This is a genomic window from Brevundimonas sp. UBA7506, assembly GCF_002479495.1.
Classification (GTDB): domain Bacteria; phylum Pseudomonadota; class Alphaproteobacteria; order Caulobacterales; family Caulobacteraceae; genus Brevundimonas.
Window position 1 is genome coordinate 114,725 of sequence record NZ_DLNQ01000007.1, and the last position, 45,635, is coordinate 160,359.

The following is a 45,635-nucleotide window of genomic DNA, read 5'->3' on the forward strand; positions in this document are numbered from 1 at the left end:
ATCGAGACGCACCTGGTGTTCGCGCTGGAAGAGGTGCGGGGGCTAGTCGAGGAGCTGGAGCGCGAGGCGCCGTTGGCGGCGCTTGAGGAGGTCGAGGCGTGACCCTGCCGCAGGGCTGGGCGGAGACGACACTGGGTGAGTTGGTCGAGGTCAATCCGAAGCATGCAGCGGACATCGATAGGACCGTGTCGGTTTCGTTTGTGCCGATGCCCGTCGTGGATGAAGTCACGGGTCGCATAACCGATCCAATCGATAGGCCGCTGGATGAGGTGTGGAAGGATTATACGCATTTTTCGGACGGAGATGTGATCTTCGCAAAAATCACGCCGTGTATGGAAAATGGGAAATCCGCCATCGCGTCCGGGCTCACCAATGGTCTGGCCTGCGGCTCGACCGAGTTCTTTGTGTTTCGGTCTCAGGGCGCAATCGAACCTGCTTACCTTTGGCGATTTCTGCGGCAGACGAAATTTCGAGAGGAAGCTGCGAAGGTGATGACTGGTGCTGTTGGGCAGCGCCGTGTGCCTAGAGCTTGGCTGGAAAACTATAATCTGGGCGTTGCGCCTCGCGCTGAACAGCGCCGCATCGTCGCCAAGCTGGACGCCCTGACCGCTCGCCTCGCCCGCGCGAAGCTCGAGCTGTCCAGAGCCCAAAAACTTGTCGCGAAAGAGCGCTTAGCGATCCTAGGGGCAGCGTTTCAGCAGTTTCGCAGCTCACCACGTGCTCGGCTCGACGAGCTTTGTCGCGTGGGAACTGGTTCGACGCCCAGGCGAAGCGAGAGCCGCTACTATAGCGGCGGCTCCGTGCCTTGGGTCACAAGCGGCGCTGTAAACGACGGCGTGGTCTCACAGGCTTCCGAGCACATCACTGACGCTGCACTGAAGGAAACCAATTGCAAGGTGTTCCCGTCAGGCTCCATCCTCATCGCCCTCTATGGTGAGGGAAAGACCAGGGGGATGGTAGCGACCCTCGCGATTGCAGCCGCGACCAATCAGGCGTTGGCAGTGCTGCATGCTTTCGATCGTGATCGCGTAGAACCTGATTGGATCGAGCTCTTCCTACTCGGCCGATACGAAGAAACCCGCAGGGCAGCGGCCGGCGGAGTCCAACCGAATTTGAACCTCGGCATCGTGAAGGCGATTGAATTGCCGGTCCCGCCCGTGTCTGCGCAGCAGGCGACTGTCGCTTACATCAAGTCCGCCTTCGCCCGCGCCGACCGCGTCGAGGCCGAAGCCCGGAAGGCCCTCGCTCTGATCGATCGTCTGGAGACGGCGATCCTGGCCAGGGCCTTCCGGGGCGAACTGGTTCCGCAGGATCCGAACGACGAACCGGCCTCGGTCCTGCTGGAGCGCATCCGCGCCCGCCGCGCCGCCGAGCCGAAGCCCAAACGCGGGCGACGACCGAAACTGGCGTCCTGAAGGCGCAAGGGGGGAGTATGGACGACGCGGGATTCAGAGAGATGCTGCTGGGGCGTGGGAACGCGCCGACTGGCGTGGAGACGCGGATCGGCTATCTCAGGACCATCGAAAAGCACCTGGCGGGGCTGGGGCTTCCCTTCGCCGACCTGGACGCGGCGTTCGATGCCGACGGTCTGGCCTCGGCCATCGAGGCGGTGCGCGGCTTGATGACAGACTACAAGGCCGGCGGGACTGACTATCGCCTGTTGTTTCCCCAGTCGGTGAACCCTGGAAACCGTCTGGCTAATCTGCCGACCTTCCTGAAACACTATCGCGACTATCGATCGGGAGCCGGTACGGCCGAGAGCGACGCCGGCCGCATCCGCCGATTTGCGCTGGAGCATTTCGTCGAACCCGCTCGTGCGGGAGGCAAGGCGACGGTCTCCCTCCGCGCCGGCGATCTGCACAATGCTCTGGGCCTGAGCAACGCCCACGCCAATGTGTGTCAGGCCTTGCGGGGTCGTCTGTTCCGCAGTCTGGCCGGCGTCGGCGAACCGGTCGTCAGCGGGCCCGAGAACAGCTCGACCACGACGTTTGAGTTCCGCCTCGTCCCCTCAGTCATCGCGCCGACGCCCCCAGCAAGACGATTGACCAAACCCATGCTCCAAGCCGCGGCGCCCACCAATCTGATCCTCTACGGCCCGCCCGGAACGGGGAAGACCTTTGCAACGGCGCAAGAGGCGGTGAAGCTGTGCTCGCCGGGCGTCGATCTGGACGACCGTGCCGCCGTCGACGCCGAGTACCGACGTCTGGTCGAGGCGCGTCAGGTCGAGTTTGTCACCTTCCACCAGTCCTACAGCTATGAAGACTTTGTCGAAGGCCTTCGCCCGCCGGTGTCGGGCAAGGACGGCGAGGGCGATGAGGACAAGTCGGGCTTCCGCCTGGAGGTCAGCCCCGGCGTCTTCCACCGCGTCGCCACCCGAGCCGCCGCCAGCAAGGGCTCGACCGGCAAGAGCTTCGATCTGACCGGGCGTCAGGTGTTCAAGATGTCCATCGGCGAGGCTGCCAACCCCGAAGACGCCTATCTGTTCGAGGAGTCGCTTCAGAACGGCTATGCTCTGCTCGGCTTTGGCGAGATCGACTGGAGTGACGAGCGGTTCGCCAGGCGTGAGGCCATGATCCAGGCCTGGAAGGACGAAGAGCTGGAAGCTGATCCGCCCACGCCACAGAGCGCGCGGGTGCAGTGTCCCGACATGTTCCGCAACTGGATAGGGCCGGGCGACATCCTGATCGTTTCCAAGGGCAACGGCAGCTTCCGCGCTATCGGCGAAGTCACCGGCCCCTATGAATACGCCCCGCGCGACGATGGCGGCTATTTCCACCGGCGAGCCGTCAACTGGCTCTGGAGCGACCGTAGCGGCGTGCCGGTCGAAGAGATCTACGCCAAGCGTTTCAGCATGCGCACCCTCTATATGCTGACCCCGTCCGATCTGAACATGAGCGCCCTGCAGCGCTACATCACCAGCCAGGAACCCGGCGGTCCGCCCGAGCCCTTCGTCCTGATCATCGACGAGATCAATCGCGCCAATATCTCCAAGGTGTTCGGCGAACTGATCACCTTGCTGGAGCCGGACAAGCGGACCACGCCCGACGGCGGCGGCCTGAAGGTGCGGCTGCCCTATTCAAAGGAAGCATTCGGCGTGCCGTCCAACCTGCACGTCATCGGCACCATGAACACGGCTGATCGGTCGATCGCCCTGCTGGACACGGCGTTGCGACGCCGTTTCGAGTTCCGCGAACTGATGCCGGATCCGGACCTGCCTGAGCTAAAGATCGCCAGCGCGCACTGCGGCGTCGACATCGGCAAGCTGCTGCAGATTCTGAACGAGCGGATCGAATACCTGTTCGACCGCGAGCATCAGATCGGCCACGCCTACTTCATCAAGTGCGCTTCGCGCGGTGAACTAGACGCCGTGATGCGCCGGAAGGTGATCCCGCTGCTCGCGGAGTACTTCTATGAGGACTGGAGCAAGGTCGCCCTCGTGCTGGGCGACGCGGACCTCGGCAAACCGGGCCGGTTCCTGGACCGGACCGTGCTGAAGCCGCCGGCCGGTCTCGATGCGGACGGCGGTGACACACGCTGGCGTTGGACAGTGCGGAAGGACTTCGCGCCCGATGCCTACGCCGACTTCCAGTGATCCGCCGCACCGTTCTTGAATGGCGTTCACTGCCCTACGGCAAGGGCGAGGATGCGATTCCCGAAGATGCAGCCGACCGCCTGATGGCCGTGGCCTGCGCCTCGCCGCTGGGCGGTCGCGACGGCGGTCGCATCCTGACGCACGGCCGCCACGCCATCACCGCGCGCCAGGTCGTTGGCGTTCTGGTCGCCGACGGCGTGACCTTGGAAATCCTGCCGAAGATCGACATACCAGATGCTGACGGAGAGGCGACGCACGGCCAGATCCGCAAACGCTTGGTTCACATGCTGGCCGTGGCGCTGGAGATTGATATCGCTGTCGGGCCGATGACGGATCTGGGCTGGCAGAAAGACACTTTGCTCGAAATCCTGATCGGATTGTTCGCACGCAAACTCGCGGACGAGGCCCGCAAGGGCATGCCGCGGCGCTATCTGACGCACGAAGACGACCTGACAGCCATGCGCGGACGCCTGGATGTCACGCGTCAGTTCACGACATTGATCGCGAGGGCCGACCGGCTCGCCTGTCGCTTCGATGATCAGTCGCCCGATATTCTGCTTAACCAGATCATGAAGATGACGGTTGATCGGCTGATCCGGGTCTCGGTGTCGACCGAGAATCAGCGTCGGCTGCGGGAGCTGGCCTTCTTCTATGCCGACATCCACAGCGTGCCTCCGAGCGCCGTGGCCTGGGACAGCCTGATCCTGGACCGTACCAATAACCGCTGGCGCGAACTCGTCGAACTGGCGCGCCTGTTGTTGGGCGACCGGTTTCAGACGACATCGAGCGGCGCTGCGCATGGCTTCTCCCTGACCTTCGACATGAGCCGCCTGTTCGAAGCCTACGTCGCGCGCCAACTGAGACGCGCTCTTGCCGGCACAGACTTCACGGTGCACCCCCAGGGTGGTCGATTGTACTGCCTCGAGGAGGCTGAAACCGGTGTCGGCCGTTTCATGACCAAGCCGGACATCCTTCTGAAGCGAAGGGGCGCGGTCGAGCTGATCATTGACACCAAGTGGAAGCGTATCAATCGCCAACTGGACGATCCCAAGAGGGGAGTCAGCCAGAGCGACATCTATCAGATGATCGCCTACGGACAGCTATACAACAGCGCGGATTTGCTCTTGCTCTATCCTCACCACAGCGATGTCGGATCGGAGGCTGGCACCTTCGCCTCTCACCGCATTACGGGTACCATGAGGCGCTTGCGAGCGGCCACTATCGGCCTCGCTGGAGACTGTCACGATGACCTTGTCGGCCTGGCTGGCTGGGAGAGCGACGAGCCCATTAGGTTGAGCCAGTCTTAGGTGGTTTGGCACCGGTTTGAGCCACTCTTAGATGGTCTCGCTAAGTGGTCGGTTTTCTCAAAACCAATGGCTGTCGAATTTTGGTGAGCCGCCGTTAAGTGATCCCGACATGCTTCTAGCTGTGCGACGCGTCGTTGAAGTTGCCTCATATAATTTCGATAGCTTTCCCCGATTTGGGGAGCTTGCCCGCCGGGTGACCCGTCGCCGCGCGCCGAACGCATAAGGTCTTTACGCGCGCCTTATGCGGAGCGCCGGGTTCCGCATGGCTCCCTTATGCCTCCAGGGCGTCTTGTCCGGCTCTCAGTCGAGCTGGAGGTGTCGGCATGGCCGATGTGATCTTTCTGGCGATCGGCTGCGGGGCCTTCCTGGCTTTCGCAGCCCTCGCCGTTGCGTTGAAGAGGTTGTGACGATGTTGCTGAACCTCCTGTGGGGCGCCGGCGCCCTCGTTATCGCCGGCTACATGGTCGCGGCCCTGCTGCGCCCCGAGCGGTTCTGAGCGGAGCCGCCTTCTCATGAATATCCAAGGATGGGCGGAAATCGCCCTGACCCTCGGTCTGGCCGTCGTGCTCGGCTGGCCGATCGGGGTCTATATGTCGCGTGTCTGGAACGGCGAGCGCACCTGGCTGGACCCGGTGCTGAAGCCGGTCGAGGGCCTGTTTTATCGCGCCGCCGGGGTCGACCCGAGCCGCAGCCAGGGTTGGCTGGGTTACGCCGGCGCCCTGCTGGCCTTCAACCTGGCGGGCTTCCTGCTGCTGTATGGCCTGCTGCGTCTGCAGGGCGTCCTGCCGATGAATCCTCAGGGGTTTGACGGCGTCAGCCCGCACCTGGCCTTCAACACCGCCGTCAGCTTCGTCACCAACACCAACTGGCAGAGCTATGGCGGGGAGACGACGATGTCGACCTTCACCCAGATGGTCGGCCTGACGGTGCAGAACTTCGTCTCGGCGGCCACCGGGGCGACGATCGCGGTGGCGCTGGCGCGGGCGTTCGTCGCCAGTCGCGGCGAGGGCGTCGGCAACTTCTGGGCCGATCTGACGCGCACCAGCCTCTATGTCCTGCTGCCCATCGCCTTCATCGTGGCCGTGGTTCTGGCAGGGCTCGGCGTGGTTCAGTCGCTGGCGGCCTCGGCCCAGGCGACGACGCTGGAAGGCGGCCAACAGACCATCAGCCTGTTCCCGACCGCCAGCCAGCTGGCCATCAAGCAACTGGGCATCAACGGCGGCGGCGTGTTCAACGTCAACTCGGCCCACCCGCTGGAAAACCCGACGCCCCTGACCAATCTGATCACGGCGATCAGCATCAACGTCCTGGGCTGGGCGGCCTTCTTCGCCTTTGGCCGCAGCGTTCTGGCCAAGAAGGACGTGCGCGCCCTGGTCGTGGCGGCGGTCATCCTGCTGGGCGCGGCCGGTTCGGCCCTCTACGTTATCGAAAGCCAGCCGGCTCCGGCTGCGATCGCCGCCGGCGTCGATACATCGGTCGGCAATATGGAGGGCAAGGAGGTCCGCTTCGGCGTGCCGTCTTCAGTCGCCTGGGCGGCCCAGACGACGGGCGCCTCGAACGGCTCGGTCAACTCCATGCACGCCAGCTATATGCCGCTGGGCGGGGCTGTGACCATGTTCCTGATGCAGCTGGGCGAGATCCTGCCCGGCGGGATCGGCTCGGGCGTCGCGGTCATGGTGCTGATGGCCATGCTGTCGGTCTTTGTGGCGGGCCTGATGGTCGGCCGCACGCCCGAATACCTGGGCAAGAAGATCGAGGCGCGCGAGATCCAGTTCGCCATGCTGGCGGTCCTGGTCGTGCCTCTGTCGGTGCTGGGCTTCTCGGCCATCGCCGCCGTCCTGCCCGAAGCCCTCGCCGGACTGCTGAACAAGGGGCCGCACGGCCTGTCCGAGGTCCTCTACGCCTATACCTCGGCGACGGGGAACAACGGCTCGGCCTTTGCCGGCCTGACCGCCAACGCCCCCTGGTGGAACACCACCCTGGGTCTGGCCATGCTGCTGTGCCGGTTCGTGCCCGCTGTCGCGGTTCTGGCCGTCGCAGGGGCTCTGGTCGCCAAGCCCCGGCTGGCGCCCTCGACCGGGACCCTGCCGACCCATGGCCCGCTGTTTATCGGCCTGCTGATCGGGGTGATCCTGATCCTCGGCGGCCTGCAGTTCTTCCCCGCACTCTCGCTGGGTCCGATCGTGGAGCATTTCGATATGCTCCAGGTCGTGGCCCGGTTCTGATCCTCATCGGATGAATGTCATGACTCAAGTCACGCTCGATCCGTCGAGCCCTCGGTCGTCGCCCATCGCGGGCGGGCTGTCCGGGGCCATGCTCGGCCGGGCGCTCGGCGACGCCGTCGCCAAGCTGAACCCGACCAAGCTTCTCAGGAATCCGGTGATCTTCGCCACCTGGATCGTCGCCCTGCTGGCGACCGCTTCGGCGGTCGTGGCGGTGGCCAGCGGTCAGGCGGCGGGCTTCGCCATCCAACTGGCCCTGTGGCTGTGGGCCACGGTCCTGTTCGCTAACGTCGCCGAAAGCATCGCCGAAGGGCGCGGCAAGGCGGCGGCTGACAGCCTTCGCGCCACCCGCGTCACCACCAAGGCCAAGCTGATCGTCGACCCGAAAACCGGAACGGTCGTCCCGACCCCGGCGGGGGAGCTGGAGATCGGCTCCATCGTTCTGGTCGAGGCCGGCGACGTCATCCCGTCGGACGGTGAGATTATCGAAGGCGTCGCCTCGGTCAACGAGGCCGCCATCACCGGCGAAAGCGCGCCCGTCATCCGTGAAAGCGGCGGCGACCGTTCCGCCGTCACCGGCGGTACGACCGTTGTCTCCGACTGGATCAAGGTGCGTATCACCTCGGCCCCCGGCGCCACCTTCCTCGACCGCATGATCGCCATGGTTGAGGGCGCGGACCGCAGGAAGACGCCGAATGAACTGGCCCTGTCGGTTCTACTGGCCGGTCTGACCCTGGTCTTCCTGATCGCGGTCGCCAGCCTGCTGGGCCTCGGCGCCTATTCCGGGATCAAGCTGGATCCCATCGTTCTGGGCGCCTTGTTTATCACCCTGATCCCGACGACGATCGGGGGGCTGCTGTCCGCGGTCGGCATCGCCGGCATGGACCGGTTGCTGAAGGTGAACGTACTGGCCACCTCGGGCCGTGCGGTGGAGGCGGCAGGCGACGTCGACACCCTGCTGCTCGACAAGACCGGCACCATCACCTTCGGCAACCGCATGGCCACCGAAGTCATCACCGTGCCGGGCGTGCGTCCCGAGGCGGCGATGCGGGCGGCGGTCATGGCCTCGCTGGCCGATGAGACGCCGGAAGGCCGCTCCATCGTCGAGCTGGGCCGCAACGCCGGGGTGACGGGCGACCTGCCTGTCGGCGCCAGGACCATTCCGTTCAGCGCCGTGACCCGTCAGTCGGGCCTCGAAGCCGACGGCCAGTCGTGGCGCAAGGGGGCGGTCGACGCCGTGCTGAAATCCCTCGGCGTGGACGAAGGCACCGCGCCCGCCGAGTTCCGCGCCGCCGTGGACCGCATCGCCCGCTCGGGCGGCACGCCTCTGGCGGTGGTCGAGAACGATGTCCTGGTCGGCGTCATCCACCTGAAGGACGTGGTCAAGCCGGGGGTGAAGGCCCGCTTCGCCGACCTGCGCCGCATGGGCCTGAGGACCGTCATGATTACCGGCGACAACCCGGTGACGGCGGCGGCCATCGCGTCCGAGGCCGGGGTTGACGACTTCCTGGCCGAGGCCACGCCCGAGGACAAGATGCGTCTGATCAAGGCGGAACAGGCCAAGGGCCGTCTGGTCGCCATGTGCGGCGACGGGGCCAACGACGCGCCGGCCCTCGCACAGGCCGACGTCGGCGTGGCCATGCAGACCGGCGCCCAGGCCGCCCGCGAGGCCGGCAACATGGTCGATCTGGACAGCGATCCGACCAAGGTCATCGAGATCGTCGAGGTCGGCAAGCAGCTGCTGATCACACGCGGCGCCCTGACCACCTTCTCGATCGCCAACGACGTGGCCAAGTATTTCGCCATCATCCCGGCGATGTTCGTGGTCGGTCTGCCGTCTCTGGCGGCGCTGAACGTGATGAAGCTGTCCAGCCCGGAAAGCGCCATCCTGTCGGCGGTCATCTTCAACGCCCTGGTCATCATCGCCCTGATTCCCCTGGCGTTGCGCGGCGTGAAGTACCGCGCCGTGGGGGCGGGCAAGCTGCTGGGCCGCAACCTGCTGATCTACGGCCTGGGCGGTCTGATCGCGCCCTTCATCGGCATCAAACTGATCGACATCGTCATCTCCGCTCTCGGCCTGGCCTGAGACGCAAGGAAGCCATCATGCGTAAACGCAACACCACCAAAGCCTCGGGCGCGAACGACGCCCTGTTCGGCGGCGCCTGTCTGGTCGCCATCATCGCCCTAGGGCTGTGCAGCAGCCCGGCCAAGGCCGAGGAAAAAGCCGGTCCCGACGTCGCCTTCAACGCCGCCGTGGCTTCCGACTACGTCTTCCGCGGCGTCAGCCAGACCGAAGGCGATCCGGCGATTTCAGCCGGCGTCGATGTGACCCAGGGCCTGTTCTACGCCGGCGCCTGGGCCGGCAACGTCTCCTTCGCCGGGGACGCCGACACCGACGCCGAGATCGACCTCTACGCCGGGGTTCGGCCCGAGTTCGCCGGCTTCAACTGGGACTTCGGCGTGGTCAGCTATTTCTACGCCGGTCAGCCGGACGGGGCCGATTACGACTATGTCGAGCTGAAGGCCGTGACCTCGCGCGCTGTCGGCCCGGCCACCCTGGGGGCGGCGATTTACTGGTCTCCCGACTTCTTCGGCGCGGCCGAGGATGAGGCGACCTATGCCGAGATCAACGGCGCGATCAGCCCGGCGGACAGGTGGACCCTCTCGGTGGCGGTGGGCCGTCAGTGGGTGTCGTCGGACTTTGACTACACCACCTGGAACCTGGGCGCTGCCTATCAGCTGACCGACCATCTGGCGCTGGACGTCCGCTATTTCGACACCGACGAACACGACTTCGGCGCCGCCTATGACGGTCGCGTCGCAGCCAGCGTGAAGGCGACCTTCTGATGCTGAACCACATCCGTCCGGCGGTCGTGATGATCGCCCTGTTCACCGGCGTTCTGGGCGTCGCCTATCCGTTCGCGGTGACGGGCGTGGCCCAGACGGTCTTCCACGATCAGGCCGACGGCAGCCTGGTCCGCGACAAGGCGGGTCAGGTGGTGGGCTCGGCCCTGGTCGGCCAGACCTTTGCGGAGCCGGTCTATCTGCATCCGCGCCCTTCGGCGGCGGGTGAGGGCTATGACGCCGCGGCCTCGTCCGGCTCCAACCTCGGCCCGCTGAACCCGGACCTGATCGCCCGGGTCAAGACGGACGCCGATGCCTTGCGCGCCGAAACGGGTGCAGCGGTTATCCCCGCCGACGCTGTGACCACCTCGGCCTCGGGCCTCGACCCGCATATCTCTCCAGCCTACGCTGAGCTGCAAATCGCCCGCATCGCCAGCGCGCGCGGGGTAGCGGAGGCGCAGGTGCGCGAGGTGATCGGACAGCATGTCGAAGGCCGCACGTTCGGCGTTCTGGGCCAGCCGCGCGTCAATGTGCTGCTGACCAATATGGCGCTGGACGCGCGCTTCCCTCGTCCCGCTGCGGAGGGCTGATGGCGCCGCCTGTCATCCCGACGGGCAAGACCCCGGCCGCCCCGCGCAAGCGTGGGCGGCTGAAGGTTTTTCTGGGCATGTCGCCCGGCGTCGGCAAGACCTATGAGATGCTGCGCGCCGCGCGTCGGCGCAAGGCCGAGGGCGACGACGTGGTCGTCGGCGTGGTCGAGACCCACGGCCGCAAGGAGACCATGAGCCTGCTGCGCGGGTTGGAGGTCATGGCCCGCAATCCCATCGCCTATCGCGAACGGACCCTGCTGGAGTTCGACCTGGACGGCGCCGTGGCGCGCCGTCCCGGCCTGCTGCTGGTCGACGAATACGCCCACTCCAACGCCCCCGGCTCGCGCCATCCCAAGCGCTGGCAGGACGTGGAGGAGATCCTGGACGCCGGGATCGACGTCTGGACCACGCTGAACGTCCAGCACCTGGAAAGCCTGTCGGACGTGGTGCTGCGCATCACCGGGGTGCGCCAGCGCGAGAGCGTGCCCGACAGCGCCCTGTCGCGCGCCGACGACATCGAGGTGTTGGACATCACCCCCGAGGAGCTGCGCAAGCGTCTGGCCGAGGGCAAGGTCTATGTGCCCGAGACGGCGCGGCTGGCCTCGGACAACTTCTTCAAGGTCGAGAACCTGACGGCCCTGCGCGAGCTGGCCCTGCGCCGCGCGGCCCAGACGGTGGATGATCAGCTGGTGGCCCGACTGCGCGAGCAGGGGGTGCCGGGGCCCTGGGCGGCGGGCGAGCGGATTCTGGTGCTGATCGCGGGCGACGCCATGGCCGGGCCTCTGGTCCGCGCCGGGCGGCGGCTGTCGGACATGATGATGGACGCGCCCTGGACCGTGGCCCACGTCGACCGCCCCTCGGGCGCGCGGCACGGCGTCGGCTCGGCGGGCAAGTTGTCGGACGCGCTGAAGCTGGCGGAGCAGCTCGGCGGGCGCACCGTGGTCCTGTCCGGCGACGACGTGGTGCGCGCGGTCATGGATCACGCCCATCAGAATAACGTCACCCAGATCGTTCTGGCCAAGGGCCGCGACAGCCGCCTGTCGGAATGGCTGGGCCGTTCACTGGCGGCGGAACTGCTGCGTCAGGCGCGCGGCGTGGCGGTCCACGTCATCACCGACGGGGCCGATCTGGAGGAGAAGACGCTGCGCGAGCCGCGCCTGTCCCTGCCCGGCGGCTGGCGCGGCTATGCCGTGGGCGCGGCCTTCGTGATCGCCGCCACCGGCCTGGCCCTGCTACTGGATCGGACGTTCGAGCGGGTCGATCTGGGCGTCATCTATCTGTCGGCGGTGCTGGCGGCGGGGGTGCTGTACGGCCTGCGCCCGGCCCTGGCGGCGGCGACGGTCGCCTTCCTGACCTACAACTTCCTGTTCCTTCAGCCGAAATATAGTTTCGCCATCGGTTCGCCGACCGATTTCCTGACCCTGATCGTCTTCTGGGCCGTGGCCCTGACCACGGGCTTCCTGGCCGGCCGGGTGCGCGAGCAGGCGCGGGCGGCGCAGCGCCGGGCCTCGGCGGTCTCGGCCCTTCTGGCCGCCAGCCAGCGCCTGACCGGCGTGGGCGACCGCACCGCCGCCGCGCGCATCCTGGCCGAGCAGACGGCGGCCGCGGCGGGGGCGGGGGCCGTGGTCCTGCTGCCGGTCGAGGACGAGCTGACCCTGATCGCCGGGGCGCCGGGCAAGCCGGAACTGGGCGCCGAGGCCATGGCCGCCGCCCGCTGGGCCTGGGAGAAGGGCGAGCCCGCCGGACACGGCACCGGCACCCTGCCGCAGGCGCGCTGGACCTTCCGCCCCCTGCAAGGCGTGCGCGACCGCGCGGGCGTGGCCGGGATCGAGGCGGCGGCCCTGTCGCCCGGCTCGGACGAGGAAAAACTGGCCCTGGCCCTGCTGGATCAGGGCGCGGTCGCGGTCGAGCGCGCCGATCTGGCCGGGCAGGCGGTCGAGACCGAGACCCTGCGCCGCACGGATCGGTTCAGGGGCGCGCTGATGAACTCGGTCAGCCATGATCTGCGTACGCCCCTGTCCACGGTCCTGGGGGCCTCGACCACGCTGATTGATCTCGGCGACAAGCTGAAGCCCGAGGTCCGCGCCGACCTGCTGCTGTCGATCCGCGAGGAGGCCGAGCGGCTCAGCCGCTATGTCGGCGACCTCTTGGACATGACCCGGCTGGAGGGCGGCGGGCTGAACATCCGCGCAGACTGGGTCGATGTGCGCGACGTCCTGAACGCAGCGGGCAAGCGCGTGGCGCGGCGTCTCGGCCAGCGCAGGATGACGCGCGACTTCCCGGCCCAGCTCAGTCTGGTCATGGTCGATCAGGGCCTGCTGGAACAGGCCCTGGTCAACATCCTGGAAAACGCTATGGCCTACAGCCCCGACGGCTCGACCGTCGAACTGGCCGCCTATGAGGACCGGGGTTCGGTGGTCATCTCCATCGAGGACGAGGGCAAGGGCATCCCGACCGCCGAGCTGGAACGGGTTTTCGACAAGTTCCGCCGCATGGAGGAGCCCTCGGATCGCACCAAGGGGGCCGGGCTGGGCCTGGCCATCGCCAAGGGCTTCGTCGAGGCCATGAACGGCCGCATCGCCGCCGCCAGCCCGATTCAGGACGGAAAAGGCACCCGCATCCTGATCAGCCTGCCCAAGGCCGTCGTCACCCATCCCAGCCTGCTTTAGGGTTCGCCGCATGGCCGCCGTCCGTCCCCAGATTCTCGTCATCGACGACGAGCCCCAGATCCACCGCTTCCTGTCCCCGGCGCTGGACGCCGCCGGCTATGAGCCGCGCCGCGCCGACAGCGGGCAGGAGGGCCTGCGCGGCATCGCCCTGTGGAGCCCCGACGCCGTGGTCCTCGACCTCGGCCTGCCCGACATGGACGGCAAGGACGTGCTGGCCCGCGCGCGTGAGTTCTACGCCGGCCCCATCATCATCCTGTCGGCGCGCGACAAGGAGGCCGAGAAGATCGCGGCCCTGGACCTGGGCGCTGACGACTATGTCGAAAAGCCTTTCGGCGTCGGTGAACTGCTGGCCCGTGTCCGGGCCAACCTGAGGCAGGCCGCGCCGCGCGTGGAGGCCAGCGGGCCGCTGACGGCGGGCGAGGTGGTCATGGACCTTGAGCGCCGCCTGATCACCCGCGCGGGCGAGGCCGTGCGCGTCACGCCCAAGGAATACGACGTCCTGGCCCATCTGGCGCGCAACGCCGGCAAGGTGGTCGGCCACCGCGACCTGCTGACCGCCGTATGGGGCAAGGCCCACGCCGACGACACCCAGTATCTGCGCGTGGTCATCGGCCAGTTGCGCCAGAAGCTGGAGGCCGACCCGGCCCAGCCGCGTCTGATCCTGACGGAGCCTGGCGTGGGGTACCGGCTGGCGGGTTGATCGTGGCGAAACGCTTGACCCTGTAGCCGCTACAGGGTGCATGAGGCCGCCTCGGCTAGGGGCAAGGGTCCCGCTTCCTGTCTGCTTCGGAGCTCGCGTGTCTTCATCCGTCGTCTCGTCTCGTGCTCGCCAGATCCTGTTGGCGTCGGTCGCCGCCCTGATTGCGGCCGCCGCGTCTCCGGCGCTCGCGCAGGAGGCCGGTCACCACGACGACGACCATCAGGATGAAGCGATCGAGGTCGAGGACGTCATCGTTCAGGCGACCCGCTCGGGGCGCTGCATTCAGCACGAACCGATCCGCGTCGAGGTGATCGGCCGCATGGACAGACCGGCATTCCCGTCCGGGTATGCCGGTCTGTCATCGCGTCCTATGCGACCGGGAAGGTCGGCGGCGGCAGGACCAGTTTGGTGTCGCTCACCGGCTGTTCGCTGAAGAACTTCACCAGCAGGGGCTGCACCTCGGGGTGAGCCTCGAAGACGTTGTGGCCGGCGTTCTCGACCAGAACCTGGGTCTTGTTCTGGAACTGGGCGACGACCTCGGCCTGTTCCTCCAGCGGGGTGCGGCCGTCCAGCGAGCCGGCGACCAGAAGCGCCGGGGTCTCGATGCGGATGGGCTGGCGGAAGTCCTCGCCCAGATCGACGCCGGGGATGGCGGCCACCAGATGCGGCATGGGCAGATTGAAGGCGTCGCCCAGAACCGCCGTCTTCGCCTCCCGGGTGATGAGCGCCAGACGTTCGGGCGAGACGCCCGAGGCCATATCCATCGTCGTCGACATGCCGGAGACGCCGAAGTAGCGGTGGGGCGGCGGGATGATCGACGCCAGGCTGTCGGTATCGCCTGCGTCGAGCTTCAGATAGATGCCGGGCAGCATGGAGAGCTGCGGCGGGTTGGCGACCAGGGCGGAGGCCAGCAGCTGGATGCCGAAACCGCCCACCTGGACGTCGATGGGGCCGTTTTCACCGGCGAAGGTAACCGTCGCCGGATTGGCTTCCAGCCGCTCATGCACGCGGCGCATCAAGGCCGGCATGTTCGGGATCGCCGCGCGAACGGCGGGGTCCTGTCCCATCAGCTGATCCACGCGGTCCAGGAACATGTCGATGTGGGCCGGACGCTTGACGGTCTGGTCCTGACCTTCAAGGCTGGCCAGGGCGACGCGACCGATCGAATTCGGGTGGCGCTTCAGCACCGAGAGGGCCAGGTGGGTGCCGTAGCTGATGCCCCACAGATTGACCTTGTCCACGCCCAGATGGCGGCGCAGGTCCTCGATGTCGTCGGCGTTCTGTTCGGTATTGTACCCGGCTATGGCCACGCCGGCGCGTTTCCAGTCCACCCAGGCCTTCTGCGTTTCCTCGCGGTACCAGGCGCTCACGGCGGCGTGGGTCATGGCGGGATAGGGGGTGCTGGTTTCCCGTTCAGGAATGTGGTTCGACATCCCGACCCCGCGCTGATCCAGAGCAATGACGTCGGCCACTTCTCTCAGCGCCATGAAGATCGGGAAGCGCGGCCCCATCGCCGTGCGCGGGCCCGAACCGCCCGGTCCGCCGGCCAGATAGATGATGGGCGGTCCCGGGTTCTTCGCGGTCGAGGCGAAGCGCACATAGCCGATGCGGATGCGGCGCGAACCCGGAACGCGGCGATCCTCGGGCGCCTCGAAGAAGCCGCGTTCAGCGTCGACTTCCTCGCCGTTGCCGGCCTTGAAGCGGAAGGGCCCGGCTTCGGGCTGGGCGTCCTGAGCCCAGGCGGTTTTCGACAAGAGCGCCAGACCGGGAAGCGACAGGCCGGCGGCGGTGAGGATGGAGCGGCGGTTCAGGGATGTGTGTGTCATGACCCCGGTTGAAGCAGGCTTTTCGGCGCTGTGGGGCGTGCTTCGGCCAACGGTCGGCCTGCGTCGGTGAACGGCAGCGCTTTCAAGCGAATGGCGATAGGGTCCGCGCCATGTGGCGGATTCTTCTCATCGCGATTCTCTGGACCTCGCTGCCGACGGCGTCGCGAGCGCAGGATCAGGGCTATGACTGGCAGGCGTGTCGGGGCGAACCGGGCGCGGCGGCGCCCGTTCTGCACGACTGTCGCCCGGTCGAAGGCGTCATCGATCCGCAAGGGCGCGAGTTGTGGTTGCGCGCCGCCGTGCAGCGCCCGAGCGGCGACGAACCCGCCGCCCTCTATGTCGTCGGCGCGGCCTCCTCGGAAGTCTGGCTCAATGGGCAGAAGCTGGGCGCGAACGGACGACCGGGCGGCTCGCCAGCGGCGGAAGCGGCTGGTCGTTATGAAGCGTCCTTCCCCATCCCCGAGCGGCTGTGGCGTTCGGCCGACAACCTGGTCGTGGTCCATATGTCGTCGTTTCACGGGGTCGTGCGTCTGGACAATCCCGTCGGGGGGATCATGGTCGCCGCCTATCCCTGGCCGTCGCGCACGATCCCGGTGGCGATCGCCTTCATCGCGGCCGGGGCGCTGTTCGCGGCCGCCTTCGGTTTCGCCGTCATCTACAGTCTGCGCCGCACGGGTTCGAGCCTGGCGCTGGCGGCCCTGGCCGGGGTCGCGGGTCTGCAGGCGATTCTGGAAAGCCTGCGGGCGCTGGTTCCCTATGCCTATCCCGTCCACGGTCTGCGGCTGGTCGGCATCTGGGTTCTGAGCGCCGCCTTCGCGGTCCTGCTGGTTTCCTATGTCGTGTCGCGCTTCTGGCCGCAGGCGCGCGGCCGGCTGGTGCTTCTGGCGGCGGCGGCCGTGGCCGCGACCGGCCTCGCCCCCGGTTTCGACCTGAAGACGACGTTGGCTCTGATGATCGGCCTGGCGCTTTCCGCCGTCGTCGCCGCCGTCGCCGTGCGCCGCCGACTGCCCGGCGCGCGGCCGATGCTGGCCTATCTCGCCGTCTTCATCGCGGTGGGCATGCTGTTCCCGAGCTTGCTGGTCGACCTGTCCTATTTCCTGTTCGCCGCGGGCCTTCTGCTTCCCCTTCTGATGGCCGATGTCGTTCGATTGGGGCGCGCCGATCAGGAACGGGAGGCGGCGCTGACCCGCGCCGCCGCGCGTCCGGACTGTCTGACGGTGGCCTCGTCGCGCGGGGTCGAGCGGGTGCCGCTCGTCGACATCCTGGCCGTGGTCGGCGCCGACGACTACGTGGAACTGCGCCTGACGAACGGACGCAGAATGCTGCACGCCGCCCGTCTCGATCGACTTGAAGCGGAACTGCCCGCCAGCTTCCTGCGGGTCCACCGCTCGGTGATCGCCAACCTGGCCCACGTCCGTGGCTTTGAGCGTGAAGGCGGGCAAGGGCGCTTGCTGATGGACGAGGGCGCATCCCTGCCCATCAGCCGAAACCGTCTTCCGAGCGTTCGCGACGCGCTCAACGCCGCACCGCGCGTGTGAGCGTCAGAACCGGAAGGTCTGGCCCGCCGCGTAGGCCTCCCAGCTTTCCCGCGTCTTGAAGTCCAGGCCGCCGTCCCAGGCGGAGCCCATGTAGTAGGTGAAGGGCCGGCCAGGGGTGACGCGGACCAGGATCAGATAGTTGTCGGCGTCCTCGGCGAAGCCTTCGACCAGGGCGGGATCGACGGCGATGGCGATGCCGATGGAGCCGTGCTCGGGATTGGCGGGCTCCCAGAACATCAGGCGGCCGTTGGCGGCGTCGCGGGTGACGGCGCCGGCTCCCGCAGCGTTTCGGCGCTTGGAGATGCCGATGCCGACGATCAGGGGCTCTGACGTGTCCGAGCTAAGCGTCGAGGTCATGCGGGTGAAGTTGGAGCCCAGCGGCAGGCTGAAGTCGCGCGTCTCCCAGACCTTGCGGGCCACATCGACGGGCCAGGGGCGATAGTCGACGCTGAAGCGGGCCTCGTCGCCGCCGGTCTCCTCGATGCGATAGGTCGAGAAGTTGCGGCTGGTCCACAGCTTGTTCTCGTACCAGACGCCCAGACCGCCCGAGCCGCGCCCGCGCCCGACGTCGTAGTAGTCCAGGCCTTCGCCGCGATCGACGTGGTAGTTGGGGAAGCGCAGCTGGCGGTCCATGTAGGGATAGCGGACGCGCTTGGCCCAGACGTCTATGCCCGAGCCCGAGGGCGCCTCGCGCGCCTCCAGCGCCGGGCCGTAGATGCGGTGGGCGACGCGGTCGTTCTCCCACAGCAAGTCGTCGAGACGGTCGGGGGCGAAGCGGACCACGGCGCGCGGTTGCTGCTGGTCGGCGGGCGGCGGCGTCAGGCGCTCGACCTCGGCGGGACGCCCCAGAGCGGCGGGGTCATAGGAGAGGGCGCGGGTGGCGTGCATCTCCTCGGCGCGACGCTTGATCTCGGCCTCGCCGACGACGGTGACGGGGGCGGGGGGCGTCGGCGTGGTGGCGGCGATCACCTGCGGCGTGTCGCGTGCGGGCTCGGCCAGGGGCAGGCTCTTTTGCGCGCCGTTCAGGTCGGCGACCTCCAGACCGGCCAGCAGATAGGTGCCGGTGGTGTAGAGGCCGACTTCGTTCGGATCGGTCGCCACGGGCATGTCGCCGGTCTTCTGCGTCGCGCCGATCAGGCCGCTGGGCAGGACGTGGCGGTTCAGCGCGGCCCAGCCCTTGAGCACGGCGGGTTCATAGGTCGCGCGGTCCAGCAGGCCGTGGTTGATGCCCCAGGCCATGGCGTAGACGTAGAAGACCGAACCCGAGGTCTCGGCCTGCGGGTAAAGCTCGGGGGCCAGCAGGCTGGCGCGCCACAGGCCGTCGTCCTGCTGCAGTTCGCGGATGCGCCCGGCCATGGACTGGAAGATGTCGATATAGTCCTGACGACCCTCGAAGTCGGCGGGCATGGCCTCCAGGGTGCGGGCCAGACCGCCCATGACCCAGCCGTTGGCGCGGCTCCAGTAGATGGGCTGGCCGTTGGCTTCCGTGCGGCCCTCGAAGCGCTGGTCGCGCAGGAAGAGGCGCTGCTCGGGCACCCACAGGCGGTCGATGGTGCGGCGGAACTCCTTGTCCATGCCGCGGATGTATTTGGGATCGCCGGTCACCGCCGACATGCGCGCCAGCACCGGGGGCGCCATGTAGAGGGCGTCGGCCCACCACCAGATGGAGGCCTCGGTCTCGGTCGTGCGGTTCAGGTGCGGGACCATATAGTCCAGGCGCTGACGTAGGGGCATCAGCACCCCGTCCTGGCCCCGACGCGAATAGAGTTCGAGGTAGAGGTCGCCGATGGTCTGGTCGTCGGCGTTCAGCATGGTCGGGCCGGAACGAGCGCCGCGCAGGCTGTAGTTGTAGTGCTCGGCCACCGCCGTCAGGAAGCGCAGGGTCTCGGGATCGTCCGACACACGGGCCAGGCGCGCTGCGCCGATGTAGAAGGTGGCGGCGACCCAGTTGGACGACATCTGCGTCAGGTTGCTGCCGGTCGAAAGGGCCAGCGGACGCGACGCCATGTCCTTGATCTGCGACGAAGCGACATATTCGACCGCCGCCATGGTCTGTTCGCGTGAGGGGCGGGCGTCGGCGCGGAAGTTGAGGTCAGGACGCGGCTTGGCGGTCAGCCATTCGGCCTCGACGCCGGGGTTCGACTGCGGCGCCCAGGGCTGGCCGGCGGCGGACTGCGCCAGAGCGGGAGAGGTCAGGACGGTGCTGGCCAGCAGGAAGGCGGCAATCGTCGGCACGGCGCGGCGTAGCGTCACAGGCGTTCTCTCCGGTACGAACCCCGATGGGTTTGGGGTTTCACTATTTGCTTATGCGTACCATAAAATGGTGGATGAGCAGCGCAAGTCGGAATGACACCGCGCGACAAGACGCCGTCGCCCAAGGCGGCCAGCATATTGAGGAACGCCCATGCATCGCCGCTCCCTGCTGCAACTCGGCCTGACCGGGGCCATCGCCACCGCAGCCCCGCCTGCCTTCGCACGATCGACGGGCCGCACCTTCGACGCCGCCGACTTCGGCGCGGTCGGCGACGGCGAGACGATCAACACCCGTCCGATCCAGGCCGCCATCGACGCGGCGGCGGGCGCGGGCGGCGGGACCGTGGTGCTGAAGCCCGGCGTCTATCTGTCCGGCTCGCTGTTCGTGAAGTCGAACGTCACCCTGCTGATCGGACGCGGCGCCACGGTGAAGGGGCTGCGCGACATCGCCGCCTATCCCATGGTTCGCACCCGCGTCGCCGGGATCGAGATGGAATGGCCGGCGGGCCTGCTGAACATCTACCGCGAGAAGAACGCCAGGATCACCGGCGAGGGTCTGGTGGACGGCGACGGCAAGGTCTTCTGGGACAGCTATTGGGCTATGCGCCGCGACTATGATCCCAAGGATCTGCGCTGGGCTGCGGACTATGACTGCCGCCGCCCGCGCCTGATCCATGTCTATGATTCCGAGGCGGTCGAGGTGTCGGGGCTGAACCTGGCGCGGGCGGGCTTCTGGACCGTGCATGTCTGTTATTCGCGCGACGTGAAGGTGTCGGACCTGATCATCCGCAACAATCTGGGCGGTCGCGGCCCCTCGACGGACGGCATCGACATCGACTCGTCGGAGCGGGTTCTGGTCGAGCGCTGCGACCTGTCGGTCAACGACGACGCCATCTGCATCAAGGCCGGGCGCGACTGGGACGGCCTGCGCGTGGCGCGGCCCTGTCGTCAGGTGAAGGTGCGCGACTGCATCGTGCGCGACGCCCTGGCCGGCATGACCTTCGGCAGCGAGACCTCGGGCGGATTCGAGGATATCGAGGTGTCGGGCCTGCGGATCGAATACCCGGTGCCGCTGGGCATCTTCTTCAAGTCGGGTCACACGCGCGGCGGGGTCATCAACAACATCGCCCTGAAGAACATCCATCTGCAGGACGTGGCGACGCTGTTCCGGGTCAATCTGAACTGGTACCCGAACTACTCCTACGCCCAGATCCCGGCGGGGATCACCGACATCCCCGACTACTGGCGCGCCCTGGCGACCCCGGTGCCGCGCGAGCAGGGCATCCCCCGCATCCGCGACGTGCGCCTGTCGGACATCAAGGCGGTCGGCGGCAAGATCGGCTTCGAGGCCGCCGCCTATGAAGAGGCGCCGCTGCGCGACTTCCAGTTCGAGCGGCTGGACTGGGACGTGCGCGAGGCGGGCAGCATCGCCAACGCCGACAACTGGCGCTTCAGCGACTGCAGGATCGACACTCTGGACGGGACGGGCCCCAAGGTGACGGCCTCGCGCGGCGTGGTCGGCCTCTAGGGCGTCCGCAGAGTTAGAAAGTCAGAGCCCCGGCGTTTAGGCGTCGGGGCTTTTTGCTGCGTGGCGGCAGGCAAAAAAGAGGCCCGGAGCGAGAACGCTCCGGGCCAAGTGATGCGCTGAAAGGCTCAGGGAGGAAGATCAGTATTTCCAGCGCAATCCGATAGCGATCTCACGGCCGGTGTGGCGGTAGTCGGACACGCGGTCCGCCACATCGACGTAACGATCATTGTATTCGTCGGTCAGGTTGATGCCTTCCAGCGACACCGTCAGGTTGTCGTTGAAGGCGTAGGACATGGAGGCGTCGATGTAGGTCGTCGCGTTCATGCCTTCTTCCGAGTTGCCGTTGCCGCCCGGGAAGGACATCAGGTAGCCGCTACGATAGGCCGCCGAGACGCGGGCCTGGAAGGGGCCGTCCTCGTAGTACAGGGTCGTGTTGTAAGTGTTCTTCGACTGACCCGTCAGACGGTTCTTGCCGGCGGCGCCGTAATCGACCTCGGAGTCGACATAGGTGAAGTTGCCGATGAAGCCGAAGTTCGACCACAGGCCGGGCAGGAAGGTGAAGGGCTGCTGGTACTGGATTTCCAGACCGTGCAGCGAACCGCCTTGGCCGTTGAGCTTGCGCGTGACCTGGAAGACGTCGGTCGGACGCGCGGCGCCTTGCAGCAGGTCGTCAGGCAGACCCAGGTCGCTCCAGACGATCGACTCGGTCACCGAGGTGATGAAGCTGTCGATGTCCTTGTAGAAGACGGCGGCGGCCAGCAGGCCTTCGTTCTGGAAGTACCACTCGACCGACAGGTCGTAGTTGGTGGCCCGGAACGGATCCAGCAGCGGGTTGCCGTAGGAGACGGTGCGCGTGGTCGGCGACACGCCGCCGCCCGGCGTCAGATCGCCCAGGGTCGGACGCGACATGACCTTGGCGGCGCCCAGGCGGACGACCAGGTCGTCACGCGGCTCGATGGCCAGGTTGAACGACGGCAGGACGTCGTCGTAGTCGTTATTGGCCGTGACATAGGCGTAGGTCGGTCCGCCCGCGCCCGTGATCGTCTGCCAGCCCTTGGATTCGACCTCGGTCTGGGCGTAACGGACGCCCACGTTGCCGCGCACCACCATGTTGGCGAAGTCGGTGTTGAAGTCGGCCTGGACGAAGAGGCCCTTGTCGGTCTCGTCGACTTCGCGCTCGCTGCGGTTCGAGACCAGCGGATCGTCATAGGTGCTGAGGAAGTCGTTGATCTTCCAGATATCGGGCACGATGAAGTTCATGCTCGAACCGGCGGGGACGCCGATCTTGCCGTCGATGCTGACGATCTTGCCCAGGGCGTCCACGCCGGTGATGCGATCGGCGCCGGTGGTGTTGGTGGCGGCGCGCGCCACGCCCCAGGTGCTGAAGCCATAGGTGCGGTACTCACCGCCGGCCTTGAAGGTCAGCGACGGGTTCCAGTCGTATTCCAGGGCGCCGGCCACGACATTGTTGTCGAAGTCGCCGCCGCTGGTGCTGCGCGTGCCCTGGACCAGGGTGAAACCCTTGCCCGAGGTGATGTCGTAGCCGTAGTTGATCATCGGCATGCGGTCATTGCCGCGGAAGTCGATGGTGTAGCCGTTCACGCCAGCCTGTTCAAAGGCGTAGGTGACGTTGATCGGGGTGCGGGCTTCCGACTTGTTGAGGCCCAGCTTCATGTTGCCGCGCAGGCGGTCGGTGAAGTCATGACGGACGTTCAGCGAGGCCTGGGCGAAGGTGCTCTCATTGCGGGTGAAGCCGTTTTCTGAACGCACCAGCATGTTGTCGAAGACGCCGTAGGACAGGGCGTTCTTGTTTGCGTCGATGGCGTAGTCGCGAACGATGACGTTGTTCACGGCGGCGCGGCTGAAGGCCCAGGCTTCGACGTTGGGGCTTTCCAGCTCCGAGTTCAGGCGCGACCAGAGCAGATCCAGCACCACCTCGGTGCGGTCGCTGGGGCGCCATTGCAGGGCGCCGGTCAGACCCAGGCGATCTTCCTGGGTGTTGCCGAAGGTGTAGCGCGGGATGCGCGGATAGAAGGCGTTCAGCAGCTCGGTGCGTTGAGCCGTCGTGGTGCAGGGGACGCAGCCGCCGAAGTTCTGGCCGACGCCATAGGCTTGGGCCGGGTTGCCCTTCTGCCAGCGCGTCGTGTTGAAGCTTTCGAGGATCGGCGAACGCTCGGAATAGGCCACCGACAGCAGGGCGCCGAAGGTCTTGTCCTCGTTCGACCAGCTCAGCAGGCCGGCCGTGCGCGGCACGGTCTTTTCCGACAGGTCGTTGTACGACCCCTGGACCGACAGGGCCGAGTTGAAGCCGCTGCGCGAGAAGTCCAGCGGGCGGCCGGTCTGCAGGTCGACGGTCGAGCCCAGCGAGCCCTCTTCGATCTCGGCCGACTGGGTCTTGCGGACCTTGATGCTGTTGAACAGTTCCGACGCGAACATCGAGAAGTCGAAGCTGCGGTTGCGGTTGCCGCCCGAGGCCGCCTGGGCCTCCAGGCCGTTGATGCGGGTGCGGGTGAAGTCGGCGCCCAGACCGCGCACCGAGATGGTCGTGCCCTGGCCGTTGACGCGCTCGATGGTCACGCCGGGCAGGCGCTGGATGGCCTCGGCCAGGTTCTGATCGGGGAAGTCGGCGATGTCTTCAGCCAGGATGGCGTCCACGGCGCCGGCTTCGCGGCGCTTGACGTTCAGGGCCTGCTGCAGGCTGGAGCGGAAGCCGGTGACGACGATCTCGTCGACGGTGGTGGCTTCTTCCTGCTCGGGAGCCGGCGCGGCCTCCTGGGCGAAGGCGGGGGCGGCGCCCCACAGCAGGGCGGTCGCCGAAACGCCGGCGATGCACAGAGTCCGGGCGTGGCTGAAGGGCCGTTCCATGTTTCTCTCCCCGCACCGGAGCCAGTGGCACCGGTGTCATTTGTTGGTATGGTGTCGCGCATAGTTGGACGTCAGCGCGTGCCACTTCTTGCAACAGCTTCCCGTCTTTTGCAACTGACTGATGTCAGCCGTGCATTTTGAAGCCCGCAAGACGTCGAAAATGTGTTTTCAGGCAAAGGGATGGCGGCGCGCGTCGTCGCCAAAAACACATGGGATCGGGTTCTGAATTGCGGAACACGGGTATCCCGTCGGACGTGTGAGATAAGAAAAAGGCCCCGGATCGCTCCGGGGCCTTCTTTGCACAAGGCGCGGCAGGGCGGTCAGGCCGCGCGGGCCACCTCGACGGCATAGACGTGATTCCGGCCATGCATGTTGGAGACGAAGACGATCCAGCGGCCGTCCGGCGTAAAGGTCAGGTTGGGCTCCAGCCGATAGTCGTGGTTGGACAGGTCGACCAGCCGTTCCGAGCGCAGGTATTCGACGCTGATCTGATCGTCCTTGTCGCTGGAGGGGTCTTCATCGACGATGGGTTCGGGACGCAGAAGGACGATCCATTTGCCGTCCGGAGCATGGGCCACCATGTCGCCGTCGCCGCCGTCGCCGGCGAACATCCGGCCGTCCGGCGAGACGTTGAAGTGGACGGACCAATCGTTCTGCTCGACCCGGCGATAGACGCGCTTGCCCGTCTCCAGATCCACCGAGGCGACCCAGAAGACCTGACCGCGCGGGGTCTGGAGGTCATAGAGCACCTGCTTGCCGTCGGGGCTGAACCACTCGTGGCCGAAGATCTCGAAGTTCATGGTTCGGGTGTGGGTCTTGCGCAGGTCCGAGCCGTCGACCTTCATCGTCCACATGCGATCAACCCGATGCCAGGGGCCTTCGTGGCAGAAGATGATGCGGTCGGGATCCGTCGGCGAGAACTGGGTGTGGCCGATCCATTCGTTGGTCGAGTGGATGACGCGGCGTTCGCCGGTCGCCATGTCGATGACGAAGATCTCCATCGGATAGCGGGCGGCCCAGCGTTGCAGCATCCGCACGCCCTTGGCGCGGGCGAAGTTCAGGGGCTTTCCGTCCGGTCCGTTGGCGGCGTACTCGGCCTGATCGAAGCGGCGGTTGCGCGGGTCGCCGACGCCCGGTTGAAGCGGTTCCGACCCATAGGCGACGAAGCCTAGCAGCAGGGTCTCGTCGGCGTTGACCGAGTTGATGTTGCCGTTGGGGATGCGGGCGATCCGGCGCGTGCGCTTCGTATCGACGTCGATGACGTAGATCGTCTTGGCGCGGTCCATCAGCTGGGCCTCGCCCGGCTCGGTGACCGAGTAATAGACGTTGCGACCCTTGCGCCCGGTGAACATCAGGTCGGCGTTGCGGTCAGGGACCAGGACGCTCAGCGTCCAGGTCTTGAGGTCCACCGTCGAAATGCCCTGGGGCGTCGAGATGACCATCAGGTCCGGCGCGCCCGCCTTCGCAGGCAGGAACATGTTTTTGTAGAAATAGGGCTTGCCGCCTCCGTCGGGCGTCAGGCGGCGGATGCGGTGTCCGGTCTTCTGGTCGATCCAGTCCGTCGGCACGGGGCCGGACCATTGCGGCGGCTGGTGCGGCGCCTCCTGGGTTGAGGGCGGGGCGGTGTTGGGCGCGGGCCAAGCCGGGACCTGCCCGGCCGGCGGCAGGGCGGGTGGCAAGCCGTTCGCCACGCGCGGCGCCGGCGTGGCGCTCTGGGCGTGGGCGACGCTGGCGACGCCCGCGGCGGCGGGGGCGGCCAACAGGGCCTTGAGGGCGGAACGGCGGGAGGTCGTCATGGGGCGGTCCTCTTGATCATCGTCATCAGGGCGCGGGCGTCAGGCCTTCGACCCGCACGCTCCAGCCTTCTTTCGGGAAGCCGGGCGCGTGGCCGGTCGAGCCGTCCCAGCCGCCGGCCATCAGACCCACCGCCATCAGCAGCGAGCCGTTGGACGGGAAGTAGGTCTCGGCCGCGCGACGATAGCCCGCGCCGTCGGGATTGACCGACATCTCCACGCCGCCGGCGCCGGCGGACACCGGCACCAGCTCGTCGGCGTGCTCGTCCAGATGGACGCGCGGGGTCATGCCGGTGACGCCCCACTGATTGTTCTTCAGGTCGGCGAACAGCCAGTCGACAGCCTTTTCCGGCTCGCCGAGGCGGGCGGCGGTCATGGCCATCATGGGGAAGTCCCAGCCCCAAGTCTGGCGCACGTCCCAGTTCTGTTCCACCGCCTCGAAGGTTCGGCGCATGGCGGCGGGATCGATCCGCGCGCCGGGAATGAAGCCATAGGCCATCAGGAAGGAGGGGTGGTCGCGGTTCTTGCACTGGGCAGCCGCGGCGTGCTTGCGGCAGGCGTCCGACATGGCCGTCTCCCAGAAGTCCGGCACGCTCTCGACCGGCAGGTAGAGGCCGTCCTTCATCGCCGGTGGGGCGATCTTGGCCAGGGCCTGATCCCAGTCGGCGCGACGGGGCTGTCCCTGACGGACACGCCACTGTTGCGCGGTTTCCAGCGCCCAGCGGAAATACTCGACCTCGAAGGTCGGGTTCACCGTGGTCAGGGGATCATAGTTTTCCTGAGCCGGAATCAGGGGCGTGCCGAGGTTCAGGCGGCCGTTCTGTTCGATCGGCCAGGAAACCAGCAGGTCGGCGGTAGTCTCGACCAGTTCGCTGTACCGGCCCAGCACCGCCGGGTCCTTTTCCGAGCGCCAGACCAGTTCGGCCAGGAGGATCGGATGCGGCTGCTGCCACATGATGAAGGGGGAGACGAGGCTGGGGCTGTTGCGGCCCTCGGGCCCGACCATCTTCGGCCACCAGGCGCCCTTGACCCCGTGACGCGCTGCCTCGGCCCGGGCGTTGTCGAGATTGCCCAGATACCAGGGCAGGCTGCGCTCCAGCAGTTCGGGGCGGCCCCACATGGCCTGCCAGCCGGCGTGCCAGGGATGCATCTCCAGATGGAACTTGCCGTACCAGGAGTTGGAGAAGAGGCCCTCTTCCTGCGGCGGCAGCTCGCCCGCGCCGTTCACGGCGGACAGATACTGTGACAGGACCACGCGGCGCTCCAGCTCAGTGGCGCGCGGGTCAGTCGAGCCGGTGAAGTCGACGGCGCCGCCCTGGGTCCAGAAGGCGTTCCAGTGGGTGGTTACGGCCTGAACGCTGGAGGAGTAGGCGGGGGCCTTCGTCGTGTCCGCCGTCTGATCGAAGCGGACCATGACGGTCAGCCGGTCGCGGCCGTTGGCGACGACGCTGAAGCGGTCAGCCCCGCTCTGCTCAATCTTGCCCGAGGCGATGATGCCGGAATGATAGGTGGTGTCGTCCAGGGTGCGGCGAATGCGAACGTCGCCGGTGTCGAAGGCGACGACCTCCAGGCTTTGCGCGCCCGTGGCGTCGAAGCTGGTCGGATCCGGGTTGATCGCCGGGTTCACGCCGGGATAGCGGACCTGAACGCCCAGGCCCTGCGACGCGACCAGAGGCGAGACGATCTCGACCATGACCATGTCGAGCTCGGGATGGACGCGCGTCACGACCTCGACCGACTGGCCGTCATAGGTGAAGCGGCTGGTCAGGGCGCCCGACCACAGGTCCAGGGTCTGGCGGGTGTCGGCCACCTTGGCGAAGTCGAGGGCGCGGCCGTCGCTGAAGCTCAGGCCGATGCGGCTGAGCGAGATGCGGTGCGGGTTGGCCCGAAGCCAGGTGTAGGCCGGGTTGGTCTCGGCCTCGGCCCAGGACTTCATCCAGGCGTAGGGCTGCTCGCCGCGACCGGGGACAGGCACGTTCACCAGCCCGTTCTGCTCAGTGTAGCCCTGAGGGTTGGGGAAGCTGTGCCAGGCCCACTGGGCCATGGTCAGCAGGGGGGCCAGTTCCGAATACTGCTCGGGGAAGGTTTGCAGGCCGGTGATGTCGGCGGTGAAGCCCAGGTCGCCATTGCCCAACATGATCGGGGCGTGGCGGTCGATGGCGGCCAGCGTCACATTATGACGCTGGGCCAGGGCCTGCCGGTTGATCGGGGCCGCCGGGGCGACCGCCGATGCCGGCTGAACCGTCTGGGCGCAGGCGCCCAGCGGCAGAGCGACCGGGCCGGCCAGCAGGGTGAAGGCGAGCAGGGCGGAACGCAGACGCATTACTTGGCCTCCGTCTTCAGACCCAGACCCGCGCCCTTCCAGCCGTACCAGGCGACGACCACGAAGCATGCGGCGGGCAGGAGGAAGGCGACATTGGCACCATAGAGATCGGAAATCTTGCCCATGGGCCAGGGCAGCAGCACGCCGCCGCCGATGGCCATGACCATCAGAGACGAGGCCTTCTTCGTCGCGGCGCCCAGGCCCGTCGTGCCCAGGGCGAAGATGGTGGCGAACATGGTGGACATGAAGAAGAAGACGGCGATCAGGGCGATCGGCGACACCTTGTCGATGCCGGCGGCCACGATCAGCGTCAGGATGACGTTGATGACGCCATAGGCGGTCAGCAGGGTGCGCGGCTTGACCTTGAGCAGAAGGGCGGTCGCAGCGAAGCGGCCGACCAGATAGCCGATGGCGGCCAGCGACAGCATGAAGGCGCCGGTCTGGCTGCTCAGGCCCTGCCAGTTCTGGGTCACCAGGTTGATGAAGAAGGCGCCGATGCCGACCTGGGCGCCGATGTAGAGGGCCTGAGTGATGACGCCCGCGACGAAGTGCGGTTGCTTGGACAGCGGCTTGGCCACGCCGCCGGCGTCCTCGCCGCCGTGGTCGGCCAGGCCCGTTTCGGGCAGGCGGGCGCGCCACACCACCAGGGCGAACAGCACGACGCCCAGGGCGATCAGGCCATAGACGATCTGGATCGAGCGGGTGGCGCCGCCCAGAGCCTCGGTCGTGGTGGGACTGAAGAAGACCGCGCCGCCGATCAGGGGGCCGAAGAAGACGCCAAGCGCATTGAACGACTGCGCCAGGTTCAGGCGCTGCGGCGCCTTGGCCGGGTCGCCCAGCACGTTCACATAGGTGTCGGCGCTGGTCTCGAGGATGCAAAGACCAGCCGCCAGAACGAACATCGAGCCGACGAAGGGCAGGAAGGCGCCGGCGCTGGCCGCCGGAATGAAGAGCAGGGCGCCGACCGCCGCGACCATCAGGCCGGTGACGATGCCGAACTTGTACCCGCGCGCGTTCAGCAGCATGCCCGCAGGCACGCTGAGCAGCAGATAGGCCCCGAAATAGGCGATCTGCAGCCAGGCGCTGTCGGCGTGGCTGATGCTGAGCGTGTCCTGGAAATGCTTGTTCAGAACGTCCAGCAGGCCGTAGGCCAGACCCCAGATCAGGAAGCAGGCGATGGCGAAGGCCAGCGGACCGCGCAGGTTGCCGGCGGGCACGGCGAGACCGCCGGGGGTGTGGGCGGCGTCGGTTTCGATACTCATGTCGTCCTCTCGGGCTTCCTCGGGGGCCGGCGCCGTCTTGATGCGGGCTCGGCGAATGGTGGGTCAGATGCGGTAGATCGCCTCGGCGTTGGCGGCGAACAGACGGTCGCGTTCATCGGCGCTGAAGTGGCGCGTGATGGCGTCGAAGGCGGAATAGAAGGCGTCGAAGGTTCCGTGAACGCGCTCGACCGGGAAGTCGCTGGCGAACATGGCGCGGCGGGTTCCGAAGGTCTCGATGCAGGTCAGGACGACCGCGCGGATGCTGTCGGGCGTCCAGGCGCGGTCGGTGATGCCGAGGCCGGAGATCTTGATCGAGACCTGCGGACGCTCGGCCAGGGCCTTCAGCCCGGTGCGCCAGAGCGCCAAGCCCGCGTCGTCGCGGTCGGTCGGCAGACCGGCGTGGTTGATGATCAGCGGAATGTCGGGATGGGCGTCGGCCAGTTCGACCGCGCTGGCCATCTGCGACGGATAAAGCTGCAGGTCGAAGGACAGGCCGTGCCGCGCCAGCTTGGCGAATCCCGCGCGCCATGCGGGATCGAGCAGGGGATCAGCGGGATTGTAGGTCTTCTTCGGATCGGCGTGCCAGCAGACGATCTGGCGCACGCCCCGGACGTTGGGCCGCGCGGCGTGGGCTTCCAGCAGGGCGTCCAGATCGGGGTCGGTCAGGTCGGCGCCGGCGACGACGCTATGCGGATAGCCGTAGTCGTCGGCCATGGCCTGCAGCCAGTCGGTCTCGGCCAACTGTTGACCGCGCGGCTGGCCGGCCTCGACATGGACGATCTTGTCCACGCGCCAGTTCGCCGTGTCGGCCAGGTAGTCCTTCAGCAGGTAATCGCGGTGCGCGATCGGGGCCATGTCCCCCGCCGGATTGTTCGGCAGTGGATCGTCCTGCAGCCAGCCATAGCGGGCGCGTGACAGGTCCCACAGGTGGACGTGCGGATCGACGATGCGAAGGTCGCGGCCCACCTGAAGCTCCCTAGTAGGTCGTGCGGCCGCCCGACGTATCGAACGTCGAGGCGGTGGTGAAGCTGCATTCTTCCGACGCCATGAAGCAGACCATGGCGACGCTTTCCTCGACCTCGCCCAGGCGGCCCATGGGGATCTTGGAGCGCATGTAGTCGACCTGGCTCTGCGGCAGCTGCTCCAGGATGGGGCTTTCGAAGGTGGCGGGGGTCAGGCTGTTGGCGATGACGCCCTTGCCGGCCAGTTCCTTGCCCAGGGACTTGGTGAAGCCGATCACGCCGGCCTTGGACGCCGAATAGGCGCTGGCGTTGGGGTTGCCTTCCTTGCCCGCGACCGAGGCCACGTTGACGATGCGGCCATAGCCGTTGTCCAGCATGTAGGGGGTGACGGCGCGGCAGCAGTAGAAGACGCCGTTCAGGTTGATGTCGACCACGCGCTTCCAGCTGTCGAGCGGGAACTCGTGCACCGGCACGGTGGCGCCGGTAATGCCGGCCGAGGCGACCAGGATATCGATGCGCCCGCCGAGGGCCTCATGCGAGGTCTTGGCGGCGGCCTCTACGGCGGCCGGGTCGGCCACGTCCAGGGCCACCGTGGCGACGGCGCCCACTTCCTCGGCGGCGGCCTTCAGCGTGTCCGCGTTAAGATCCCAGAGCACGACCTGGCCGCCCTCGGCGACGATGCGGGCGGCCGAGGCCTTGCCCAGGCCCGAGGCGCCGCCGGTGACGACGGCGGTGCGGCCGGTGAAACGGCCCTGATAGGCGCTCATGCCACCACGTCCTTGGACCAAGCGACGACCGATTGGCGCTGAGAACCCAGCTTTTCGATCCCCAGCTCCATGACGTCACCGGCCTTGAGATAGAAGGGCTCGGGCTTCTGGCCCAGACCGACGCCGGGCGGGGTGCCGGTGGTGATCAGGTCACCGGGCTCCAGGGTCATGAACTGGCTGACGTAGGAGACGATCTCGGCCACGCCGAAGATCATGGTCCGGGTGTTGCCGGTCTGCATGCGCTTGCCGTTGAGATCCAGCCACATGTCGAGCGTCTGCACGTCGCCGACCTCGTCCGTGGTGACGATCCAGGGGCCGACCGGGCCGAAGGTGTCGCAGCCCTTGCCCTTGTCCCAGGTGCCGCCGCGTTCGGTCTGGAAGGCGCGTTCTGACACGTCGTTGATCAGGACATAGCCGGCCACATGGTCCAGGGCGTCGGCCTGTTCGACGTAGGAGGCGCGCTTGCCGATGACGATGCCCAGCTCGACTTCCCAGTCGGTCTTTTCGGAGCCGCGAGGAATGACAACGGTATCATTCGGGCCCGTCAAGCAGGACACCGCCTTGGTGAAGACCACGGGTTCGGCGGGGATCGGCAGGTTGGACTCGGCGGCATGGTCGGCGAAGTTCAGGCCGATGGCGATGAACTTGCGCACGCCGTTGACCGGCACGCCGTAACGCGGCGCGCCCTCGACCAGAGGCAGGGTCTCGGGATCAACGGCCTTCAGCGCGGCGAGGCCTTCGCCCCACAGCTGGTCCGGGGTGATGTCGGCGACCACGCCCGACAGGTCGCGGATGCGGCCTTCGGCGTCCAGGGTGCCGGGCTTTTCCTGACCCTTGGGGCCGTAGCGGAGGAGCTTCATGGGGAGGAACTCTTGTCTTAGCGCGCGTAGGGGCGGTGCAGGGCGATGTCGCGGTTCAGCTCGACGCCGAAGCCGGGAGTGTCGGGGACTTTGAGCCGGCCGTTCACGGGCACGGGCTCGCCGATCAGTTGCGGATGGAACATGGGCACGACCTCGTCGGCGCCGGGGGCCATCATCAGGAACTCGGCGAACGGGCTGTTATGGCGCGTCACGACGAAGTGGTAGGAATAGACGGATGAGCCGTGGGGGATCATCAGCACTCCCTTGGAATCGGCCAGGGCCGAGATCTTCTGCAACTCGGTGACGCCGCCGCACCAGCCCACGTCGGGCTGGATGATGTCGCAGCATTCCATTTCCAGCAGCATGCGGAAGCCCCAGCGGGTGGCCTCATGCTCGCCGGTGGTGACCAGCATCCCCTTGGGCGCGTTCTTCTTCAGCGCCTGATAGCCCCAGTAGTCGTCGGGGCTGAGGGCCTCCTCGATCCACTTCAGACCCAGCTTGTGGGCCTCGTGGGCCAGGCGGGTGGCGTAGTTGAGGTCCAGCGCCATCCAGCAGTCGAACATCACCCAGAAGTCGTCGCCGCAGGCGTTTCGCATGGCCTCAAGCTCGGCCAGGTTCTTGCGCAGGCCTTCCTCGCCCTCGGCCGGGCCGTGGTGCAGGGGCATCTTGCCGCCGATGAAGCCCAGTTCCTTGGCTTTGTCGGGACGGGCGCCGGTGGCGTAGAAGGTCAGTTCGTCGCGAACCGCCCCGCCGAGCATGGCGAAGACCGGTTCCTGACGCAGGCGGCCCAGCAGGTCCCACAGGGCCAGGTCGACGCCGGAGATGGCGTTCACCACCAGACCCTTGCGGCCATAATACTGGGTCGAGAAATACATCTGGTCCCAGATCTTCTCGACCTCGGACGGATCGCGCCCTTCCAGGAAGCGGGCCAGGTGCTTTTCGACGATATAGGCGGCGGGCTCGCCGCCGGTGGTCACCGCGAAGCCGACCACGCCATTGTCCGCTTCGATCTCGACGACCAGGGTGCCCAGCACATTGATGCCGAAGCTGCGGCGGCTCTGGCGGTACTCGGGGTATTTCGCCATGGGCGTGGCGATGTGGTCGTCGATCCAGTGGCCGTCGCCCTGGTCATGATAGTCGGCGCCCCCGCCCGTGCCGTCGTTCTTCACAACAAATGCGCGGACGTGTTTGATTTTCGGCAGGCGGCTCATTGGCAAATCACCGAGATACGGTAATCCGCTCCCATAATGCGGGATTTCACTGGCGTTCCTCCGTGCGACCCGTCAAACTTGCCAACCATTTGAGCGGCCCGCTTGCGTGTTTTGCTACATTCTGGGAATGAGGATTACGAGATGGGACGAATGACGTCAATCAAGACCGAACACGGCGAAGGCGAAGAGGAAACCGGGGTCAAGGCCTCCGGCAGCCAGACCCTGCTGCGCGGTCTGGATGTCATCGACGCGTTGATCGACGGCTCGCTGCCTCTGGCCGAACTGTCCGAGAAGCTGGAGCTGACGCGCAGCACCACCCACCGTTTGGCTTCGGCTTTGGTGGACCGTCGTCTGCTGTCCTTCCGCCCGCGCGAGGGCTATTCGCTCGGTCCCAAGCTGCTGGAGTTGGGCCACGCCGCCAGCCAGCAGATGCACCTGCCGCGGGTGGCGCGCCCCTGGCTGGAGCATCTGTCGGCGGCGACCGACGACACGGTGCACCTGGGCGTGCTGGACGGCCGCTTCGCTCTTTATCTGGACAAGGTGCCGGGACGTCGCCGGGTCAACATCGGCTCGCGCCTTGGGGAGCGTCACCCCATCGCCTCGACCGGTCTGGGCAAGGCCCTGATCCTCGACAAGTCCGAGCCGGAGTGGAGCGACTTCTACGCCCCGGAGGGCGCGCCGTTCGATTCCGCCGCCCGCGCCGTCTGGATGGAGCGGATGCGCGGTTACGCCGAGAAGGGCTACGCCTTCGACCTCGAGGAAAACGAGGATCAGGTTCGCTGCGTCGCCGCCCCGATCCGGTCGGTCGACGGGCATATCGTGGCCGCGATCAGCGTCTCCTCCGCCGCACAATACATGTCCGACGCCCGGATGGCCGAGCTGACCAAGACGGTCACCGACGCCGCCAACGCCATCAGCGGCGACCTGGGCTGGACCCCCAAACCCTGAAGTAACTGACTGTACGGAGCCCCCATGCTGCTTAAAGACAAGGTCGTCCTCATCACTGGAGGATCGCGAGGCATCGGGGCGGCCGTGGCCGTGGAAATGGCCAAACAGGGCGCGGATGTGGCGATCAACAGCTACGCCGGCGGCGAAGCTGCGGCCGAAGTGATCGCGGCGGTCGAGGCCCATGGTCGGCGCTGCATCTCGGTCGAGGGCGACGTGGCCCTGCCGGAAACGGCGGCGGCTTTCGTCAGCGCTGCGGTTGAAGCTTTCGGCAAGGTGGACGTCTTCGTCTCCAACGCCGGGATCTGCCCCTTCCACGCCTTCCTCGACATGCCGGCGGAAACGCTGAAGCGGACGATGGAGGTCAACCTGCACGGCGCCTACTTCATGACCCAGGCGGCGGCGAACCAGATGGTGAAGCAGGGCAACGGCGGGGCCATCGTCGCCATCAGCTCGATCTCGGCCCTGGTCGGCGGCGAGTTCCAGACCCACTACACCCCGACAAAGGCGGGCGTGCACAGCCTCATGCAGTCCTGCGCCATCGCCCTGGGCAAGCACGGCATCCGCTGCAACTCGGTGCTGCCGGGCACCATCCTGACCGACATCAACAAGGACGACCTGTCCGATCCGGCCAAGCGCGAATACATGGAAGGCCGCATCCCGCTGGGCCGTCTGGGTCAGCCCGAAGACATCGGCGGCGCGGTCGCCTTCCTGGCCTCGGACATGGCGGCCTATGTCACCGGCGCGGCCCTGCTGGTTGACGGCGGCGCCTTTGTGAACCTGCAATAGGACGGGCGGCGTGAAGGCGGCCTCCATCACCGACTATCGCGAGCTGGCGCGTCGGCGCCTGCCGCGCTTCCTGTTCGAATACATCGACGGCGGCTCCTACGCCGAGACGACGCTGGGCCGGAACATCTCCGATCTGCGCGATGTGGCCTTGCGTCAGCGCGTGCTGCGCGACGTGTCGGACATCGACCTGTCGGCGACCTTGTTCGGGCAGAAGCAAAGCCTGCCGGTGGCCCTGGCGCCCGTCGGGCTGGCGGGGATGAACGCCCGGCGCGGCGAGGTCCAGGCCGCCCGCGCCGCCGCTGCCTTCGGCGTGCCCTTCACCCTGTCTACGGTCGGGGCCTGTTCGATCGGCGAAGTGGCGGCGGGCAGTCCGACGCCCTTCTGGTTCCAGCTCTATATGATCCGCGACCGCGCCTTCATGGCCGACCTGCTGGATCTGGCCGAGGCGGCCAAATGTCCGGCCCTGATCTTCACCGTCGACATGCCGGTGCCGGGGTCGCGCTATCGCGACTACCACTCGGGTCTGGCAGGGGCCTCGGGCTTCTTCGGCGACATGCGCCGCGCCATGCAGGCGGTCGGCCGTCCCGCCTGGGCCTGGGATGTCGGCGTCCGGGGCGGTCCGCATTCGCTGGGCAATGTCGCGCCGGTGCTGAAGGGCAAGACCGGCATCGACGACTTCTTCGCCTGGATGCGCGACAACTTCGATCCCACCGTGACCTGGGACGATCTGGCCTGGGTGCGCGAGCGCTGGAAGGGGCCGCTGATCATCAAGGGCGTGCTGGACGCGGACGACGCCAAACGGGTGGCGGACCTAGGCGCTGACGGTCTGGTGGTGTCGAACCACGGCGGGCGGCAACTGGACGGCGTCCTGTCCTCGACCCGCGCCCTGCCGCCGATCGCCGACGCGGTCGAGGGGCGGTTGACGGTGCTGGCCGACGGCGGGATTCGTTCCGGCCTGGACGTGGCGCGGATGCTGGCGCTCGGCGCCGACGGGGTGCTGATCGGCCGGGCCTGGGCCTATGCCCTGGCCGCGCGCGGCGAGGCGGGCGTCAGCCATGTGCTGAACCTGATGGCCGCCGAGATGAAGGTGGCCATGGCCCTGACCGGCGTGACGCGGGTGGATCAGCTGGACCGTAGCGCCCTCGCCTAAGAGGCGGGCGGCTTGCCCGCCAGGCTGTGGCGACGACCATAGGCCAGATAGACGGCGATCCCGGCCAGGTTCCAGAACAGGAACCACAGGTGGGTCTTCTGCGGCAGGCTGGCCAAAAGGTAGAGACAGCCGGCGATGGCGATGGGGCCGATCACCCAGGCCAGGGGCGTGCGGAAGCCGCGCGGCGCGTCGGGCGCACGGCGGCGCATGATCAGCATGCAGACCGCCACCGCCGTGAAGGCGACCAGCGATCCGGCGTTGGCCAGGGCGACGATCTCGTCCAGCGGCAGGAACAGGCTGATGGCGCCGACGACGGCGACCGTGAACAGGGTGATGCGGATCGGACGGCCGCCTTTCGACACCCTGGACAGGCCGTGCGGCAGCAGGCCGTCACGCGCCATGACGAAGAAGATGCGGCTCTGGCCGTAGAAGAAGGCCATGATGACGGTCGGCAGGGTGAGCACGGCGGTCACGGCCAGGAAGCGGGCGGCGCCGGGCTGGTTGATCTCGCGCAGGATCAGGGCCAGGGGCTCGGGGCTGTTGGCGAAGGCGGTGAAGGGCGTGGCGCCCAGGGCCGCCAGGGCGATGATCGTATAGATGGCGGCGCAGGCGAACATGGAGCCGATGATGCCGATGGCCAGATCGCGCTTGGGATTGCGGGTTTCCTCGGCGGCGGTGGCGATGGCGTCGAAGCCGTAGAAGGCCGAGAAGATGATGGCGGCGGCGGCCATGATGCCACGCTCGACGCCGTCGGCGCCCATGTTGCGCGCGAAACCGTAGGGGCTGAAGGGCTCCAGGTTGGCGGCGTCGAAATGGGGCAGGGCGAACCAGACGAAGACGGCCAGGGCCGACAGCTTCACCGCCACCAGGATCATGGTCAGGCTGGCGCTCTTGCGCGTGCCGGCGATCAGCAGGGCGGCGACGACGGCGATGATGAAGAGGGCGGGCAGGTTGGCGACCCCGCCCGCGTGCGGCGCCTGCATCAGGGCCATGGGCACGCCCGCCCAGCCGTTCAGCAGGGGGGCGGCGTAGCCTGACCAGCTGACCGCCACGGCGCTGACCACCAGGCTGTATTCCAGGATCAGGCTCCAACCGATGATCCAGGCGAAGACCTCGCCCATGACGACGTAGCTATAGGTATAGGCGCTGCCGGAAGCCGGGATCATCGAGGCCATCTCGGCATAGGCCAGGGCGGCGCAGGCGCAGACGAAGCCGGCGATCAGGAAGGACAGCAGCACCGCAGGTCCAGCCTTGTCGGCGCCGATGCCGATCAGGGTCAGGATGCCGGTGCCGACGATGGCGCCCACGCCCATGGCGATCAGATGCGGCCAGCTCAGGGTGCGCGGCAGGGCCTGCCCGTCATGCGTGTTCTGAGTGTCGGCGTCGATGCGCTTGCGTGCGTTCCAGCGGCCCATTTGGCGATCCTAGGGGGAGGGGGCGGACCTCTTCGCACGGATCGCGGGCAGGATAAAACCAGGCGGCGGCCAGAAGGACGACAATGGGCGTTTCTGCTGGCCGCCTACCGCGGTGCCAGGATGGCGAGGGCCTCCTCGCAGAAGGCGATGCGGTGGCGCTCGAACGCAATCCCGGCCTTCAGCACCAGATGCTGCAGCCGCCGGTCGGGCGCGGCAGGCTCATGGGGAAAGTCGCGGGCCTCGATCTCCAGATAGGCCGCCAGCTTGCCGCGATGGCGCTCGGCGACGGCGGCCAGTTCCTCGGCCAGGCCCGTCGGGCCGACGACGGCCTCGGCGCGGATGCGCACCATCAGTTCGTCTCGGATCGCGGGCGCGTCCTGGCGCTCGTTGACCCAGCGCCGCAGCTCCTCGCGGCCGGGCGGCAGGATGCGAAAGCGGCGCTTGCCTCCGCGTGCGCCCTCGACCGGTTCCGCCTCGACCCAACCGGCGGCTTCGAGGCGAGCCAGTTCACGATAGATCTGCTGGTGCGTCGCCTGCCAGAAATAGCCGATCGAGCGGTCGAACCGGCCGGCCAGTTCGGAGCCCGAACCGGGGCGTTCGGCCAGAGACGTCAGAAGGGCGTGGGGCAGGGACATGGGGTCTGGATAGCCGAACCTCAGGAGGCCTTGAAGGCGGGCAGAAGCGCGCCGAGGCGGGCGCCCATTTCGGCGGCCAGGGCCTGGACCCCGTTCATCGGGCGCATCATGACCTCGAAGTCCGTGATCAGGCCGTCTTCGTCAAAGCGGATGAAGTCGATGCCCTTGACGCCCTTGTCCCCGACGCGGGCGCTGAACTCCAGCACCACGTTCAGGCCGTCGGCGGTGGCGGCTTCACGGTGGTAGGCGAAGTCCTGAAACACGGTGATGACCGTGCCGAGCGCCAGGATCAGGGCGTCGGCGCTGTGGTAGGCCTTGAAGGCCACCGGCGAGCGGAAGGTCGCGTCCGGGTGAACAATGGCGCGCAGATCGCTCACGTCGGCGCGGGTCACCATGTCGTGCCATTTCGCCAGGGAAGCGGCGGCGGCGGGATGCAGGTTCAGCGTCGTCATGAGCTTTCCTCCCTTAGATGGCGGCGGCCAGGCGCACGCCCTGGTCGATGGCGCGTTTGGCGTCGAGTTCGGCGGCCACGTCGGCGCCGCCGATGAGGTGGACCGAGCAGCCGCGCGCGACCAGATCGTCGTGCAGGTCGCGCAGGGGCTCCTGCCCGGCGCAGATGACGACGTGATCGACCGGCAGGGTCTTTTCGGCGCCGTCGATGACGACGTGCAGACCTTCGTCGTCGATGCGGCGGTAGGCGACGCCGCTGGCGGTGACGACGCCGTGCATCTTCAGCGCGGCGCGGTGGATCCAGCCGGTGGTGCGGCCCAGACGCTCGCCGACCTTGCCGGTCGAGCGCTGCATCAGGAAGACCTGACGTTCCGCCGGTTCGACCTGCGGCGCGGCGCGTCCACCGGCGGTCTTGTAGTCGGGATCGACGCCCCAGGTGCGGAAGAAGCGGTCGATGGAAGGTGGTTCGTGCCGCTCGACCAGATACTCGCTGACGTCATGACCGATGCCGCCGGCGCCGATGACGGCGACAGACTTTCCGACCGGAACCTCGTCGCGCAGGACGTCGAGGTAGGACAGGGTTTTGGGGTGGTCGATGCCGTCGATCTCGGGCGTGCGCGGGCTGACGCCGGTGGCCAGCACGATCTCGTCAAAGCCCTCGTCGGCCAGGGCTTGCGCCTCGGCGCGGGTGTTCAGGCGGAGCTTGACGCCGGTCAGCTCCAGTTGCTTGCGGAAGTAGCGGATGGTCTCGTTGAACTCTTCCTTGCCGGGGATCTTCTTGGCGATGTTGAACTGACCGCCCACGTCGCTGGAGGCCTCGATCAGGGTGACGGCGTGGCCGCGTTCGGCGGTGGTGACGGCGAAGGCGAGGCCTGCGGGGCCGGCGCCGACCACGGCGATCTTCTTGGCGGCTTCGGTCGGGGCGATGACCAGTTCAGTCTCGTGGCAGGCGCGCGGATTGACCAGGCAGGAGGTGATCTTGCCCGCGAAGGTATGGTCGAGACAGGCCTGGTTGCAGCCGATGCAGGTGTTGATCTCGTCCGCCCGGTTCTCGCGCGCCTTTTGCACAAAGGCGGCGTCGGCCAGCAAGGGGCGGGCCATCGACACCATGTCGCAATAGCCCTCGGCCAGCAGGCTCTCGGCCACCTCCGGCGTATTGATGCGATTGGTGGCGACCAGGGGGATGGAGACCTCGCCCTTCAGCCGCCTGGTCACCCAGGCGAAGGCGGCGCGCGGGACGCTGGTGGCGATGGTGGGGATGCGGGCCTCGTGCCAGCCGATGCCGGTGTTGAGGATGGTGGCGCCCGCCGCCTCGATGGCCTTGGCCAGTTGCACCACTTCGTCGGCGGTCGAGCCGCCCTCGACCAGATCCAGCATCGACAGGCGATAGATGATGATGAAGTCGGGGCCGACCTTCTCACGCGTGCGACGCACGATCTCGAGGGGCAGGCGGATGCGGTTCTCGTACGAGCCGCCCCATTCGTCGTCGCGCTGGTTGGTGCGGGCGGCGATGAACTCGTTGATCAGATAGCCCTCGGACCCCATGACCTCGACCCCGTCGTAACCGGCGGCCTGGGCCAGGGCGGCGCAGTTGACGAAATCCTCGATGGTCTGCTCGACCTCCTCGCTGGTCAGGGCGTGGGGGGCGAAGGGGGTGATCGGGGCCTGGATGGCCGAGGGCGCGACCAGGTCGGGGTGGTAGGCGTAGCGGCCGAAATGCAGGATCTGCAGGGCGATCTTGCCGCCCTCGGCGTGGACGGCCTCGGTGATCTGGCGGTGGTGGTCGGCCTCTTCCTCGGTGGTCAGCTTGGCGCCCCAGGGCATGGGCCGGCCGCGTTCATTCGGGGAAATGCCGCCGGTGACGATCAGCCCGACCTCGCCGCGCGCCCGCTCGGCGTAGAAGGCGGCCATGCGTTCGAAGCCGTTCTCGACCTCCTCCAGCCCGACGTGCATCGAGCCCATCAGCACCCGGTTCTTCAGGGTGGTGAAGCCCAGATCGAGCGGCTTGAGCAGTTCGGGATAGGGCATGGGCGGCGGCCTGTTGTGCAATCCGTTTCATAAATACTATCGCCGTTGAAAGTTTATGCAACGAATTGAAGTTGACTGCGCCAAGGAACGCCGCGCGGCTGGCCTTTCCAAAATAGCGGTTGAACCGGACGGCCCCGGTCATGCAGAAGCGCTGCATGGGGGTTTCGGACGAACGAGCGCTGTGGCTTGCCACGTACGTGATGCCGCACGAGCCGGCGGTGCGCGGCTGGCTGCGCCGCGGGCGTCAGGCCGAGTGCGACGTCGACGACATCATTCAGGAGGCCTACGCCAAGCTGGTGACGGTCGCCGACGTGTCCGAGATCCGCAACGTGCGGGCCTATTTCTTCCGCACCGCCTATTCGGTCCTGGTCAGCCGGGTGCGCCGCAAGAGCGTGGTCTCGATCCGCTCTCTTGCCGAGGTCGAGAGCCTTCAGCTGGCGGTGGACGAACTGACCCCGGAAGACACGGTGATGGCCCGCAACGAGCTTCAGGTCCTGGCCGAGATGATTTCCCGGCTGCCGGAAAAAACGCGAAAGATCTTCCTTTTGAGCCGGGTCTCGGGCCTGTCGCAGAAGGAAGTTTCGCGCCGGACCGGGATTGCGGAAAGTACGGTCGAAAAACACATCGCCAAGGGGCTGGGCTTGCTGATGGCGGCCTATGCGAATGGCGGATTTGGCGCGGTGGTCGCGTCTAAGGCTGAGAAACAACAACGCGGTAAGGTTCATGGCCAGGCAGACAAGCCAGGAGGTTGAGCGCATCGCTTGCCTCTGGGCGGCGAAGCTTGACGACGGACCCCTGTCCCCGGCGGATCAGGCGGAACTGGACGCCTGGCTGGAAGGCGACGAGCGGCGTCTCGGGGCCTTTGCGCGGGCGCGGGCCGTGGCGGTGCACAGCCGCCGGGCGGCCGCGCTGGCGGGCGGGGCCACTCCGTTCACGCGTCCGACGCCCAAGCCGGTCATCAGCCGACGCGGTCTGATCGCGGCCTCGGCGTCGGTGGTCGCGGTCGGCGGCGCGGGGGCGCTGGCGGCCTTGAGCAGCCGGGCGCAGCCGTTCGAGACCCGCATGGGCGAGACCCGGGTCGTGCCGCTGGACGACGGTTCGGTGATGACGCTGAACACCCTGTCCGAGGGCGATGTCCGCTACAGCCGCAGGACGCGCGAAATCGTGCTGACCACGGGCGAGGCCCTGTTCAACGTGGTCGCCGACGCCAGCCGCCCCTTCGTGGTGCGCTCGGGCGAGGCGGCGGTGATCGCCAACGGGGCCAGCTTCCTGGTGCGACGGCTCGGCAAGTCGCCGCTTCAGGTCGTCTCCTTCGGCGGCGAGGTCGAGCTGAACGGCTCGCACGGCCAGGGGCTGGAGCTGGCGGCCAACACCCGCGCCTTCCTGTCCGACGGCGCGCCGCCGGTCCATGTCGGCGAGATCGACGCCGACCGCGAACTGGCCTGGCGGCACGGCCGCATCCAGCTGGAAGACGAGACCCTGATGCGGGCCGCGCGGGAGTTCGCGCGCTACAATCCCACCCGGATCGTGCCCGCTGATCCCCTGGTGGCGGGCATGAAGATCACCGGCCTGTTCGTGGCCAACGACCCCGTCAGCTTCGCCCGCGCGGCGGCCGGAAGTCTGGATCTGGACGTGGCCGTGAACGCCGAGGAAATCAGGCTGAGCCGTCGTCTGGCCTAATTTCAGGCCACGAATTGCTTTTTTTCGGAGGATTCCGGCGCGCCCCGCGTCTTGGAGGTGATCCGTCGCACGGCGGACGTCCAAAAAAGAATCAAGGGTCGGGGTAATGAGAGCGTCTTGGAAGCAGGGCCTGGCGGCGAGCGCCGCGGGATTGGCGCTGTTGTGTGCAGTGAGTGGGGCTCAGGCGCAGGATCGGACGTTCAACGTTCCGGCCCAGCCGATCAGCCAGGCGATTACGGAGCTGGCTCGTCAGGCCGGCGTGCAGATCTCGGCGCCGACGGCGCATCTGTCGGGCGTTCGCGCCCGCGCGGTGACCGGCGTCATGGACGTCGAGGCGGCGGTGAACCTTCTGATCCAGGACACGGATCTGGAGATCGTCAGCCGGGAGGGAAGCACCTTCGTTTTGCGCCAGCGCCCAAAGACGGCGGACGCGACCCAGGTGGACGAGGTCGTGGTGGTCGGCAGCCGCATCAAGGGCACGCGCATCAATGAAGCCCTGCCGGTCACGGTCCTCGGCGCGCAGGACATCGACGCGGCGGGCGCCGTGGACGGCGACGACCTGTTCCGGTCCATCTCCCAGGCGGGCGACGTCAACTTCAATGACGCCGACACCGACAACGGCGGCATCAACAACGCGCGCGGCGACGTGGCCTCGATCGACCTGCGCGGTCTGGGGACGGGCAACACCCTGACCCTGCTGAACGGCCGCCGTCTGGTGAACCACCCCGGCACCCAGGTCGAGAACTACGTCCCCGTCACCACGGTCAACACTAACGCCATTCCGGTCATGGGCGTGCAGCGGGTCGAGGTCCTGGCCGACGGCGCGGCCGCCCTGTTCGGCACCGACGCCGTGGCCGGCGTGGTCAACACGGTTCTGAAGAGCAACTTCACCGGCTTCAGCACCCAGGCCGGCATGGGCCGCGACGAAGGCGGCATGGAGGAATATTCCTTCAGCTTCCAGGCGGGCAGGGATTTCAACGACGGTCGCACCAACATCTCGGTCATGGGCGACTACCTGACCCGCGACGCCCTGTTCATCTGGGAGCGGCCCTACGCCTCGGTCGAAGGTCGCGCCGCCCGGTTCGGCGATCGCGCCACGGGGCTGGACTACGTCACCTACAGCTCAATCACGGCCTGGGCCGAGGGCCTGCGCCTGAACCCGACCACCTATCAGCTGGACAAGACCGCCGCCTCGGTCAACGGCAAGCGGCTGACCAGCACGGCCGGCGCCTTCCATGTTCAGCCGGGAACCAATCCGGGCTGCATCACCGACGGATTCCGCGCGGGCACCTGTTTCGACGACGGCGTCCTATCGCTCAGCGGCGCCAATGAAGACGCCAACCTGCGCTACGACCTGGACACCATGCGGACGATCAGCTCGGCGGTCGACCGCGCCAACCTCTTCACCTTCATCAACCACGAGTTCGACAACGGCGTCGAGGCCTTCGGCGAGATCGGCTACTACTGGGCCAACACCTGGTCGCAGCGTCAGCAAGACACGCCGCTGGGCTATCAACGCGTGCTGATGTCGCCGACGGCCTACTGGAACCCGCTGGGCGCGGCAGGCGTCACCGCGCGTCTGCCGGGCCTGACCTCGGTGCCGCTGACGGGGGCGGCGGTCGAACTGCAGGACTTCCGCTTTGCGGATCTGGGCTTCCGCAACGTCGACGTCGAGAACATCTCGACCCGCCTGGTCGGCGGTCTGCGCGGCCAATGGCAGGGCTTCGACTGGGAAACCGGCCTGCTCTACTCCCAGGCCACGACCGAGGACGTGATGGACGCGGTCAGCATGACCAAGCTGCAGGCCGCCATCAACCGCACCACGCCGGACGCCTACAACCCCTTCGCCGGCGGCGACCTGAGCAGCCCCAAGGACGGCGACTTCACCGCCAACAGCCGTGAGACGGTCGACAGCGTCATGGTCAAGGCCAGCCGCACGGCCGAAACCGAGCTGATGCAGTGGGACCTGCACGTCTCCAAGGCCGACCTGTTCCAGCTGCCGGCCGGCGATGTCGGCCTGGCCGCCGGCGTGGAAGCGCGCCGGGAGACCTTCAAGGAGACGCGGGACGACCGTCTGAACGGCACGATCAACTTCACCGACCTGACCGGACAGACATTCCAGAGCGACATCATGGGCGTGACCTTCACGCCCGACAGCTCGGGCGCGCGCAACGTCTATTCGGCCTTTGCCGAGCTGGCCGTGCCGATCGTCTCGCCCGAGATGGAGGTTCCCTTCGTCAAGTCGATCGACATGCAGCTGGCCGGACGGGTGGAGCACTATTCCCTGTTCGGGTCGGTCGCGGCGCCCAAGGTCGCCCTGGCCTATCGTCCGAACGACTGGCTGATGTTCCGCGGGGCCTGGTCCAAGGGCTTCCGCGCGCCGAACCTGATGCAACTGCACCAACCGGACTTCGAGCGGTCGAACTCGCGGCGCGACTACGCCGCCTGCGCGGTCCAGCTGGCGATCGGGGCGATCGACAAGATCACCACCTCGAACGAGTACTGCACCTCGGAATCCCGCGTCGAAAGCCGCGCCGGCAACCTGGAGCTGAAGCCCGAGCATTCGAAGAACCTGACCTTCGGCATGGTGTTCGAGCCCAGGCTCTGGCCCGAGAAGTACGGCGTCCTGACGGCGACGGCGGACTACTGGAAGATCAACCAGACCGATCTGGTCGGCATCTTCGGCGCCACCAACCAGCTGATCATGGACTACTATCTGCGCCAGGTCGGCAGCTTCAACGAGAACGTCGTCCGGGCTGATCCCACGGCCGAGCAGATTGCCGACGCCCAGGCCGCCGGCCTGGCGCCGGTCGGCACGATCGTCTCCATCCGCGACGTCTATCTGAACCTGCAGCCGCGCGAGTCCGAAGGCATGGACTATCGTCTGCACTACAGCCTGCGTCGCACGCCGCTCGGCGACTTCACCTGGACCCTGAACGCCAGCCAGTGGCTGAAGATGTATCAGGAAGCCAATGAGGACTATCAGCTGCTGCTGGACGGTCTGCGAGACGGCGTGATCGCCGGCGTCTCGGTCGGCGGGGTCGAGGAACTCGTGCGTCGCAACGGTCGGCCGGAGTGGAAGGTGACCTCCACCCTGACCTGGAGCACGGGGCCGTGGACCACGGGCTTCTATTCCAGCTACGTCAGCGACTACTTCGACACCTCGGCTAATATGAAGGACACGGGCGACTACTGGGTCGTGGACGAATGGCTGACCCACAACCTCTATGTTCAGTACGAGTTCGAGCAAGGCCCGCTGGAGGGGACGCGTCTGCGCATCGGCGCCAAGAACATCACGGACGAGGAGCCGCCGCTGGCCAACCAGCGCTACGGCTACGACGGCCGCCTGCACTCGAACCGCGGCCGCTGGTGGTACGCGACCATTCGCAGGTCGTTCTGATCTAGTCGTGCGGGCCGTTAGGCTTTAGCAA

33 protein-coding genes and 1 pseudogene (1 of these 34 cut by a window edge) are annotated in these 45,635 nt (G+C 67.2%); 19 read left to right on the plus strand and 15 right to left on the minus strand.

Annotated elements, in window-relative coordinates; translation table 11 throughout:
- The 11 genes and pseudogenes from B3K53_RS07215 to B3K53_RS07265 all read left to right on the plus strand — a co-directional run.
- Positions 1 to 102 carry the final stretch of an N-6 DNA methylase gene (locus tag B3K53_RS07215; protein ID WP_414632904.1) on the plus strand. Its footprint begins 1,365 nt before the window's first position, so the window shows 102 of its 1,467 coding nt (coding positions 1,366–1,467); its start codon lies off the left edge, out of view; its stop codon occupies positions 100 to 102.
- The gene (locus B3K53_RS07220) at positions 99 to 1,415 is read left to right on the plus strand and encodes a restriction endonuclease subunit S (RefSeq protein WP_292083489.1); all 1,317 of its coding nucleotides are present in this window, start codon (positions 99 to 101) and stop codon (positions 1,413 to 1,415) included. The genes B3K53_RS07215 and B3K53_RS07220 overlap by 4 nt, the downstream gene beginning before the upstream one ends.
- A 17-nt stretch (positions 1,416 to 1,432) precedes the next feature.
- Positions 1,433 to 3,592 (plus strand): AAA family ATPase, encoded by a 2,160-nt coding sequence (locus tag B3K53_RS07225; RefSeq protein ID WP_292083490.1) that lies wholly within the window; start codon positions 1,433 to 1,435, stop codon positions 3,590 to 3,592.
- A complete protein-coding gene (locus B3K53_RS07230; RefSeq protein ID WP_292083491.1) occupies positions 3,589 to 4,899 on the plus strand; it encodes an McrC family protein in 1,311 nt (436 codons plus the stop codon). The genes B3K53_RS07225 and B3K53_RS07230 overlap by 4 nt, the downstream gene beginning before the upstream one ends.
- A 409-nt stretch (positions 4,900 to 5,308) precedes the next feature.
- Complete coding sequence (locus B3K53_RS07235) at positions 5,309 to 5,395, plus strand: potassium-transporting ATPase subunit F (protein ID WP_349680926.1); 87 nt, start codon at positions 5,309 to 5,311, stop codon at positions 5,393 to 5,395.
- 16 nt (positions 5,396 to 5,411) lie between these two features.
- Positions 5,412 to 7,124 (plus strand): potassium-transporting ATPase subunit KdpA, encoded by a 1,713-nt coding sequence (kdpA, locus tag B3K53_RS07240; protein WP_292083493.1) that lies wholly within the window; start codon positions 5,412 to 5,414, stop codon positions 7,122 to 7,124.
- Between the two features lie 38 nt (positions 7,125 to 7,162).
- Positions 7,163 to 9,207: pseudogene (kdpB, locus tag B3K53_RS07245) on the plus strand (potassium-transporting ATPase subunit KdpB).
- A gap of 17 nt (positions 9,208 to 9,224) precedes the next feature.
- Complete coding sequence (locus tag B3K53_RS07250; protein WP_292083496.1) at positions 9,225 to 9,968, plus strand: TorF family putative porin; 744 nt, start codon at positions 9,225 to 9,227, stop codon at positions 9,966 to 9,968.
- Positions 9,968 to 10,555 (plus strand): potassium-transporting ATPase subunit KdpC, encoded by a 588-nt coding sequence (gene kdpC, locus B3K53_RS07255; RefSeq protein WP_292083497.1) that lies wholly within the window; start codon positions 9,968 to 9,970, stop codon positions 10,553 to 10,555. The genes B3K53_RS07250 and kdpC overlap by 1 nt, the downstream gene beginning before the upstream one ends.
- Positions 10,555 to 13,224: a sensor histidine kinase gene (locus B3K53_RS07260; protein ID WP_292083498.1), complete on the plus strand. Its 2,670-nt coding sequence runs from the start codon at positions 10,555 to 10,557 to the stop codon at positions 13,222 to 13,224. The genes kdpC and B3K53_RS07260 overlap by 1 nt, the downstream gene beginning before the upstream one ends.
- 10 nt (positions 13,225 to 13,234) lie before the next feature.
- Positions 13,235 to 13,924, plus strand: coding sequence for a response regulator (locus B3K53_RS07265; RefSeq protein WP_292083499.1), 690 nt, complete (start codon positions 13,235 to 13,237; stop codon positions 13,922 to 13,924).
- A gap of 103 nt (positions 13,925 to 14,027) precedes the next feature.
- Here B3K53_RS07265 and B3K53_RS07270 read toward each other — a convergent pair whose 3' ends face one another.
- Together B3K53_RS07270 and B3K53_RS07275 are read right to left on the minus strand one after the other, a co-directional pair.
- On the minus strand, positions 14,028 to 14,213 hold the full coding sequence (locus B3K53_RS07270; RefSeq protein WP_292083500.1) for a hypothetical protein: 186 nt from the start codon (positions 14,211 to 14,213) through the stop codon (positions 14,028 to 14,030).
- Between the two features lie 79 nt (positions 14,214 to 14,292).
- The gene (locus tag B3K53_RS07275) at positions 14,293 to 15,750 is read right to left on the minus strand and encodes an alpha/beta fold hydrolase (RefSeq protein WP_292083501.1); all 1,458 of its coding nucleotides are present in this window, start codon (positions 15,748 to 15,750) and stop codon (positions 14,293 to 14,295) included.
- Between the two features lie 110 nt (positions 15,751 to 15,860).
- Between B3K53_RS07275 and B3K53_RS07280 the strand changes: the two genes are divergently transcribed.
- Entirely contained in the window at positions 15,861 to 17,288 is a 1,428-nt protein-coding gene (locus tag B3K53_RS07280) for a LytR/AlgR family response regulator transcription factor (RefSeq protein WP_292083502.1), read from the plus strand.
- 3 nt (positions 17,289 to 17,291) lie between these two features.
- Here B3K53_RS07280 and B3K53_RS07285 read toward each other — a convergent pair whose 3' ends face one another.
- On the minus strand, positions 17,292 to 19,541 hold the full coding sequence (locus B3K53_RS07285; RefSeq protein WP_292083503.1) for a glycoside hydrolase family 88 protein: 2,250 nt from the start codon (positions 19,539 to 19,541) through the stop codon (positions 17,292 to 17,294).
- 151 nt (positions 19,542 to 19,692) lie between these two features.
- Here B3K53_RS07285 and B3K53_RS07290 point away from each other — a divergent pair, with 151 nt between their 5' ends.
- Positions 19,693 to 21,069, plus strand: coding sequence for a glycoside hydrolase family 28 protein (locus tag B3K53_RS07290; RefSeq protein ID WP_292083505.1), 1,377 nt, complete (start codon positions 19,693 to 19,695; stop codon positions 21,067 to 21,069).
- Between the two features lie 138 nt (positions 21,070 to 21,207).
- Here the strand turns inward: B3K53_RS07290 and B3K53_RS07295 are convergent, their stop codons facing one another.
- The 8 genes from B3K53_RS07295 to rhmD all read right to left on the minus strand — a co-directional run bounded on the left by B3K53_RS07295 (position 21,208) and on the right by rhmD (position 33,112).
- Positions 21,208 to 23,934, minus strand: a complete 2,727-nt coding sequence (locus tag B3K53_RS07295) for a TonB-dependent receptor (RefSeq protein ID WP_292083506.1) — start codon at positions 23,932 to 23,934, stop codon at positions 21,208 to 21,210.
- A gap of 320 nt (positions 23,935 to 24,254) precedes the next feature.
- Positions 24,255 to 25,730 (minus strand): oligogalacturonate lyase family protein, encoded by a 1,476-nt coding sequence (locus B3K53_RS07300; protein WP_292083507.1) that lies wholly within the window; start codon positions 25,728 to 25,730, stop codon positions 24,255 to 24,257.
- A gap of 25 nt (positions 25,731 to 25,755) precedes the next feature.
- The gene (locus tag B3K53_RS07305) at positions 25,756 to 28,050 is read right to left on the minus strand and encodes a hypothetical protein (RefSeq protein ID WP_292083508.1); all 2,295 of its coding nucleotides are present in this window, start codon (positions 28,048 to 28,050) and stop codon (positions 25,756 to 25,758) included.
- Positions 28,050 to 29,312 carry a sugar MFS transporter gene (locus B3K53_RS07310; RefSeq protein ID WP_292083509.1) on the minus strand — a complete coding sequence of 421 codons (1,263 nt, stop codon included), beginning with the start codon at positions 29,310 to 29,312 and terminating at the stop codon, positions 28,050 to 28,052. Before B3K53_RS07310 ends, B3K53_RS07305 begins: the two co-directional genes overlap by 1 nt.
- 63 nt (positions 29,313 to 29,375) lie before the next feature.
- Complete coding sequence (locus B3K53_RS07315) at positions 29,376 to 30,278, minus strand: amidohydrolase family protein (RefSeq protein WP_292083510.1); 903 nt, start codon at positions 30,276 to 30,278, stop codon at positions 29,376 to 29,378.
- Positions 30,279 to 30,288: 10 nt separating this feature from the next.
- Positions 30,289 to 31,041 (minus strand): SDR family NAD(P)-dependent oxidoreductase, encoded by a 753-nt coding sequence (locus B3K53_RS07320; RefSeq protein ID WP_292083511.1) that lies wholly within the window; start codon positions 31,039 to 31,041, stop codon positions 30,289 to 30,291.
- Entirely contained in the window at positions 31,038 to 31,901 is an 864-nt protein-coding gene (locus B3K53_RS07325; RefSeq protein WP_292083513.1) for a fumarylacetoacetate hydrolase family protein, read from the minus strand. The genes B3K53_RS07320 and B3K53_RS07325 overlap by 4 nt, the downstream gene beginning before the upstream one ends.
- 17 nt (positions 31,902 to 31,918) lie before the next feature.
- Positions 31,919 to 33,112: an L-rhamnonate dehydratase gene (gene rhmD / locus B3K53_RS07330; protein WP_292083515.1), complete on the minus strand. Its 1,194-nt coding sequence runs from the start codon at positions 33,110 to 33,112 to the stop codon at positions 31,919 to 31,921.
- A 150-nt stretch (positions 33,113 to 33,262) separates the two neighbouring features.
- Here rhmD and B3K53_RS07335 point away from each other — a divergent pair, with 150 nt between their 5' ends.
- Genes B3K53_RS07335 through lldD form a run of 3 tightly spaced genes read left to right on the plus strand, consistent with a single transcriptional unit; the run spans position 33,263 to position 35,996 of the window.
- Positions 33,263 to 34,060: an IclR family transcriptional regulator gene (locus B3K53_RS07335; protein ID WP_292083516.1), complete on the plus strand. Its 798-nt coding sequence runs from the start codon at positions 33,263 to 33,265 to the stop codon at positions 34,058 to 34,060.
- Between the two features lie 24 nt (positions 34,061 to 34,084).
- Positions 34,085 to 34,846, plus strand: a complete 762-nt coding sequence (locus B3K53_RS07340) for an SDR family NAD(P)-dependent oxidoreductase (RefSeq protein ID WP_292083517.1) — start codon at positions 34,085 to 34,087, stop codon at positions 34,844 to 34,846.
- 10 nt (positions 34,847 to 34,856) lie between these two features.
- The gene (lldD, locus tag B3K53_RS07345) at positions 34,857 to 35,996 is read left to right on the plus strand and encodes an FMN-dependent L-lactate dehydrogenase LldD (RefSeq protein WP_292083518.1); all 1,140 of its coding nucleotides are present in this window, start codon (positions 34,857 to 34,859) and stop codon (positions 35,994 to 35,996) included.
- On the opposite strand, the gene B3K53_RS07350 is transcribed toward lldD, so the two are convergent.
- The 4 genes from B3K53_RS07350 to B3K53_RS07365 all read right to left on the minus strand — a co-directional run bounded on the left by B3K53_RS07350 (position 35,993) and on the right by B3K53_RS07365 (position 40,524).
- The gene (locus B3K53_RS07350) at positions 35,993 to 37,411 is read right to left on the minus strand and encodes an amino acid permease (RefSeq protein WP_292083519.1); all 1,419 of its coding nucleotides are present in this window, start codon (positions 37,409 to 37,411) and stop codon (positions 35,993 to 35,995) included. The two genes, lldD and B3K53_RS07350, sit on opposite strands and share 4 nt — an antisense overlap.
- A 104-nt stretch (positions 37,412 to 37,515) precedes the next feature.
- Positions 37,516 to 38,046: a PadR family transcriptional regulator gene (locus tag B3K53_RS07355; protein WP_292083520.1), complete on the minus strand. Its 531-nt coding sequence runs from the start codon at positions 38,044 to 38,046 to the stop codon at positions 37,516 to 37,518.
- Between the two features lie 20 nt (positions 38,047 to 38,066).
- Entirely contained in the window at positions 38,067 to 38,498 is a 432-nt protein-coding gene (locus B3K53_RS07360) for a nuclear transport factor 2 family protein (protein ID WP_292083521.1), read from the minus strand.
- Between the two features lie 13 nt (positions 38,499 to 38,511).
- Complete coding sequence (locus B3K53_RS07365) at positions 38,512 to 40,524, minus strand: NADPH-dependent 2,4-dienoyl-CoA reductase (RefSeq protein ID WP_292083522.1); 2,013 nt, start codon at positions 40,522 to 40,524, stop codon at positions 38,512 to 38,514.
- Positions 40,525 to 40,664: 140 nt separating this feature from the next.
- Here B3K53_RS07365 and B3K53_RS07370 point away from each other — a divergent pair, with 140 nt between their 5' ends.
- The 3 genes from B3K53_RS07370 (at position 40,665) to B3K53_RS07380 (ending at position 45,604) form a co-directional block, all read left to right on the plus strand.
- Positions 40,665 to 41,276: an RNA polymerase sigma factor gene (locus B3K53_RS07370; protein WP_292083523.1), complete on the plus strand. Its 612-nt coding sequence runs from the start codon at positions 40,665 to 40,667 to the stop codon at positions 41,274 to 41,276.
- Positions 41,248 to 42,204 (plus strand): FecR family protein, encoded by a 957-nt coding sequence (locus tag B3K53_RS07375; protein WP_292083524.1) that lies wholly within the window; start codon positions 41,248 to 41,250, stop codon positions 42,202 to 42,204. Before B3K53_RS07370 ends, B3K53_RS07375 begins: the two co-directional genes overlap by 29 nt.
- A gap of 106 nt (positions 42,205 to 42,310) precedes the next feature.
- Entirely contained in the window at positions 42,311 to 45,604 is a 3,294-nt protein-coding gene (locus B3K53_RS07380) for a TonB-dependent receptor (protein ID WP_292083525.1), read from the plus strand.
- Positions 45,605 to 45,635 lie beyond the last annotated feature (31 nt).

Bases quoted from the DNA above. Each gene is read 5' to 3' on its own strand.
- B3K53_RS07225 (WP_292083490.1), top strand. From the start codon at position 1,433: ATGGACGACGCGGGATTCAGAGAGATGCTGCTGGGGCGTGGGAACGCG.
- B3K53_RS07310 (WP_292083509.1), bottom strand. From the start codon at position 29,312: ATGAGTATCGAAACCGACGCCGCCCACACCCCCGGCGGTCTCGCCGTG.
- B3K53_RS07235 (WP_349680926.1), top strand. From the start codon at position 5,309: ATGTTGCTGAACCTCCTGTGGGGCGCCGGCGCCCTCGTTATCGCCGGC.
- B3K53_RS07300 (WP_292083507.1), bottom strand. From the start codon at position 25,730: ATGACGACCTCCCGCCGTTCCGCCCTCAAGGCCCTGTTGGCCGCCCCC.
- B3K53_RS07265 (WP_292083499.1), top strand. From the start codon at position 13,235: ATGGCCGCCGTCCGTCCCCAGATTCTCGTCATCGACGACGAGCCCCAG.
- B3K53_RS07335 (WP_292083516.1), top strand. From the start codon at position 33,263: ATGACGTCAATCAAGACCGAACACGGCGAAGGCGAAGAGGAAACCGGG.
- B3K53_RS07375 (WP_292083524.1), top strand. From the start codon at position 41,248: ATGGCCAGGCAGACAAGCCAGGAGGTTGAGCGCATCGCTTGCCTCTGG.
- B3K53_RS07365 (WP_292083522.1), bottom strand. From the start codon at position 40,524: ATGCCCTATCCCGAACTGCTCAAGCCGCTCGATCTGGGCTTCACCACC.
- kdpA (WP_292083493.1), top strand. From the start codon at position 5,412: ATGAATATCCAAGGATGGGCGGAAATCGCCCTGACCCTCGGTCTGGCC.
- B3K53_RS07380 (WP_292083525.1), top strand. From the start codon at position 42,311: ATGAGAGCGTCTTGGAAGCAGGGCCTGGCGGCGAGCGCCGCGGGATTG.
- B3K53_RS07320 (WP_292083511.1), bottom strand. From the start codon at position 31,041: ATGAGCGCCTATCAGGGCCGTTTCACCGGCCGCACCGCCGTCGTCACC.
- B3K53_RS07280 (WP_292083502.1), top strand. From the start codon at position 15,861: ATGTGGCGGATTCTTCTCATCGCGATTCTCTGGACCTCGCTGCCGACG.
- B3K53_RS07340 (WP_292083517.1), top strand. From the start codon at position 34,085: ATGCTGCTTAAAGACAAGGTCGTCCTCATCACTGGAGGATCGCGAGGC.
- B3K53_RS07250 (WP_292083496.1), top strand. From the start codon at position 9,225: ATGCGTAAACGCAACACCACCAAAGCCTCGGGCGCGAACGACGCCCTG.
- rhmD (WP_292083515.1), bottom strand. From the start codon at position 33,112: ATGAGCCGCCTGCCGAAAATCAAACACGTCCGCGCATTTGTTGTGAAG.
- B3K53_RS07370 (WP_292083523.1), top strand. From the start codon at position 40,665: ATGCAGAAGCGCTGCATGGGGGTTTCGGACGAACGAGCGCTGTGGCTT.
- B3K53_RS07305 (WP_292083508.1), bottom strand. From the start codon at position 28,050: ATGCGTCTGCGTTCCGCCCTGCTCGCCTTCACCCTGCTGGCCGGCCCG.
- B3K53_RS07355 (WP_292083520.1), bottom strand. From the start codon at position 38,046: ATGTCCCTGCCCCACGCCCTTCTGACGTCTCTGGCCGAACGCCCCGGT.
- B3K53_RS07275 (WP_292083501.1), bottom strand. From the start codon at position 15,750: ATGACACACACATCCCTGAACCGCCGCTCCATCCTCACCGCCGCCGGC.
- B3K53_RS07260 (WP_292083498.1), top strand. From the start codon at position 10,555: ATGGCGCCGCCTGTCATCCCGACGGGCAAGACCCCGGCCGCCCCGCGC.
- B3K53_RS07295 (WP_292083506.1), bottom strand. From the start codon at position 23,934: ATGGAACGGCCCTTCAGCCACGCCCGGACTCTGTGCATCGCCGGCGTT.
- kdpC (WP_292083497.1), top strand. From the start codon at position 9,968: ATGCTGAACCACATCCGTCCGGCGGTCGTGATGATCGCCCTGTTCACC.
- B3K53_RS07360 (WP_292083521.1), bottom strand. From the start codon at position 38,498: ATGACGACGCTGAACCTGCATCCCGCCGCCGCCGCTTCCCTGGCGAAA.
- B3K53_RS07325 (WP_292083513.1), bottom strand. From the start codon at position 31,901: ATGAAGCTCCTCCGCTACGGCCCCAAGGGTCAGGAAAAGCCCGGCACC.
- B3K53_RS07350 (WP_292083519.1), bottom strand. From the start codon at position 37,411: ATGGGCCGCTGGAACGCACGCAAGCGCATCGACGCCGACACTCAGAAC.
- B3K53_RS07290 (WP_292083505.1), top strand. From the start codon at position 19,693: ATGCATCGCCGCTCCCTGCTGCAACTCGGCCTGACCGGGGCCATCGCC.